The sequence below is a fragment of the Parasutterella sp. genome (assembly GCF_057870745.1).
In genome coordinates this window covers 1-51,336 of record NZ_DBMALT010000020.1, presented here as the reverse complement: position 1 = coordinate 51,336, position 51,336 = coordinate 1, and the positions used below count along the sequence as shown (strand labels likewise).

The 51,336-nt window shown below is 49.1% G+C and carries 43 protein-coding genes; 26 read left to right on the top strand and 17 right to left on the bottom strand.

The window, feature by feature from the left end; genetic code table 11:
* Positions 1 to 157: 157 nt before the first annotated feature.
* From argF to rpsT, 5 genes are all read right to left on the bottom strand, one after another.
* Positions 158 to 1,075: an ornithine carbamoyltransferase gene (gene argF / locus ACZND6_RS07115; protein WP_022099945.1), complete on the bottom strand. Its 918-nt coding sequence runs from the start codon at positions 1,073 to 1,075 to the stop codon at positions 158 to 160.
* A gap of 8 nt (positions 1,076 to 1,083) precedes the next feature.
* Positions 1,084 to 2,262 carry an aspartate aminotransferase family protein gene (locus tag ACZND6_RS07110; protein WP_046447917.1) on the bottom strand — a complete coding sequence of 393 codons (1,179 nt, stop codon included), beginning with the start codon at positions 2,260 to 2,262 and terminating at the stop codon, positions 1,084 to 1,086.
* Between the two features lie 173 nt (positions 2,263 to 2,435).
* Positions 2,436 to 3,071 carry a 4Fe-4S dicluster domain-containing protein gene (locus ACZND6_RS07105; protein ID WP_046447918.1) on the bottom strand — a complete coding sequence of 212 codons (636 nt, stop codon included), beginning with the start codon at positions 3,069 to 3,071 and terminating at the stop codon, positions 2,436 to 2,438.
* 3 nt (positions 3,072 to 3,074) lie between these two features.
* Positions 3,075 to 5,282 (bottom strand): molybdopterin-containing oxidoreductase family protein, encoded by a 2,208-nt coding sequence (locus ACZND6_RS07100; protein WP_293737273.1) that lies wholly within the window; start codon positions 5,280 to 5,282, stop codon positions 3,075 to 3,077.
* A 432-nt stretch (positions 5,283 to 5,714) separates the two neighbouring features.
* Complete coding sequence (gene rpsT / locus ACZND6_RS07095) at positions 5,715 to 5,978, bottom strand: 30S ribosomal protein S20 (RefSeq protein WP_008811065.1); 264 nt, start codon at positions 5,976 to 5,978, stop codon at positions 5,715 to 5,717.
* Positions 5,979 to 6,235: 257 nt separating this feature from the next.
* Here rpsT and murJ point away from each other — a divergent pair, with 257 nt between their 5' ends.
* Positions 6,236 to 7,786, top strand: coding sequence for a murein biosynthesis integral membrane protein MurJ (gene murJ / locus ACZND6_RS07090; protein ID WP_022099949.1), 1,551 nt, complete (start codon positions 6,236 to 6,238; stop codon positions 7,784 to 7,786).
* Positions 7,787 to 7,852: 66 nt separating this feature from the next.
* Here the strand turns inward: murJ and ACZND6_RS07085 are convergent, their stop codons facing one another.
* The gene (locus ACZND6_RS07085) at positions 7,853 to 8,161 is read right to left on the bottom strand and encodes a hypothetical protein (protein WP_022099950.1); all 309 of its coding nucleotides are present in this window, start codon (positions 8,159 to 8,161) and stop codon (positions 7,853 to 7,855) included.
* 29 nt (positions 8,162 to 8,190) lie between these two features.
* Positions 8,191 to 8,721, bottom strand: a complete 531-nt coding sequence (locus ACZND6_RS07080) for a GNAT family N-acetyltransferase (protein ID WP_022099951.1) — start codon at positions 8,719 to 8,721, stop codon at positions 8,191 to 8,193.
* Between the two features lie 99 nt (positions 8,722 to 8,820).
* On the opposite strand from ACZND6_RS07080, the gene aroC reads away from it, so the two are divergent.
* The gene (aroC, locus tag ACZND6_RS07075) at positions 8,821 to 9,894 is read left to right on the top strand and encodes a chorismate synthase (RefSeq protein WP_022099952.1); all 1,074 of its coding nucleotides are present in this window, start codon (positions 8,821 to 8,823) and stop codon (positions 9,892 to 9,894) included.
* 45 nt (positions 9,895 to 9,939) lie between these two features.
* On the opposite strand, the gene ACZND6_RS07070 is transcribed toward aroC, so the two are convergent.
* The gene (locus ACZND6_RS07070) at positions 9,940 to 11,373 is read right to left on the bottom strand and encodes an alanine/glycine:cation symporter family protein (RefSeq protein WP_022099953.1); all 1,434 of its coding nucleotides are present in this window, start codon (positions 11,371 to 11,373) and stop codon (positions 9,940 to 9,942) included.
* 377 nt (positions 11,374 to 11,750) lie between these two features.
* On the opposite strand from ACZND6_RS07070, the gene leuC reads away from it, so the two are divergent.
* From leuC to purF, 10 genes are all read left to right on the top strand, one after another.
* On the top strand, positions 11,751 to 13,187 hold the full coding sequence (gene leuC / locus ACZND6_RS07065; RefSeq protein WP_370748034.1) for a 3-isopropylmalate dehydratase large subunit: 1,437 nt from the start codon (positions 11,751 to 11,753) through the stop codon (positions 13,185 to 13,187).
* Between the two features lie 11 nt (positions 13,188 to 13,198).
* Complete coding sequence (gene leuD, locus ACZND6_RS07060) at positions 13,199 to 13,846, top strand: 3-isopropylmalate dehydratase small subunit (RefSeq protein ID WP_008811072.1); 648 nt, start codon at positions 13,199 to 13,201, stop codon at positions 13,844 to 13,846.
* Between the two features lie 25 nt (positions 13,847 to 13,871).
* Complete coding sequence (gene leuB / locus ACZND6_RS07055) at positions 13,872 to 14,942, top strand: 3-isopropylmalate dehydrogenase (protein WP_370748033.1); 1,071 nt, start codon at positions 13,872 to 13,874, stop codon at positions 14,940 to 14,942.
* Positions 14,943 to 14,981: 39 nt separating this feature from the next.
* Positions 14,982 to 16,109 carry an aspartate-semialdehyde dehydrogenase gene (gene asd / locus ACZND6_RS07050; RefSeq protein ID WP_039896043.1) on the top strand — a complete coding sequence of 376 codons (1,128 nt, stop codon included), beginning with the start codon at positions 14,982 to 14,984 and terminating at the stop codon, positions 16,107 to 16,109.
* 6 nt (positions 16,110 to 16,115) lie between these two features.
* Positions 16,116 to 16,895, top strand: coding sequence for a tRNA pseudouridine(38-40) synthase TruA (gene truA, locus ACZND6_RS07045; RefSeq protein ID WP_008811075.1), 780 nt, complete (start codon positions 16,116 to 16,118; stop codon positions 16,893 to 16,895).
* A gap of 98 nt (positions 16,896 to 16,993) precedes the next feature.
* Positions 16,994 to 17,866, top strand: coding sequence for an acetyl-CoA carboxylase, carboxyltransferase subunit beta (accD, locus tag ACZND6_RS07040; protein WP_293738124.1), 873 nt, complete (start codon positions 16,994 to 16,996; stop codon positions 17,864 to 17,866).
* A gap of 42 nt (positions 17,867 to 17,908) precedes the next feature.
* Positions 17,909 to 19,195 (top strand): bifunctional tetrahydrofolate synthase/dihydrofolate synthase, encoded by a 1,287-nt coding sequence (gene folC / locus ACZND6_RS07035; RefSeq protein ID WP_300876672.1) that lies wholly within the window; start codon positions 17,909 to 17,911, stop codon positions 19,193 to 19,195.
* Between the two features lie 18 nt (positions 19,196 to 19,213).
* Positions 19,214 to 20,422 (top strand): SPOR domain-containing protein, encoded by a 1,209-nt coding sequence (locus ACZND6_RS07030; RefSeq protein ID WP_489524491.1) that lies wholly within the window; start codon positions 19,214 to 19,216, stop codon positions 20,420 to 20,422.
* A gap of 2 nt (positions 20,423 to 20,424) precedes the next feature.
* On the top strand, positions 20,425 to 20,937 hold the full coding sequence (locus ACZND6_RS07025; protein WP_118631831.1) for a CvpA family protein: 513 nt from the start codon (positions 20,425 to 20,427) through the stop codon (positions 20,935 to 20,937).
* Positions 20,938 to 20,970: 33 nt separating this feature from the next.
* The gene (gene purF / locus ACZND6_RS07020) at positions 20,971 to 22,470 is read left to right on the top strand and encodes an amidophosphoribosyltransferase (protein ID WP_293738118.1); all 1,500 of its coding nucleotides are present in this window, start codon (positions 20,971 to 20,973) and stop codon (positions 22,468 to 22,470) included.
* 76 nt (positions 22,471 to 22,546) lie between these two features.
* Here the strand turns inward: purF and ACZND6_RS07015 are convergent, their stop codons facing one another.
* The 4 genes from ACZND6_RS07015 to ACZND6_RS07000 all read right to left on the bottom strand — a co-directional run bounded on the left by ACZND6_RS07015 (position 22,547) and on the right by ACZND6_RS07000 (position 25,288).
* Positions 22,547 to 22,819 (bottom strand): PD-(D/E)XK nuclease domain-containing protein, encoded by a 273-nt coding sequence (locus ACZND6_RS07015; protein ID WP_293738131.1) that lies wholly within the window; start codon positions 22,817 to 22,819, stop codon positions 22,547 to 22,549.
* A 36-nt stretch (positions 22,820 to 22,855) separates the two neighbouring features.
* Positions 22,856 to 24,139: an RNA-guided endonuclease IscB gene (iscB, locus tag ACZND6_RS07010; RefSeq protein ID WP_489524490.1), complete on the bottom strand. Its 1,284-nt coding sequence runs from the start codon at positions 24,137 to 24,139 to the stop codon at positions 22,856 to 22,858.
* 631 nt (positions 24,140 to 24,770) lie between these two features.
* Positions 24,771 to 24,944, bottom strand: a complete 174-nt coding sequence (locus ACZND6_RS07005) for a hypothetical protein (RefSeq protein WP_489524489.1) — start codon at positions 24,942 to 24,944, stop codon at positions 24,771 to 24,773.
* Positions 24,941 to 25,288, bottom strand: a complete 348-nt coding sequence (locus tag ACZND6_RS07000) for a hypothetical protein (RefSeq protein ID WP_293738243.1) — start codon at positions 25,286 to 25,288, stop codon at positions 24,941 to 24,943. The genes ACZND6_RS07005 and ACZND6_RS07000 overlap by 4 nt, the downstream gene beginning before the upstream one ends.
* A 307-nt stretch (positions 25,289 to 25,595) precedes the next feature.
* On the opposite strand from ACZND6_RS07000, the gene ACZND6_RS06995 reads away from it, so the two are divergent.
* Genes ACZND6_RS06995 through ACZND6_RS06985 form a run of 3 tightly spaced genes read left to right on the top strand, consistent with a single transcriptional unit; the run spans position 25,596 to position 31,797 of the window.
* Entirely contained in the window at positions 25,596 to 26,771 is a 1,176-nt protein-coding gene (locus ACZND6_RS06995) for an efflux RND transporter periplasmic adaptor subunit (RefSeq protein WP_370748028.1), read from the top strand.
* 11 nt (positions 26,772 to 26,782) lie between these two features.
* Positions 26,783 to 30,286, top strand: a complete 3,504-nt coding sequence (locus tag ACZND6_RS06990) for an efflux RND transporter permease subunit (protein WP_418572726.1) — start codon at positions 26,783 to 26,785, stop codon at positions 30,284 to 30,286.
* The gene (locus ACZND6_RS06985; RefSeq protein WP_300876709.1) at positions 30,283 to 31,797 is read left to right on the top strand and encodes an efflux transporter outer membrane subunit; all 1,515 of its coding nucleotides are present in this window, start codon (positions 30,283 to 30,285) and stop codon (positions 31,795 to 31,797) included. Before ACZND6_RS06990 ends, ACZND6_RS06985 begins: the two co-directional genes overlap by 4 nt.
* A 519-nt stretch (positions 31,798 to 32,316) precedes the next feature.
* Here ACZND6_RS06985 and ACZND6_RS06980 read toward each other — a convergent pair.
* Positions 32,317 to 33,237: a LysR family transcriptional regulator gene (locus ACZND6_RS06980; RefSeq protein WP_118632198.1), complete on the bottom strand. Its 921-nt coding sequence runs from the start codon at positions 33,235 to 33,237 to the stop codon at positions 32,317 to 32,319.
* Positions 33,227 to 34,150, bottom strand: coding sequence for a LysR family transcriptional regulator (locus ACZND6_RS06975; RefSeq protein WP_290065259.1), 924 nt, complete (start codon positions 34,148 to 34,150; stop codon positions 33,227 to 33,229). The genes ACZND6_RS06980 and ACZND6_RS06975 overlap by 11 nt, the downstream gene beginning before the upstream one ends.
* 102 nt (positions 34,151 to 34,252) lie before the next feature.
* On the opposite strand from ACZND6_RS06975, the gene dcuC reads away from it, so the two are divergent.
* On the top strand, positions 34,253 to 35,518 hold the full coding sequence (gene dcuC / locus ACZND6_RS06970; protein ID WP_300876706.1) for a C4-dicarboxylate transporter DcuC: 1,266 nt from the start codon (positions 34,253 to 34,255) through the stop codon (positions 35,516 to 35,518).
* Between the two features lie 10 nt (positions 35,519 to 35,528).
* Entirely contained in the window at positions 35,529 to 36,797 is a 1,269-nt protein-coding gene (locus ACZND6_RS06965) for an amidohydrolase (RefSeq protein WP_300876703.1), read from the top strand.
* A 79-nt stretch (positions 36,798 to 36,876) separates the two neighbouring features.
* On the opposite strand, the gene ACZND6_RS06960 is transcribed toward ACZND6_RS06965, so the two are convergent.
* Entirely contained in the window at positions 36,877 to 38,682 is a 1,806-nt protein-coding gene (locus ACZND6_RS06960; RefSeq protein ID WP_300876700.1) for an FAD-dependent oxidoreductase, read from the bottom strand.
* 317 nt (positions 38,683 to 38,999) lie between these two features.
* Here ACZND6_RS06960 and ACZND6_RS06955 point away from each other — a divergent pair, with 317 nt between their 5' ends.
* Both ACZND6_RS06955 and ACZND6_RS06950 read left to right on the top strand, forming a co-directional pair.
* The gene (locus ACZND6_RS06955) at positions 39,000 to 39,605 is read left to right on the top strand and encodes a DUF2939 domain-containing protein (RefSeq protein WP_489524488.1); all 606 of its coding nucleotides are present in this window, start codon (positions 39,000 to 39,002) and stop codon (positions 39,603 to 39,605) included.
* A gap of 273 nt (positions 39,606 to 39,878) precedes the next feature.
* Positions 39,879 to 40,592: a fumarylacetoacetate hydrolase family protein gene (locus ACZND6_RS06950; protein WP_293738260.1), complete on the top strand. Its 714-nt coding sequence runs from the start codon at positions 39,879 to 39,881 to the stop codon at positions 40,590 to 40,592.
* 62 nt (positions 40,593 to 40,654) lie between these two features.
* On the opposite strand, the gene ACZND6_RS06945 is transcribed toward ACZND6_RS06950, so the two are convergent.
* Positions 40,655 to 40,843 carry a hypothetical protein gene (locus ACZND6_RS06945; protein WP_021867523.1) on the bottom strand — a complete coding sequence of 63 codons (189 nt, stop codon included), beginning with the start codon at positions 40,841 to 40,843 and terminating at the stop codon, positions 40,655 to 40,657.
* Between the two features lie 85 nt (positions 40,844 to 40,928).
* Positions 40,929 to 42,116, bottom strand: a complete 1,188-nt coding sequence (gene mltB / locus ACZND6_RS06940; protein ID WP_300875392.1) for a lytic murein transglycosylase B — start codon at positions 42,114 to 42,116, stop codon at positions 40,929 to 40,931.
* A gap of 245 nt (positions 42,117 to 42,361) precedes the next feature.
* On the opposite strand from mltB, the gene ACZND6_RS06935 reads away from it, so the two are divergent.
* The 7 genes from ACZND6_RS06935 to ACZND6_RS06905 all read left to right on the top strand — a co-directional run bounded on the left by ACZND6_RS06935 (position 42,362) and on the right by ACZND6_RS06905 (position 51,284).
* Complete coding sequence (locus tag ACZND6_RS06935; protein WP_293737859.1) at positions 42,362 to 44,893, top strand: ATP-binding protein; 2,532 nt, start codon at positions 42,362 to 42,364, stop codon at positions 44,891 to 44,893.
* A 9-nt stretch (positions 44,894 to 44,902) separates the two neighbouring features.
* Complete coding sequence (locus ACZND6_RS06930) at positions 44,903 to 45,610, top strand: response regulator transcription factor (RefSeq protein ID WP_293737860.1); 708 nt, start codon at positions 44,903 to 44,905, stop codon at positions 45,608 to 45,610.
* 484 nt (positions 45,611 to 46,094) lie between these two features.
* A complete protein-coding gene (locus ACZND6_RS06925; protein WP_293737861.1) occupies positions 46,095 to 47,378 on the top strand; it encodes a citrate transporter in 1,284 nt (427 codons plus the stop codon).
* Positions 47,379 to 47,435: 57 nt separating this feature from the next.
* On the top strand, positions 47,436 to 48,668 hold the full coding sequence (locus ACZND6_RS06920) for a hypothetical protein (RefSeq protein ID WP_300875395.1): 1,233 nt from the start codon (positions 47,436 to 47,438) through the stop codon (positions 48,666 to 48,668).
* A gap of 22 nt (positions 48,669 to 48,690) precedes the next feature.
* A complete protein-coding gene (locus ACZND6_RS06915; RefSeq protein WP_300875398.1) occupies positions 48,691 to 49,692 on the top strand; it encodes an asparaginase in 1,002 nt (333 codons plus the stop codon).
* Positions 49,693 to 49,888: 196 nt separating this feature from the next.
* Positions 49,889 to 51,007, top strand: a complete 1,119-nt coding sequence (locus tag ACZND6_RS06910) for an AAA family ATPase (protein ID WP_300875401.1) — start codon at positions 49,889 to 49,891, stop codon at positions 51,005 to 51,007.
* Complete coding sequence (locus ACZND6_RS06905) at positions 50,991 to 51,284, top strand: hypothetical protein (RefSeq protein ID WP_489524487.1); 294 nt, start codon at positions 50,991 to 50,993, stop codon at positions 51,282 to 51,284. The genes ACZND6_RS06910 and ACZND6_RS06905 overlap by 17 nt, the downstream gene beginning before the upstream one ends.
* Positions 51,285 to 51,336 lie beyond the last annotated feature (52 nt).

The window sequence follows — 51,336 nt, the reverse complement described above, 5'->3', positions numbered from 1 at the left end:
TAGTGTTGCCACTACGCCCTTGCCGAGTCGCTAACCCTTCCCCTCATCGGGCGGGTTCGGGATTCTCACCCTATAGAAGTGCGCCATGCTGGGCGCACACGTCAAAAAGCCTCGAGAGCGGAATACTTTCGAGGCTTTCAAAATGCTTTAACAGAAGCTAAACGTCTTCAATTCTGCCTAAAAGCAAATATTCCATCAGTGCTTTTTGAAAGTGCAAGCGGTTTTCAGCCTCGTCCCAAACGACAGACTGCGGTCCGTCGATGACTTCGGAAGAGACCTCTTGCCCGCGGAAGGCGGGAAGGCAATGCATGAATAAAGCGTCTGGTTTTGCCGCTTTCATGACCGTTTCATTCACTTGCCAGCGAGCCGATTTGGATTGCCGTTTGGCTTGATTTTCGTCGTAACCGCAAGATCTCCAATTGTCCGTGGTCACAAGGTCGGCGCCTTCTGCGGCCTCTTCCGGAGATAGGAAAAAGTCATAGCAGTCATCGTTATCCGGAACTTGTGTCGGATTGATCGAGTATCCCGGGGGCGCCGAAATATGCACCTTAAATCCGAGAATGGAGGCTGCGTAAAGCCAGGAGTAGAGTACGTTGTTCGCGTCTCCGATCCAAGTCACGACGGTGCCCTTAATTGAACCCCGTTTTTCTATGAAGCTCATGATGTCGCCCATGACCTGGCAGGGATGACTGTCGTTGGTCAGGCCGTTGATGACCGGCACCTCCGACTCTTTCGCAAATGCCTCTAATCGGCTATGAGGGCCTGTTCGGATCATGACAAGGTCAACCATACGGGATACGGCTCGAGCAGTGTCCTCAATGGTTTCTTCATTTTTCAGCTGAGTTTCGCTCGTGTTCAGGTAAATCGAGGTTCCTCCGAGCTGAGCCATGCCTGCCTCAAAGGAAACGCGGGTGCGGGTGCTGGCTTTTTCAAAAAGCATCGCCAGCACTTTTCCTTCAAAGGGACGGTAAACCTCCCCGGCCTTGAAACGAGACTTGAGTTTTATGGCCCGGCGGAGAAGGTAATTTAACTCGTCCGCCGAGCAATCTTTAAGGCACAGAAAGTTCTTGTGCATGAATCACCTTAGATCTTCGGCTGTGCAAGGAACGATCTGATCACGGGAGTGATTCTCTTGACGAGTTCGTCAGCCTCGGCTTCAGTGATTGTCAAAGCGGGAACGAGACGAATAACGTTTCCGGCAGTGACACTGAAGGTTAAACCGGCTTTCAGACCGAGTTCGAGAATGTCGTGGGCATCACGGTCAAGAACGATACCGAGCATCAGGCCTTTGCCGCGAATACCGCGCACGCCTGGGAAACCGTTAAGAGATTTAGAAAGTGCTTTCTTGAGTTTCTTACCGACTTCAAGGGCGTTTTCGACAAGTTTCTCGTCTTCGATGATGGAGAGCGTTTCGAGGGCTGCACGCATAGCAAGAGGGTTGCCGCCGAAAGTTGATCCGTGATTGCCGGGTTTAAAGATATTCGCCTTTTCGCTCACGATGACAGCGCCGACAGGAACGCCGCCTGCCAAACCCTTAGCCATCGTGATGACGTCGGGTTTGATTTCAGCCCATTGATGAGCGAACCACTTGCCGGAGCGACCCATGCCGCACTGGACTTCGTCGCACATCATCAAGAGGTCGTGTTCGTCACAGATTTCACGGATGCCTTTAATGACTGAAAGATCAATGGGAACAACGCCGCCTTCACCGAGGATCGGTTCAAAGAAGATGGCAACCACGTTTTTATTTTCTTCAACGATCTTGCGGATGCCGTCCAGGTCAGATTCGTCAACAAAAATAAAGCCTTCTGTATAAGGTGAGAAATCAGCTCTGACGGAAGGATTGCCGGTTGCGGAAAGGGTGGCAATGGAACGGCCGTGGAAAGCGTGTTTCAAAACGATGATGTTAGGAACTTCAATGCCTTTGGCATGTCCGAATTTACGAGCAATTTTGATTGCACATTCATTGGCTTCCAAGCCGCTGTTGCAGAAGAAAACTGCTTCAAGGCCGGAGTGTTCAACCAATTTCTCAGCGACTTGTTCCTGAAGGTCAATGTTGAAGTAGTTGGAGCAGTGAATGAGTTTAGAAGCCTGATCGGCAATGGCTCGGACTAATCTCGGATGAGCATGACCGACGGAGTTTACGGCGATGCCTGCCAAAGCATCCAAGTACTTATGGCCTTCTTTATCCCAAAGCCAAACACCCTGACCATGATCGAAAGAGACAGGAAGGCGACCGTAGTTTTTCATCAGATGAGACATGCCTGAGAATCCTTTATTGATAATTTGTGTTAAAGAAAGTTAATTTTTCAATTATATGTCCGAGAGCACGCAGTAGCTCAAGGCCTTTCGGAATATTGCCGAAACTACGGAAGAAAAAATCGGACCGAGAGTCAAAGCCCCGGCCCGATTTGTCTATCAGAGAAAATCTGTGGTTAGAACATCTTTTCCTGACGTCCTGCAATGTCCATATAGCTTGCAATGTAACGAACCTTCGGTTTGGTACCGGCGGCTTCGTTCAATGCGACGGACTTGTCAACCAGGGCTTTCTGTTCAGGGGTCAGATTGTCGTAGTCAACGAAAGTCAGAGCCTTAACAGCGCAGGCTTCGACGCACTTAGGTACTTGACCGTTGGAGGTGCGCTGGACGCAAAGCGTGCATCTTTCGGCTTTGCCGGGAGTGCGCTGCTGATGCGGCCGAAGCGGAACGGAAGCCAAGGCCGGGACATCCCAGTAAGATGTCTTGCCGCTTCTGTTGAACTTCGGAGCACCGTACGGGCAAGCCATGGCGCAGGCGCCGCAGCCGATGCACTTAGATTGATCAACAAGCACTTCTCCGTGCGGGCCTTTATAAATGGCCTTAGCAGGGCAGACCGGCAGGCAGGCCGGATTGTCGCAGTGCTGGCAGCTCACGCGGAAATAGTTGATGATGCGGTCCTGCAGATTTTCTGCACGATGGATCTGATTCCACTGGATTCCGGGAGCAACTTTATTTTCTTCTTTGCAGGCAACGAAGCATGCCTGACAGCCGATGCATTTATCGACATTGACGATTATTCCGAACTGGCTCATCGCTTAGGCCTCCTTCGTGATTTGAACGGTTGTTTCAAAGTAGGGTGCATAGCCCGAGAGTTTGTCCCATTCGCGCGGGATCAAAACCTGGGTGTTCTGGTCTCCTCGCCAGCCGTACTGCATGCCGGCGGTTCCCGGAGGAACAATGATGGAGACACGGGCACGGGCTCTTGCTTGACCGTACTGGTTCTTAATCAACACCTTGTCGCCTTCATTGATGCCGCGGGCTTTTGCGTCTTCCGGATTGATATCGACGGTAGACATCGATTCAATTTCGAGAAGATACGGAGAATCGCTGCGTGTCTTGGAGTGCGTGATGTACGGAGCACGAGTACCGTTGATCAGTTTGATCGGATATTCGGCTGTCGGCTGATACGGTTCGACATAAATAGGAATCGTGCCGAGGTTGTGCATCTTGGTGATGTTTGAAGACAGCTCGATCTTGCCTGACGGAGTATCGAAGCCGGGCTGTCCGTCGTGACGGAGAAGACCTTTTTCGTATTTGAGCGGCTGCTGTTTTGCACCCTGAACCTGAGTCATGTTCGGCAGATTCTTCTGGGCGTCGGCGTATGTCGTACCCCATTTCTTCAGGATGGAGTCGCAGGCTTTGACCGGATCGCCGTCGAAGAAGTTCTTCGGGTCGTCGACCAAGCAGCCGAGCTGCAGGGCAATCCACCAGTCTTCCTTGGCTTCACCCATGGGTTTAACCGGAGTTCTGACAGATACCTTATTGCCGGCGTGTGTACCGAACGGAGCATAGCGTTCATAGTTCATAGCTGCGGGCAGGATGATGTCCATGTCGTGATGAGTTTCATCACGATAGAAGTAGTCCGTTGCGCAAGCGAAGTCCATATTCTTGATGGCTTCTTCATAAACCTGAGGCTGCGGCCAAATCATGACGTTAAAGCCGAAGGCAACCATACCGCGAAGTTTGCCGTTCTTAACGTGTTCAGGCAGCTGGTTCGGGTTGAACTGAACCTGTGTATGGTTCCAAACAGGAACGAAGTCTTTGTCGAGACGGTCTTTCTTGTGGGCCTTGAACCAGTTGTAGTCAACGAAGTCTTCCGTGAGGCCGTTGTCGTGAACGATGTAGCCCTTAGGACCGACACCAAAGAGAGCACCTCCGGGGATGTCGACATAACCCAGAATTGCAGGAATGTTCAGAAGAGCACGAGCACTGTTGACACCGTTTCTGGAGTGAGACAGTGACTGAGAAGTCAGAGCGAAGCTGCCGGGGCCTTTAGCGTACATGCGAGCGGCCTTAACGATAAGGTCGGCAGGAACGCCGGTAATAGCTTCGGTTTTCTCCGGTGTGAAGTCTTTGCAGTAGTTTCTGTATTCTTCAACGCCGTAAACCCATTTGTCGCAGAAGGGCTTGTTGTACAAATCTTCTTCGAAGAGGACGCGGCAGATGCCGGCGCCCAAGGCTGCGTCAGTTCCTTGTTTAGGCTGCAGATGGATATCGGCTAGTTCGGCAACTTTGGTGCGGCGTGCGTCAATCACGATGATCTTGACGCCGCGCTGTTTGGCGGCATTGATCATGTTCCACCAGCCGTGCGGTTTGGACCATGCACCGTTGGTAGCCATCACCATGTAGGATTTTGTCTTCGGACCGCAGCCGCCGCCGGAGTATTCACTGCCGAAAACGAGCTGTTCGGCTAGCAGGGAGCCTTTACGGCAGGCGACAGAAGATTCGGTACCGTAGTGATAAGTACCGAAATAGCGTGCCAGACGCATTGCGGCAGGACGGGGTTCTTTCGGGTCACCGCAGAAGATAAAGAGTTTTTCTGCGCCGTATTGATCGCGAATCTTCTTCATATTGGCGGCAATCGTTGCCAGAGCTTCCTGCCAGGAAATACGAACGAATCCGGGATCGGCACTTCCTTTCGGATTGGTGCGCTTCATCGGATAAAGCAGGCGATTGGGGTTGTAGAGTCGCTGCAGAGTTGCCAAGGCTTTATTGCACAACAGCTTGCCGCTGTGTTCTTTCCAGTTTCCGACAGAAACGACGATATTGCCCTGTCTCTGGAAATGAATACCGCACATCGGCATTTGGTTGCAGTTGTCGCAGATCGTGTATCCGTCTTCAAGCGGCTCTTGTGCGCATGCTGCTTTTGTGAAGAAGCTGCTTCCCGCACTGATGGCGGAGAGGGCCGGGATCGTTTTGAGGATGGATCGACGGGTAACTTTCAATCCTTGTGTCTTGTCCATTGTTGAATTCTCCTCTTGGGGTAGAGTGTTGCGTCGGATTTGATGATTTCTATCGACGACTTAAAAACTATTTTCAACAATGAAAAAAAGATAGCTACCGCGCTAATAGGGGATACTGAAAGAAAGGATTGGTAAAAACCCAAAATTATCAAATTTGAGAGAGATTCTCAACAAAGGAATATCTCGAGAGTATCAGGACGTTTTAAAGAATTCAAGCGAATAAAATATGAAAGAGTACTAAGTGAAAATACCTAGGTAAAATAGATTAAAACTCGAACAAAAAATTAAAGACTGCTATCAAAAATGATCAGACAGTTGATGTTTTTACCGATGGTTTTTTGTAATCTTATATAACAAAAAAGCCCGGGAGATTTTCCCGAGCTTTTGGAATCTTTGCTCTGCTTCAAAGTGAAGCAGAGCAGAAAAGATTGATTAGGCCATTGCCTTGATAGCAACAACCAGGCGGCTCTTATGACGAGCAGCGGCGTTCTTATGAAGAACACCCTTGTCAGCCATAGAGTCGATCACAGACTGAGCTGTGACGTAGAGAGTCTGAGCAGCAGCTTTGTCGCCGGCGAGAATAGCCTTGCGAACGTTCTTGATAGCTGTGCGATAGCGAGAACGCTGTGCAGAGAGGTGCTTGTTGCGAGCAACTGCCTGGATAGCGCGCTTGCGAGCTTGCTTAGAATTTGCCATTGTTTCTTTCCTTGCCTATGCGAGTGGCGAGTTTTCTTACTTTACCGGTCGCCACTAGCAATACTACGGGCTCGGCCGGTTTGGTTAAACAAATAAGGTAATCCGATCCTCGGACCGAATCCCACGAAAGTGCAGAATTATACGGAAAATCTCTTTTGTTTTCAACCGCAAACTTATGCCGCCCTGCCGCTCGGCTGATAGAATTTTGACTGACCTGAATCCTGTTGATTGCAGGCTTTTTTCTTTTCGAGATCGCAGTGAGTATTTTCCGTAATGCAGCCGTTATTTCGGCAATGACGCTTTTGTCCCGAGTCACAGGTTTGATCCGGGATATTTTGATTGCCCGTGTGTTTGGTGTCAGCGGAGACACGGACGCGTATTACGTTGCATTTCGATTGCCGAACCTATTGAGACGTCTTTTTGCAGAAGGTGCTTTCCAGCAGGCCTTTGTGCCGATGCTGGCAGATGTGAAGAGCAATCGTTCGGCAGAAGAAACAAAGTCTTTTATTGATAAAGTTGCCTCTCTGCTCGGGTTCATCGTTCTTTGTGTCAGCATTTTAGGTGTCATTGCTGCTCCGATCCTCGTGTTTGTGATCGCTTCCGGTCTTGCGGAAGAACCGGCGACGTTTGATACGGCAACGCGCCTGACCCGCTATATGTTTCCTTACATATTCTTTATGTCCTTGGTGGCGTTGAGTTCTTCCGTACTCAATACCTGGAAGCATTTTGCGATTCCTGCGGCCGTTCCGATTCTTCTCAACCTTTCTTTGATTACAGCGACACTGTTTGTAGCGCCGTTGTTTGATCAGCCGATTTACGCTTTAGCGGTCGGCGTGATGGCCGGCGGTTTCCTGCAGCTGGCGGTGCAGATTCCGCAGCTCGCCAAGCTCCACTTGCTGCCGAGATTTGTAAATCCGTTTAAAGCCATGAAAGACCCGTCGGTCAGACGGGTTTTGAAGCTTATGGTGCCGGCACTCTTTGCCGTAGGTGTCGCGCAGATCTCGATCTTGATTAACACGAACATCGCTTCTTTTCTTGCCGAAGGCTCGGTGACTTGGCTGGCCTATGCCGACCGTCTGATGGAATTCCCGACAGCGCTGCTCGGCGTTGCGCTGGGTACGGTTCTTTTGCCGAGCTTGTCAGCGGCTTTCGCAAAGGGCATGACGGATCGCTATAACGCACTGCTCGATTGGGGCTTGAAGCTCGTGGTGGCTTTTGCCGTCCCTGCGGCCATTGGCCTAGCGCTTCTCGGGGAAGGGTTGGTGTCCGTGTTGTTCCAGAGCAGCCGTTTTAATGTGAACGACGTTTATCAGACAGCGACGGCCGTGACGGGTTACTCCATCGGATTGATCGGTCTGATCGGAATCAAAATCCTGGCGCCGGGTTTTTACGCCCAGAAGGACATTAAAACTCCCGTTAAGGTTGCCTGCGCTGCTTTAATCGTGACGCAGATCTTTAACTTAGTGAACGTTCCGCTGTTTTCTCATGCGGGTTTGGCGTTGTCCGTGGGGCTCGGCGCCTGCTTTAATGCCTGCTGTTTATTGATTATCCTGCGTCGCCGCGGTGTGTTTACGCCGCTTGCCGGCTGGAAAAAACTTTTCCTTACGGTGATTGTCGGCAGTGTTCTTTTAACGGCTTATCTATTAGTTATTCAGCACTATTGTGACTGGACGCAGATGGCGTATCCCTGGGCGGTTAAATTGGGCCTTGTGCTCGGTGTTGTTATGGGGGCGGCCGTACTTTATATCGGAACACTGGCCGTTTGCGGCTATCGTTTATCTGCCCTGAAAGCCAGCGAAGTCGATTGATCCGCGGAGATGCCGCAAATGAAAACGGCCTGCTCAGTTGATTGGGCAAGCCGTTTAGTCTTTTAATTACTGAACCTCGTCAGGCATTTCTGCGTCTTGTTCTTCGAATTCGACTTTGTGTTTCAAAGGCAAGACGGACGGGAACGCGACGAGTTCATCGTCGGGCATGGATAGCAACGCATCGGGACCGTCTTTGGCGCTGTTGAACGCATAGTTCAGTTTTGCGTAGACGTTGGCAATGTTTTCTTCCAAGATCTCTTTGACTTCTTCGGGACTGTCTTCGACCTGAGCGATCAGATCTTCCAAAGCTTCTTTAGCGTCATTCAGTGTTGCAAGCGTCCACTCGGGGTCGTATTCCAATTGTTCTTCACTCATTTATTTGCGCCTCTCTAATTATTCTGAGATCAACAGTTCATTGTATCGCCGCCGGCGAGCGTTCTTTGCATTAGGACAGAATCCAGCCACCGATCGAATTTATAACCGACGTTTTTGAGGACGCCGACATGACGGAATCCGCAATGTTCGTGCAGTTTGATGGAAGCCGTATTTTCGGAGTCACCGATCACGGCGATCATTTCCCTGAAGCCCCTGAGGTCGCACTCAGCAATGAGCGAGGTCAGAAGCTGCGTGCCTACGCCTAATCTGCGGCATTCCGGATGAACATAAATTGAGTCTTCCACAGTGTAGCGATAAGCCTTTCGCGGACGGTATTGGCCGGCGTAAGCAAATCCCAAGATTTGATGTTCCAGTTCCGCGACTAAATACGGATAATGGCCCGCTTCAATAGCCTGCATGCGTGAGAGCATTTCCTCTTCGGAAGGAGGCGTGACTTCGAAGCTGGCAGTACCGAGCAAAACGGCTTGTTCGTAAATACTTGCGATCCCGCCGATGTCGGCCGGTTCAGCTTTGCGAATATTGACAAAAAGCTTTTCCATACGATTTACTCATCAATTGACATCAGAAATTCTACGTGTTTGGGATACAATTTTTTACGTTCCGCTCCCAAAAAGGAGCATAACTTCGAGGAATTTTCGATGCCGGGTTCACGTTTGGGCGAATACTTTTCTGTGATTAATTTTGGCGAGTCTCACGGACCCGCAATTGGGTGCGTGATCGACGGATGTCCTCCGGGCATGGATTTAAGTCAGGAAGACATTCAAAAAGAACTCGACCGCAGACGCCCCGGAACCTCACGACATGTCACACAGCGCAAAGAAAGCGACGCAGTTGAAATCCTTTCCGGGGTTTATCAAGGGAAGACGACGGGAACGCCGATTGCGCTCTTGATTCGAAATGAGGATCAGAGAAGCAAGGACTACTCAGTGATCGAAAACTTGTTCCGACCGGCTCACGCTGATTACACCTATTACAAAAAATTCGGAATCCGAGATCCCCGCGGAGGCGGCAGAAGTTCGGCTCGACTGACAGCTCCGACGGTTGCCGCCGGTGCCGTTGCCAAGAAATGGCTTGCAGAAAATTTGAATATCCGGATTCGTGCCTGTCTAATAAATTTAGGCGGGATTCCTTTGGAAGTAAAAGATTGGTCGGTCGTCGACAACAATCCCTTTTTTACGGCTGATCCTGAGAAAGTTCTGGAGTTAGAAGCCTTCATGGATGATTTGCGCCGCGCTGGAGATTCAGCCGGAAGCGAAATCTATGTTGAAGCTTTAGGCGTTCCTCCTGGACTCGGAGAGCCGATCTACCGTCGACTGGATGCCTGTTTGGCTTATGCCTTTATGGGTCTTAATGCCGTAAAAGGCGTCGAGATCGGAGACGGTTTTGAAGTTGTCGGTTGTCGAGGAAGCTTGAACGCAGATCGTATGGGTACGCAGTACAAAGATGGGTTTGCGAGCAATCATGCCGGCGGCATTTTGGGGGGCATTTCAACGGGCGCACCGATTACGGCAAAGGTTGCGATCAAACCGACGCCCTCGATTCGTCAGGAAATGCCAACGCTGACCGTCGACGGTAACGACACAGTCGTCTCAACAAAAGGCAGACATGATCCGTGCGTGGGTATTCGTGCAACACCGATTCTTGAGGCTCTCACTGCTTTGGTATTGATCGATCAAGTCATGGCACAGAGAGGCCAATGCGGAAGAATTTGAGAATCTAGAAATAGAAACGGGACCGAAGCGGTCCCGATTTCAATATTAGTTAGCTTTTCTACGGCGATCTTCGTCGCGTGGCCAGCACTGAACTCCTTTCTTGTCCGGAAGAATTCTCGGATCAAAAACCGGATCCAGGATGCCTCTGCGCTTCTGAGCGTTGTAATCACGTAAAGCGGCAATAGCGTATTTGCCGAGCATGAAAATGGCGACCAAGTTCACGATAGCCATCAAGGCCATGAACAGGTCGGCCATGTCCCAAACGAGTGAAAGGGAAGCGATCGAGCCGACAAAGACCATCACAACGACAAATACTCGGAAGATCGGCATGGCGTATTTGCTTTTGGAAATGAAAGGCATGTTCATTTCGCCGTAGAAGTAGTTGCCGATGATGGAGCTGAAAGCAAAGAACAGCACAATGACGGTCATAAAGAAGTTTGTCCACTCGCCGAGCTGACCGGCCACGGATTTCTGAACAAGCGCAATTCCTGTGAGTTTGGAACCCATCATCCATTCCGGAGAGAGAAGAACCAGCATTGCAGAGGCGGTGCAGACAAACAGCGTGTCGAAGTACACACCCATCGCCTGAATAAGACCCTGCTTAACAGGGTGAGAGGCGTCGGCTGCTGCGGCAGCGTTCGGAACAGCACCCATACCGGCTTCGTTGGAGAAGAGACCACGCTTAATACCGGTCATCAAGGCGACACCGATAGCAGCACCTGTGATGGAGTCAAAGCTGAAGGCTTTGGTCACGATCATGAGCAGAACGCGAGGGACTTCAGTGATATTCATGCAGGTCACGACAAAAGCGAGAAGAAGGTAGGCGCCCGCCATGAACGGAACCATAAAGCTGGCAACCTTCGCAATACGTGTCATGCCGCCGAAGATCACTAAGCCGGTGACTATAGCAAGGATTAGTCCGGTATATGCGGGTTTGAGTCCCGTCGTGGTTTCAATAGACAGAGAAATCGTGTTGGCCTGGACGGAATTGAAGATCAGTGCGTAAGTGACGGAAATTAACACGGCAAAAACACCTGCCCAGAAAGGCGAGCCCAAAGCATTCTTGATGTAGTAAGCAGGGCCGCCCATGAAGCCGCCGCCGGGCTTCTTTACCTTATAGATCTGAGCAAGGGTGGACTCGATAAATCCGCTGGCTGCGCCCAGAGTGGCAATAACCCACATCCAGAAGATGGCGCCGGGACCGCCGGTAACCACAGCGATGGCAATACCGGCAATGTTGCCGACGCCGACGCGGGAGGCTGTGGAAATACAAAAGGCCTGAAAAGGAGAAATGTGTCCTTCAGGCCTCGGAGTGCGGGACCCTTCCAGAACACAGCGGAACATTTCCCTGACGTTAGTGATCTGGACAAAACGAGTGCAAAACGTGAACCAAAGGCCAACGCAGATTAAAAGTCCGATCAGGATGTACGACCAAAGGATGTTATTTAAAGAAGAAATAATTGAAGCGAACCAGTCCATTTGATATTGAAATTAAGCGATTGGAAACGAGAGCGCTCAAGACGTACCTGGTTTGCTTACACTGAGATCAGGGCCGGATGTCTTTTCATCATGACGGTTGTATTGACATCTAAGAGATCTCAAAGAAGAAACCGAGTAGGGCTTTTACATTCCGAAATGCGGAAAAACACTCAGCCTTCCATTCTAATTGTTCGTACCGACAATCAGCGGGAAGGAGCGAAAAAAATCGCAAAAATTTAAAAATTTCGGAATTCGTTAGCGTCTCGGTGAAATTGCTGACCGAAGACAGTCAGAAAATCTTACAGATTTTTATTCGCCGTGCTTTTCGGTGGCATACTCAAAGAATTACTTCAAAAATTTAGTGATACCAGTAAGAAATGAGAACACCGGAATCCCCTAAAACACTCTACGACAAAATCTTTGACGAACACGTCGTCCGAATGGAAGAAGACGGCACTGCAACCCTCTACATCGACCGTCATCTGGTCCACGAAGTGACCAGTGCCCAGGCTTTTGAGGGACTGCGCATGAACAACCGTCCTTTGTGGCGCAAGAGCTCGATTGTGGCCACAGCCGATCACAACACACCGACGACCGGTTGGGAAGCCGGAATGGAGGGCATTACCGATCCGATCTCCAAGCTGCAGGTCACGACATTGGATGAAAACATTCGTCAAAACGGATGTGCGGCGTTTTTCCCGTTCCTGTCCCGCGGACAGGGCGTCATCCACGTTATGGGACCGGAAGAGGGTGCAACGCTTCCCGGCATGACTGTCGTTTGCGGTGACTCTCACACGAGCACCCATGGAGCTTGCGCAGCAATTGCCTTCGGTATCGGAACGAGTGAAGTTGAGCACGTGATGGCAACCCAGACGCTGCTCACGAAGAAAATGAAGAACATGCGCGTGCATGTGGAGGGTAACCTCCAGCCCGGCGTGTTTGCTAAAGACCTTGCGCTCTACATCATCGGCAAGATCGGAACGGCCGGCGGAACAGGCTGCGCTATTGAGTTTGACGGAGCCGCAATTCGTGCGCTCTCTATGGAAGGCCGCATGACGCTTTGCAATATGGCTATTGAGGCCGGTGCACGCTGCGGTTTAGTCGCCTGCGACGATAAGACAATTGAATACATGAAGGGCCGCCCACTGGCTCCGGAAGGCGAGCTTTTGGATCAGGCGATTGAATACTGGAAGACTCTGCACTCCGACGAAGGCGCCAAGTTTGATATTGAAGTCAACCTTCAGGCAGAAGACGTCGTTCCGATGGTCACATGGGGAACTTCTCCCGAGATGGTTGCGCCGATCACCGGCTGCACACCGATTCCCGAAGATCAGAAAGATCCCGTCAAACGCGAGGGCTGGGAACGCGCTTATCAATACATGGATTTGAAGCCCGGCACACCGATTACCTCGATCGCTCCGAACAACGTCTTTGTCGGTTCCTGCACGAACGGCCGTATTGAAGACCTTCGAGCCGCTGCCTATGTGGTGCGCAAACTCGGTAAGAAAGTGGCTCCTACGGTTAAACAGGCCCTGGTGGTTCCGGGATCAGGACTCGTCAGAGAGCAGGCCGAGGATGAAGGGCTGGACAAGATTTTTATTGAAGCCGGATTCCAGTGGCGCCGTCCGGGCTGCTCAATGTGTCTGGCAATGAACGCTGACCGCCTCGAGCCGGGCGACCGCTGTGCTTCTACCAGCAATCGCAACTTTGAAGGACGCCAAGGCAATAAGAGCCGCACACACCTTTGTTCTCCGGCCATGGCTGTCGCCGCGGCTATTGAAGGTCATTTTGTTGATGTACGCAAACTTTTCTAAGAGAGGCAGAGATGGAAAAATTTACAGTTCTTCAAGGCATTGTCGCTCCCTTAGACCGCTCTAACGTTGACACCGATGCCATCATTCCGAAACAGTTTTTAAAGTCAATTTACCGCACCGGTTACGGCCCGAACCTTTTTGACGAATGGCGTTATCTGGATAAAGGCGAACCGGGGATGGATCCTGCCACCCGCAAGATCAATCCGGATTTCGTATTAAATCAGCCGCGCTATCAAGGTTCGACGATTTTGCTGGCCCGCAAGAATTTCGGCTGCGGCTCCTCCCGCGAACACGCGGCTTGGGCTCTGACACAGTACGGCTTCAGAGTGGTCATTGCACCGAGCTTTGCCGATATTTTCTATAACAATGCATTTAAAAACGGTTTGCTCCCGATCAGTCTGCCGGAGTTCGTTGTTGATTACCTGTTTGATGAGATCAAAGCAAACAACGGATACCAACTCTCCGTCGATCTGGTCAACCGCGTTGTGATCGAACCCAACGGTAAACGTCATGAATTCGAAGTTCCTGAATTCCGCCGTTATTGCCTGCTGAACGGCTTGGACGATATCGGTATCACGCTTCAGCACGCTGACGAAATCAAGGCATTTGAACAGCAGCGTCTGAATCAGAAACCCTGGCTCGCTAAAACAATTTATTAATCAAACCCAAGAGAAGAAAACCAATATGAAAAAAATTGCAGTACTTGCCGGTGACGGCATCGGTCCTGAGATCATGGCTCAGGCCCTCAAAGTTTTAACAGCGCTGAAGCTCCCTCTGGAATTTGAAGAGGCCTTAGTCGGCGGTGTCGCTTATGCCGCTTTCGGTCATCCGCTTCCTACTGAGGTTGTTGAACTTGCTAAAAAGAGCGATGCCGTTCTTTTCGGCGCTGTCGGCGATTTTAAGTATGACAATCTGCCGCGTCATCTTCGCCCCGAGCAGGCGATTCTCGGATTAAGAAAAGCCTTAGGTCTTTTCGTGAACCTTCGTCCGGCGATTTGCTACCCAGAGCTCACGGCTGCTTCCTCTCTTAAACCCGAACTTGTCTCCGGTCTGGACCTTCTGCTCGTTCGCGAACTCACCGGTGACGTTTACTTCGGTCAGCCCAGAGGCAAACGCATCAGCCCTGACGGCGCTTTTGCCGGTGCCGAAGAAGGCTTTGACACAATGCGCTACGCCGTTCCCGAAGTGGAAAGAATTGCCCACGTTGCTTTTAAAGCTGCTATGGGCCGCAACAAACATCTTGTCAGCGTGGACAAAGCCAACGTTCTAGAAACTTCTCAGGTGTGGCGCGACACGATGATCAAGGTCAGCGAAGAATATCCGGAAGTCACCCTTGAACATATGTATGTCGACAACGCAGCCATGCAGCTGGTTAAGGCTCCGAAGAAGATCGATGTGATGGTCACAGGCAATCTTTTCGGCGACATCCTTTCCGATGAAGCCGCCATGCTCACGGGCTCCATCGGTATGCTGGCTTCTGCCGCATTGAATGAGAAGGGCCAGGGCCTCTTTGAACCGTCTCATGGTTCTGCTCCGGACATCGCTGGCAAGAACATTGCAAATCCTTTAGCTCAGATTTTGTCAGCGGCCATGATGCTTCGTTATTCTTTAGGAATGGAGGAAGCAGCAGTCCGAATTGAAAATGCGGTTAAGAAAGTTCTTGCTCAGGGATACCGCACGGGAGACATCCGCAGCGAAGGCTGCAAGCTTGTCAGCTGTTCTGAAATGGGAGATGCGGTTGTCGCCGCGCTCTAAAGCAAAGTGAAGCACTACTCGATAGGAGAAACACAAATGTTGAAGTTAGGTATGGTTGGCTGGCGGGGAATGGTCGGCTCCGTGTTGATGGACAGAATGAAGCAGGAAGACGACTTTAAGTTTGTCAGCACCACATTCTTCTCTACCAGTAACGCCGGTGGCAAAGCACCGGAAGTCCCTAATTCAGATCCTATTCTTAAAGATGCCGATGATCTGGACGCATTGGCAGCCTGCGACGTAGTCATTTCCTGCCAGGGCGGTGACTGGACAAAAGCTCACTTCAAACCGCTTCGCGATAAAGGCTGGAACGGCTACTGGATTGATGCCGCTTCCACGCTGCGTATGGAAAAAGACGCCATCATCGTTCTCGACCCCGTGAACATGGACGTGATTCAGAAGGGTTTGCGCGAAGGCGTTAAGAACTACATCGGCGGCAACTGCACGGTCAGCCTGATGCTGATGGCCTTAGACGGTTTGATCCGCGCTGATTTGGTTGAATGGATTTCTTCCATGACTTACCAAGCCGCTTCCGGCGCCGGTGCTCCCAATATGCGCGAACTGCTCGAACAGATGGGTGCTCTTTATGGCGTTGTTGCCGAAGATCTGAAGGATCCTCGCTCTGCCATTCTGGCCATCGACCGCAAAGTTACCGAAGAACTTCGTTCTACCGACTTCCCCGACAAAGCTTTCGGTGTACCTCTTGCCGGCAGCCTGATCCCCTGGATCGACAAAGAAGTCGAACACGGACAGAGCCGCGAAGAATGGAAGGGCGGTGCCGAAGCTAACAAGATTCTGGGCAAACCCGCTATCGGAGAGCCCGGATGCATGCCCGTTGACGGTTTGTGCGTTCGCGTCGGATCCATGCGCTGCCACTCTCAGGCTTTGACGATCAAGCTGAAGAAAGATGTTTCCTGCGAAGAAATCGAAAGACTTCTTGCTGAAGCCAATCAGTGGGTTAAAGTCATTCCGAACCGCAAAGAAGATTCTATTCATGAACTGACTCCGGCCAAGGTCTCCGGAACGCTTTCTGTTCCTATCGGCCGTATCCACAAACTGAATTTCGGTCCGGAATACGTCACTGCCTTCACAGTCGGCGACCAGCTCCTTTGGGGCGCTGCCGAACCGCTGCGCCGCATGCTGCGTATTCTCGTTGACTTCAAAGCCTAATTGCCGATGAGAGTCGCATTAGGACTCGAGTACGACGGCCGTTCTTTCGAGGGCTGGCAGACCCAGCCTTCCGGACAAACAGTTCAGGATTATCTCGAAGCGGCCGTTGTTCAGTTTACGGGTGAAAAAGTTAAAGCCGTCTGTGCCGGGCGCACAGACGCCAATGTTCATGCCACGGGTCAAGTGATCCATTTAGATACGGGAGCCGACCGTAAGGAGATTTCTTGGGTTCGCGGCTTGAATTCTTATCTGCCGACGGAATGTGCGGTTCGCTGGGCGAAAGTCGTCCCGGACGAATTCCATGCGAGGTTTTCCGCTTGCAGTCGGACTTATGAATACTGGATCGTCAATGAGCCGGTTCGTTCTCCGATTCTTTCCGGCAGAACCGGCTGGGTCTTCCGTCCGCTCAACGAAAAGAACATGGAAGCCGCAGGCCAGTTCTTGGTCGGCGAACATGATTTCTCCAGTTTCCGTGCCGCAGGGTGCCAGAGCAAGACGCCGGTGAAAAATATTGAATATCTGCATGTCATTCGTCTCGGACGATTCATCAAAATTCGTGTCAAGGCAAACGCCTTCCTTTATCACATGGTTCGAAATATCGTCGGCTGTCTGGTTTACGTAGGCACGGGCGCCAGAAGTGTTGATTGGATGGGAGAAGTTTTGGAAGCAAAAAGCCGACAGGCGGCCGCTCCGACTTTCTATCCAACAGGACTTTATCTGACCGGCGTCGGCTATCCGGAAATCTTTGGCCTGCCTCAGCACGGAGCTTCGCCGTTTCCCGGCTGACAAATTTTTGTTAACGAACTCAATGAGTTTGAGTTCATGCAGAGCGGCTGGATTCGATTAGAATCAGTAAATTCAGTAAAAAGAAACTAATTTGCACTATGAGTTGGCTCGATAAAGTGCTCCCGAAAATCAGTCGGAGTAACGGCGAAACTGCCAAAAAAGATATTCCTGCAGGCGTGTGGACAAAGTGTTCCAACTGCGGAACGACGCTTTACGCTCAGGAGCTTCGCGACAACCTTAACGTTTGTCCGAAATGCAACCATCATATGCGCGTGAGTGCTCGTCAGCGCTTGGATATGATTCTCGACCCTGAAAATCGTCAGGAAATCGGTGCGGAAATTCGTCCTGTCGATCCGCTTCGATTCGTGGACAGCAAAAAATATCCTGACCGCGTTAAGCAGGCACAGTCTGCCAGCGGAGAAACCGACGCTTTAGTTGTGCAGTCAGGCACCATCCATGCTATGCCCGCTGTCGTTGCCGTCTTTGAATTCGGTTTTATGGCCGGTTCCATGGGCTCGGTTGTCGGAGAGCGCTTTGCTCGTGCTGTTCAGGCCGCTATTGATAATCAGGCAGCATTTGTCTGTTTTACCGCTTCCGGCGGCGCTCGTATGCAGGAAGGTCTTTTCTCTCTGATGCAGATGGCCAAGACAACCGGAGTTATCGCTAAGTTGGCAGAACACAAACTTCCGTTCATTTCTGTCTTAACCGATCCGACGATGGGCGGCGTGTCTGCAAGCTTTGCTTTCATGGGCGACGTCGTTATGGCTGAGCCTAAGGCTTTGATCGGCTTTGCCGGCCCGCGCGTCATTGAACAAACCGTTCGTGAACAGCTTCCGGAAGGATTCCAGAGATCCGAGTTCCTGCTGCAGAAGGGCGCCATCGACATGATCGTCGATCGTAAAAACTTAAAGATGGAAATCGCAAAACTCATTGCACTCTTCCAAAAAGAGTCTTTGGACGCGATTGAGTAGCATTCTCCGGACCGCTTCGGCGGTCTTTTTAGTTTATTCAAAATGAAATTTGAGACTTTGGATGCGTGGCTTCATCACATTGAGGGTTTGCACGCACAGGCAATAGATTTAGGCCTTGACCGCATGGAAACCATGCTCAAGCGTCTGGACATCCGCTTTAAATGCCCCGTGTTTACCGTCGGAGGCACCAACGGTAAAGGCTCTACCTGCGCTTTTATTGAATCGGCACTGTTAGCCGGCGGCTATTCCGTAGGTGTCCATACTTCTCCTCACTTGATCCGCTTCAACGAAAGAGTTCGAATTAACGGAGAAGACGCTAAGGACGAAGAACTGATTCGTCAGTTCGAGAAGGTCGAAGCCGCTCGCGGCGAGATGACGCTGTCGTACTTTGAATACACGCTGCTCGGCATTCTTCTTCTGTTTGCGGGAAAAGATCTTGATGCCGTGGTGTTAGAAATAGGGCTCGGCGGACGTCTTGACGCTGTCAACACGGTTGAGCCTTCCGTCTCCGTCATTACGAGCATCGGAATTGACCATACGGCTTATCTCGGAACTACCCGTGAATCCATTGGCTGGGAAAAGGCTCACATTTACCGCTCGGGCAAGCCAGCTATCTGCGCTGATGCTAATCCTCCGATTACGGTTGAGCAGTACGCCGATAAAATCGGTGCCGAACTCCTGGTTATCGGAAAGAGCTTCAGGTTTGAGCACAATCACGGCGATAAGACCTGGAATTTCTATGGGTCAAGGGGCGAGCTCAGGAATTTGCCGTTGCCGACGATGCCCGGCGAACATCAGCTGAACAATGCCTCCGGAGCTTTCGAAGCCCTTCAATGCATGCAGGGAAAACTGCCGCTTAAGCGTGAAGCATTTGAATCAGCTTTATTGAATACTCGTATTACCGGACGCTTCTCTAAAGTCAGAAATGCACCGGAGGTCTACTTAGATGTCGGACATAATCCCCATGCGGCTAAAGAATTGGCAAAGACGCTGAGTGAGCTTCCGAAGGCAACACGTCAGGTTGCGGTCTTCGGGATGCTTTCTGATAAGGACCGCGCGCAAGTCTGCCGGATCATGGTTTCGAGCTTTAACAAGTGGTATTTGTCGGATCTGCAAGGTCCGCGAGGCGGAATCGCACAGGATCTCTGCGCTATGCTAAGTGAAGCAGGCGTTCCTCAGGAAAAAATTCAGACTTTCAAGACCGTCGAGGAAGCTCTTCAGAGAGCCATCGAAGAGGCGTACGAGACTGATAGAATAGTCACCTTCGGTTCCTTTTTAACAGTGGCTTCAGCTATTGAATATTTAAAGGAAAAAGTCGGACGAAATTAAAAAGAAAGGAAGAGCAGTATGCCTTTTTGGAAAAAGAAAGAGCCCGAAGTTCCGCTGCCTCATGTGGAACCAGGGATGAGCGCCCCGCAGTCTTCGGAGCCCAACCCTATAAGGTTCTCCGACGAACCGCAATTCGGCACGGTGCATCCTTCGCAAACTGCTGTTCCTCCGGCTCGTGTCCGCCAGCCATCTGACGGTGAATTTGCAACGCATCCGTCGGCGATCCAGACTCCGGTGACCTCTTCTCAAAAGGAATCTTTTGCAACGGTCAGACCGACTCCGGCTCCTGCGCAGGAGATGCTGCTTCACATAGAAGAAAATCCTTTTGCCTCGGCTCCTGCCGCAAAAGAATCTCCGACTGAAGTCAAACTCGATCCGGAAACCGCTTCTCATGCCGCCCCTAATGTTGAGTCTGAGCCTGCCGCACCGCAGCCCGAAAATCGCAGTTGGTTTAAACGTGCGCCTAAAAAAGACGAGCAGCAGCTCGAAGAAGAGGAGCTGCGCCGTCAGAAATGGATTCATGCACGCCGAAGATTTGTCGGTACCCTGATGCTTCTGATGGCTGCCGCGATTGCGATTCCTATTCTTTTTGATAAGGAAGCGCCGCCTCCTGCCGTCACGATTCCGCTTCGGATACCGAAAGAAAATTCTGTTGATGTAACCAAGATCACCGTTCCGCCGGCTCCGGCGCCGGAAGAGGGCGAAGAACCGAAAGAAGCGCCGAAGGTTCCTCCCGTCCCGTCTGTGAATTCCGGTAAAGGTCAGGCCGCTGCCGTCGCGCCTTCCGCTTCCGGCAATACCGCCGGTAAGGCTCCTGAAGCCAAGAACGACACTGCGGAAGCTGCTAAGAAAGCAGCAGAAGCCAAGAAGGCCGCAGAAGAGAAGAAGGCAGCCGAAGCTAAAAAGTTAGCTGAAGCCAAGAAACAGGCAGAGGCTAAGAAGCAGGCCGAAGAAAAGAAAGCTCAGGAGACTTCCGCTCCCAAACTTATCAAGGGCCAGTACTTTATTCAGGTGATCGCGCTTTCTAACCAGAATCGTGCTCAAGGCATTGTGGACAAGATGAAGAAGGCCGGAGTGCCTGCCTATCTTTCCCCGATCCAGGCTAAGAGCGGCAGGATTTACCGCGTGCAGGCCGGTCCTTTCAAGTCTGCTAAAGAAGCTGAAGCCGCTAATGCCAAGCTCGGTTTGGCAGGTTTGAATACAGGTAAAGTCCAGTCAGTGAGGTAAGTGTGGATTTTTCTTCCTTAGGTCTCGGAGAGCTCGACTGGGTCTTCGTTGTTATCATCCTGCTCTCCACACTTCTTGGGGTTTCCCGCGGCATGGTTCGCGAAATTTTTGCCCTGGTAGGCTGGGTAGCAGCTTTCTTTGTTTCTCTTTACTGTTCTGCCGATTTGGCAGCGATCCTTCCGTTCCAGGCCCACATGGGCCTCATGACAAGGACTTTTGTTTCCATTGTTTTGATTGTGATCGGATGCGTATTTCTGGCCGGTTTAGTCGGTAAAATACTGCGCAGTATTCTCGCCTCTGTTTCTATCGGAGCAGAGGATAGGCTTTTGGGGTGTTTGTTCGGTTTTCTACGCGGATTACTCATTGTCGGGCTGCTGGTCTTTCTCGGCGGAACGACCGAGTTTTTTCCCAAGCAGCTTTGGTGGAAAGATTCTGCACTGGTGCCGGCGTTTGAGAAGGGCATCACATGGTGCGCTCCTTACATTCCCGATAGTCTGATGGAATTACGTAAATAAAACTTAACCTTTAATCCTCGGAGTTAAATACAAATGTGCGGAATAGTGGCGCTGTACGCTTCCGGTCCCGTTAACCAGAGGCTGTACGATGCACTCCTGCTGCTGCAGCACCGCGGTCAAGACGCCGCCGGTATCTGTACGGTTGAAGGACGTCATTTCCATATGCATAAAGGCATGGGCCTTGTGCGTGACGTTTTTAGAACTCGCAATATGCGAGACTTGCTCGGTAACTGCGGTATTGGACAAGTACGTTATCCTACTCAGGGAAATGCAACGGCTGCGGATGAATCGCAGCCTTTTTACGTCAATGCACCCTTCGGTATTGTTCTGGCTCACAACGGCAATCTGACAAACGCCGAAGAGCTGGCTCAGGAACTTTACGAACTGGACCGTCGTCATATCAATACGACCAGCGACTCCGAAGTGCTTCTGAACGTGTTTGCTAATGAGCTGGCGCTCGCCACTCAGGGGCATCCGCTGGATGAAGAAGCCTTGTTCAAGGCAGTTTCCGGTGTACATAAACGCGTGAAAGGTTCTTATGCCGTCGTCTGCATGATCGCCGGTCACGGTGTTGTGGCTTTCAGAGACCCGTACGGCATTCGTCCGCTTTGCTACGGCACAACGCTCGGCGAAGACGGAAAGAGCGAATATATGATCGCCAGTGAATCCGTGACGCTGGAAGGCAGCGAATTCCAAATTCTGGGTGACGTCCATCCGGGAGAAGCCATTTGGATTGATGAGAACGGCGACCTGCGTAAGAAACAGTGCGCAGAACACCCGGTCTATTCGCCCTGTATTTTCGAGTATGTCTATTTGGCTCGTCCCGACTCTCAGCTTGACGGCATTTCCGTTTACGAAGCTCGTCTGAGACTGGGCGAAAACTTGGCAAAAGAAATCAAAAAATCGATTCCTTTGGAAGATATTGATGTGGTCATGCCAATCCCCGATTCTTCTCGTCCTGCCGCAGCTCAGTTAGCCAAGGCTCTGAATCTTCCTTACCGCGAAGGCTTCATCAAGAACCGCTACGTCGGCCGCACCTTCATCATGCCCGGCCAAGCTGTACGAAAGAAGAGCGTTCGCCAGAAACTGAACGCCATGGCGATTGAGTTTAAGGATAAGAATGTTCTGCTGGTGGATGACTCCATCGTTCGCGGAACGACAATTAAGGAAATTGTTCGCATGGCTCGCCAGAGCGGTGCGAAGAAAGTCTTCATCGCTTCCGGAGCTCCTCCTGTTCGTTATCCGAATGTCTACGGTATTGATATGCCGACAACGGCAGAACTCATTGCCGGCGACAATCGTCCTACCGAGCAGATTCGTATCGAAATCGGCGCAGACGCACTTGTGTACCAAACGATCGAAGGTATGAAGGAAGCCGTCGGAGGACTGAATCCCGAGATCAAACGCTTTGACTGTTCGTGCTTTGACGGCGACTATGTCACAGGAGACATTACACTGCAGTACATCGCAGAGCTTGAGAAGAAGCGTATGGAAGCAAAGGCAGAAGCTAAAAAGGCAGCTTCTGAAGATTAACTTTTTGCCGAACTGAAGAAATGGGGCTGTTGCAAAAGTCGATTGAACAAAGACTTTCAACAGCCCTTTTCAGAGCTTAGCGGACTTCTGCAAATTCTACGAATTTTCTTTTTTCAAGTGAGAAAACCATGGCAACTCTTAATATTTTCTCTTCTAGTTCTTGAAGTCCGTATTCTTTTCTTTGTAACTGCAAAATTGCTTCCTCGAGGATCTCTTTTCCATCCTTTCCAGGCCCGCAGACTTTGAATTCAAAGACCCAGTATCGATTACCTGCTTTTACTTCAAGATCACTCCTTCTTCTTGAATTATGGTATTCAACTTTGGGACTGAGACCTGCACCCGAAAAAATACTTGAACAAAAGTTCTCACAGAAGCTTCATCACATTTAGGCGCGGAGACCCCTGCCCTCACGCAGGGAAGGAAGCGCCTCCTCCTTTCGAATTTCTGTTAAATAGGTTCGTCTCTTTTCCAGCAGATGCAGCTTCTTGTAGCTGATGCCTGCCGAAATTCGGGTTCCGTCAAGCTTCCGAACATCAAAGAACCCGGATGATCGACGGCCGAAAATGAAGCCTTCTTCTCCCTTGCAGGCAACTTTGTCAAAAAGACGGAAGCCATTGACCTCAAAGGGCGCCTGATTGCGCTTTCGAATGCCGCCTTTGAGGATGGAAAGCTTATGACTCTGCCGGTTGTTCCGACGCGTCTGCTTCTGGAAGAAGAATTCACCGAGCCTTTCGGCGCCGAGGTTGCCGGCGATGCAGAAAGCATCTGCACAATGCGACTTAGCGATGTCGTTCGCGATCCGTGCGTGCTTAGTCCGATAGCCGTAGGTGTTGTTCACTTCCAGCTCAGGATGCGACGCCTTCAGGCGATTCAGCACCTTCCAGCGCATAATTCCCATGAAGGCTTCCGCGCGGAACGATTGTCCGCGCTTTGCCTTCAGCGTGATTTCACTGCGATGAAGGGCCTTATGGCACGTCTCACAGAGCGTAATCAGGTTGCCGGGTGAATCTCCGCCCGTACGTCTGCTTTCCAAATGATGAACATTAAGCACCGGGTCTTTTGATCTGCCGTAACAATGCTGGCAAACATGCCCGTCTCTGCAAAGAACATACTCGCGGATGTTCCAGAAGTCGAGCTGTTCTCCCTCCTGGTATTCTTTCCCTGAAATGTCGGGATTCTTCAGCAGCTGCAAGTCGAAAGACGCCGTTTCCACGGTGATCTTTGTGACCGGCAGCAGTCGAAGAACCGCTTCTATGCGCGACAAGTGCGCGTTGATTCGGTTTTCAACCGACGGAGCAAGCCAGCCTTTGCGCTTGGTGCGGATGCGGTTGTCGAATCTCGGAGCACGGTAGCGCGTTTTGCGGTTACGGCGTGACTGCCGTAACGCGCGACGAGCAGAGAGCAGATCGGTGATGTCCTGCCGCAGTTCGACTTCGGATGCATAAAGTTCAGCCTTTTCCGTGGATGCGGAAAGGCCGACATGTTCGTACCCGGCATCAACGCCCAGACTCACCGGCTGTTTGGTCTCACCCGTTGCAATCGTCAGCTGAATAGCGAAAGGCGTTCGCCTCTTCACAATAGCTTTCTTCTCTTTAAGCAGAAGGCGCGCTTTTGCCGGTGAACAGGGCATCAGTGGCTTTCCGCGTTTGTTTAGGACAAATACTCTCAAGTTTTATCTCCTCGGTCTTTCGACCGGTTGTGATCCTTCGCCAATGTTGGAAGGGGTTTCAAGCCGACAGCACCGCTCCTGCCTCTCAGAGCTTTTAACCATCGGCCGCAGAGCGCGGGACTAGGATTTGCATCCCGCGGTGCCTGTGCATTCCCAACCAACGTAGTCCGCCAAACGACGGCCTGAGGCTAGTCAACTAGAGGCTTTTTCAAGCCTCGGCCGTCAGGCCGAGGTAGTTGACTGGGATAGCCAACATACGCAGTAGTGCCAACTATATTTTTAGCGTCAAGTACCCTGCTTGAGTCAGTAGAGCGACATCAGATAAAGTTTTGATGTCGGAAGAGCTGGTAAGTTCATTCAAAGGAATGCTCTTCAGATTTCCATATTCTTGAGGATGCCGAAGTGCATGGGACTTCAAATATTCCTTTTAGAAAAAGTTGGGACTTCGCGAGCAGCAACGATCTAAGTTCAGAAACCGCTTCACTCCGAATAATCAACAAAATTAGAGTTTAGTCTGAGAAAGGGGAGTAGCTTAGAAGCTTCTCGCCGCCTCAGATGGAATCATAATCGCGCAAATCGCCTTCTGATCTACGGAGACTTCCTTTATCCTGAGCATAACCTCACTTCCGACCTAGAGGTGACGGGTATGCCTCATATTTAATAGGAAGATCAGCGTCTCATCCATCTTGAGATAGTTCTCGGAAATCTCACTCAGTTTCCCGTGAAGGATGCAGCCGTCGCGCGCCACTTCATTCCAGTCCGGGGATTCTTCCCTGGCCATCTGAATTACTTCGAGAGGAGTCATGATTCGAGCGGGGCGGCACAGCAATTGCTGAGCTTTTGCGACGGTATTGGGTAATGGCAGTCGTCGCGCGGTAGAAGGGTTCCTTTCTCCGGCAGATATGCCGGGTGCGACAGGTGATGCCGTTCCTGTTCTCGGAAGGGTAAAAAGATCGTGCTAAGCGCTAATGCACGGATTCCGAACGTCGGATCCAATTGGGCAACGAGGGATTTGTGAGGTTGAAGAGACTCGTGTTTTGGCTGAATTTCGGCCGCAGAGAGTTCCCGGATCTCGGGCGCTTCCCAGGCGTGAACAATCGATGCGAGTAGAAGAGCCGGCAGCAGAGAGAATACTTTAAGTTTTGTCATATCGGCTCCTTGCCGATGGTTCGAACCTTGTTCTAATAATTTGTCATTTTTATTTCGAACAATTCAATTTTAGATCTGTACACGGCGATTTGTCAGACAATTTTCTAGGGGTTTTCATCTTCGGGTTTTCCTGTTGTTATTTTGTGAAATAAGCCTGCCTTTAGTCTTGAAATGAGCGAAGGACAACCCTGTCAGGTTCTCTGCCTAGGATACTTACTAAAGTTAGTTACATATTTACTTCCCGTGCTTACAAAAATCAGCTTTGTAGCTTTTTAAGCGACACGGGGCGCTAGAAAAGAGGTACAACGTGACAATCAATCATTTCAGCCGATATTCGATGCTGTCAGCCGCCGTGCTTTGCGGAGTTTTAGCTCTAAGCGGATGCGATAAAGATAAAGAAGGATCTGCGGCGAGAGGCCCGAGCCCGGTTTCCGTTGTCAAAGTAACACGGCATGATGTGCCGGCGGACATGACCTGGGTCGCAAAAACTGAAAGCTCTCGAGCGGTTGAAATCTATAGTCGTGTCAACGGATTTTTGGATGCCAGAAAGTACACCGAAGGCGGCATGGTGAACGCCGGCGATGTGCTTTTTCTGATGGACAAGAAGCCCTTTGAAGTACAGCTCTCCGAAGCACAGGCATCTTTGGATTCGAGTCTTGCAGCTCATGAAGTAGCAAAAAGAAATTTGAATCGTATTCGTCCTCTCGCGAAGCTGAAAGCGCTGAGCCAGACTGATTTGGATCAAGCAATAGGTGATTTTCAAACCACGGCAGCTGCAGTTTCCAATGCTAAAGCTCAGGTGGAAAACGCAAAACTTAATCTTTCTTACTGCACGATCACTTCTCCTGTGACGGGTTACGCCAGCTCTGCACTCCAGACGGATGGTACCTACATCAACATGAGCAACGCACATTTGGCGACTGTTTACACCATGTCTCCGATGTGGGTAACATTTTCCATGTCGGAAAACGAAGAAGCGAAGATTAATCAGGAAGTCAAAGAGGGTATCCTCCGCCGTCCTGAAAACCATGACTACGAAGTTCAGCTCGAACTGGCCGGCGGAGAAATTTATCCGATTACCGGCCGCGTGACTTTCTCGTCACCGAATTTCAACCCGAGTACAGGTACGTTTGAACTCCGTGCTTCTTTCGAAAATCCGAATAATCAGTTAAGGCCTCAGCAGTATGTGCGTGCCATCGTGAAGGGGGCGACCTATGTTAACGCGATAGTCGTGCCTCAGATCGCCGTGCAGGAAGGGAGCAAAGGGCATTTTGTCTGGGTTGTTACCAAGGACAACAAAGCTCAATTTCGTCCTGTCGAAGTCGGCAGCTGGATCGGAAACGACTGGCTGATCAAGAACGGCCTGGAAGAAGGGGACAAGGTTGTGACCGAGGGTATGATGCTTTTGGCTAGCGAAGCTCCGGTAAAGATTGTCCAAGAAGTGGACCAGAAACCTGCCGCTGACGACAAGGCTAAGAAGTAAAGGGGGTCGGTATGTTTTCGAACTTCTTTATTAAGCGACCGATTTTCGCCATCGTCGTATCGCTGGTGATTGTGATTTCCGGCCTGATTTCCATGTTCCAACTGCCGATTGAGCAATATCCGAACATGGCACCGGTGCAGATTATGGTTACAGCCAGTTATCCGGGAGCCGATGCGAAGACCGTGGCCGAAACCGTAGCGGCCCCGATTGAAACGCAGGTTAACGGTGTTGACAACATGATATACATGACGAGTTCCTCGTCATCTACCGGCACTATGATGCTGACCGTTTTCTTTGATATCGGAACGGATCCGGATATTGCTCAGGTGCAGGTACAGAATCGTGTCAATATCGCACAGCCGTACCTGCCGAGCGAAGTAATCCAAAACGGCCTGCAAATTGAAAAGCGGTCTTCTTCAATTCTGATGTTGATCGGTATTTACGGCAAAGGCGACCGTTATAGCCGCGATTACATTAATAATTACGCCAATGTTTATGTTGTAGATGCCATTAAACGTGTTAAGGGCGCCGGTCAGTCTGCTGTGATGGGCAACGCTAACCAAGCTATGCGCATTTGGCTTAATCCGGATCGCATGGCGTCTTTGGGTATTACTACCTCTGATATCAACTCTGCTGTTGCGAACCAGAACAAACGATTTGCAGCCGGTAATATCGGAGCGGCTCCGGCACTTCCCGGAACTATCCAGACTTTTCCGGTTATTGCACCCTCTCCTTCGGTTGATCCAAAGGGGTATGAGGACATCATTATTCGTTCGAACCAAGATCAAAGCGCCATTGTTCGTCTAAAGGACGTAGCGAGTGTCGATTTGGGGTCTCAGAGCTATGATGTTTCTTCCAATATGAACGGCTTGCCGACGAGTTACATTGCGGTTTACCAACAGGCTGGTGCCAACGCGCTGGATGTGGCGAAAAATGTTCGAAAGACATTAGAGCAACTCAAAGCAAACTTCCCAGAAGGCTTAGATTACAAGGTCGCTATCGACACGACAGAGTTTGTTCGAATTTCTATCGATGAGGTAATTAAGACGCTGTTTGAAGCAGTGCTTCTTGTTATCGGCGTGATCTACATCTTCTTGCAAAGCTTTAAATCCACAGCAATTGCGTGCACGGCCATTGTGGTCGCTTTGACTGGTACTTTCGTGGGAATGTTGGCGCTTGGCTTCACGATCAACTTGCTGACGCTGTTTGGTTTGGTACTGGCGATCGGTTTGGTGGTGGACGATGCTATTGTGGTGGTGGAAAATGTCGAACGTAATATGGCCGAAAAAGCCATGAATCCGGTGGACGCGACCATTCTGGCGATGTCGGAAGTTTCGGGTCCGATTATTGCGACGGTTCTTGTTCTCGCCAGTGTGTTCGTTCCGGCAGCCTTTATGGGCGGTACGACCGGTATGCTCTATAAGCAGTTTGCTATCACGATTGCGATTTCCGTTGCGATTTCCGGTTTTGTTGCTTTGACACTGACTCCGGCACTTTGCGCAGCTTGGCTCTCGCATGAAGAGCCGAAGACGCACGGCTTCTTTTTTCGCTTCAACCAATTGTTCGGACGCTTGACGGTGAAGTACGGGGAATGGACGAGAGCTTTGTTCCGCAGAACTTTGCTTGTCATTATTTTGTTCGCGGGAATGGGCGTTGCTATTTTTCAGATGTTCCGAGTGCTCCCGACCGGTTTTGTGCCAAGTGAAGACCAAGGCTACGTTCTGGCAGCCATTATGCTTCCTTCCTCTGCCAGCTTGCAGCGCTCAACAGAAGCCATGGATGCTATTGAAAAAGCTTTGGATCCGGTTAAAGGGATTGAAACCAAGAACTCCATCGGTGGTTTTTCTCTGCTCGACGGGGGAGTGAAAACCAATGCCGGTACGTTCTTCATGACTTTGGCTCCGTTTGATGAGCGCTATAAAAATTCTCAAACGGCTAAAGAAATGAGTGCCGATGCGATCATGCAGCAGATGCAGTATCGCGGCATGGCCTCACAGATGCAGGCGTTGGTCGTTCCGATCAACCCGCCGGCGATTCCGGGATTAGGTACGACAGGTGGTTTTGAATTTTGGATTCAGGATACCGGTAGCGGGACGCCTCAGCAGTTAGGTGATGTGCTGAACAATTTTTTGCAAAAAGCTCGTCAGCGTCCGGAACTTACCGGTTTGACCAGTACTTACAACGCCAACAACCAACAGCTCAAAATTAACTTTGATCGTGATAAGGCCCAATTGTTAGGTTTGAGTACTGCAGACGTCTTTAACACGCTTCAAAGCCAGTTTGGCTCAGCAATTTCCAGTCAGTTTAGCCAGTTCTCACGCGTTTGGTTCGTGATTATGCAGTCCGAACCGAAGTATCGTGCAAAACCGGAAGACATTGACAAACTTTACGTTCGCAACAGTAACGGGGAAATGATTCCGCTGAGTGCCGTTATTACGACGGAGTACACGAACGGCGCAACCTCCTTACCGCACTACAACGGTTTTCCGGCCGCTCAGGTGATCGGTAATGCCGCGCCTGGTTACTCTTCCGGCCAAGGTATGAAGGCCTTGGAAGAAGTGGCGGCCGAAGTTCTTCCTCCGGGCTACACCTACGGCTGGACTGGAATCAGCTACGAACAGCAAAGTTCCGGATCTTCTTCCGCAATTGTGTTTGGTTTCGGTTTGCTGCTGGTATTCCTGGTGCTGGCTGCCCAGTATGAAAGCTGGGCGCTTCCGGGTTCAGTCATCTTGGCGGTTCCGTTCGGCGTCATCGGTGCGCTGCTGGCGACATGGGCTCGCGGTCTTGAAAACGACGTTTACTTCCAGATTGGTATGCTGGTGATGATCGGCTTGGCTGCGAAGAACGCAATTTTGATTGTGGAATTTGCGGTTGAGCTGAGGCATAAAGGCATGGACTTGGTGCGCGCGGCTATTGATGCCGGAGAGCTTCGTTTCCGTCCGATTATTATGACGTCCTTGGCGTTTATCGGCGGTACTATCCCGTTGGCCCTCGCAACAGGCGCCGGTGCTGCTTCCCGTCACTCTCTGGGAACCGGTATTGTGGGCGGTATGATCGGTGTGTCGACGCTGGCTCTGCTGTTTGTTCCAATTTTCTATGTCTGGTTTGAAGGCTGGGCCGAACGCTCCGGAGCGAAGAGCGCTTTGAAACTGGCCGCTAAGCTTTCATCTAGAAATATCCCCATTACAGATAAGCTTCGTACTGCCATTCTGCGCGGCCCTGGCACCGTTTATGATCCGAATGCAACCGTGAAGGTTTCTCCTTCAGGAGAGTTAACGGTGATCAACTCTCCGGGCTTTAATCCTGAAGGGGTCGAAAATCAGGATATCGGAATCGGAGATCTGACATCGCAGGAGCAGAAGGCGAATGTTGAATCCGCAGACAAGCTGACTGACCTCGAAAGAGAGAAGAGCGTCAAAGAGCATAAGACAGAAATCACGAAGGAAGTTTTATCCGCAAACGAAGTCTCCCAGAAGGCAGCCGATGCCAAGAACAATAAAGGAGAGGGCAAATGATAAATCGGCGTACATTTTTAGCCGCGGCGGTCAGCGCCGCAGTGCTGACCGGCTGCGCAGTCGGTCCTGACTATGATCGCCCTTATGTTCCGGTGCCGAAGGATTACCGTCACATCCAGGGCGAGGAAGCGGATCTCGGCCTCTTGAAAGCAAGGTGGTGGACAGAATACAACGATCCTAATTTGGATTTCTTCGTCTCCAAAGCCATTGCCAACAATCGAACATTGCAGCAGACCATGGCAAACGTCGAGAGGGCTGCGGCTCAGCTTACCGTGGCTCGATCCAATCTTTTTCCGCAGCTTAACTACTCGGGCGATCTCGGGAAGTCAAAAGCAAGCTTGAATACTCCGACCGGGGCGGCAATGGGAGATAAGCCGATCAAAAATTATGAAGCTCTTGCCTCGGCCTCTTGGGAAATCGACTTGTGGGGCAAGATTCGGAGGCAAACTGAATCTGCTCGGGCAACTCTGAGAGCCACGGAAGCGGCGCATCGCGCGGCAATTTCATCGGTGATCGGCTCTGTGATCAGTACTTATCTTTCTATTCTTACGACGGAAGAGCAATACAAGATCGCCGTAGAGACAGCGGAAAGCTATCACAAGACTTATCAGCTCTTCCTCCTGCGATTTAAGCATGGCAACGTTTCCGAGATGGAAGTTGCTCAGGCTTGGTCGCAGTGGGAAAGCGCGATGGTGCAGATTCCGCAGATTCGGCAGAACAATACGGAATTAAAGAATTCGCTGTCCGTTCTTACCGGAGTGCCGGTTGACGATTTTCCGAAATTCAAGACGCTAGATGAACTGAACGTTCCGGCAGTCATGGCGGGAATTCCCAGTCAGCTGCTGGAGGAACGCCCTGACGTGATCCAGGCCGAAGAGCAGCTTAGAGCAGCTAATGCCGATATCGGAGCCGCTAAGGCGTTGTACTTCCCGTCTATCTCACTTTCCGGAGGTCTCGGCTTTTCCAGCGATCAGCTGAAAGAACTGTTTAAAGGTCCGTCCAAAGTTTGGCAGTACGCCGGCAATATCAGCGGTCCAATTTTCCATTGGGGCGCTGTAACCGCCGGAGTCCGCAGTGCCGAGGCGCAGCAAAAAGCGCTTTTGGCCGCTTATCAGCTTGCCGTATCTACTGCATTTGCAGACGTGGATAATGCACTCAGTCGGCGCCAAAACGTGATTGAAGAGCTGCGCAGCAAACGCAGCCTCGTCATGAGCTTGGAAGACTACTCACGCCTTGCTAACGCTCAGTATCAAGGCGGTTACACGGGATATTTCACTGTCCTGCAGGCAGAACAATCTTTACTGCCGCAGCAAATCTCTCTAGCTGAAGTGAAGTCTCGGGCTTTGAATTCGGTTGCGCAGGTATATCAGGCGTTAGGGGGCGGATGGATTGACCAAGCCTTAATCGAGGAGCAGCAAGCGATTCGAGAAATCGAAGAGGCGGAAAAACTCAAAAAACAACCCGTTAAACCAGCAACGGCGGAGCCGATGCAGAAATCGGCTGACGGCTAGCCTGCAAAACTAGACGCGACAGGTCCGCAATAATTTCTTCTTTAGAAGTATAGAAAGCGGTGGGTAGGATTAACAGCCCACCGTTTTTTACTAAGGCAAAAAAGAAAAAAATCCGACGCCGCGCAGGCGCCGGATAAGCAAATGAGTTTTAAATGAAGGAGCTCTGCCGTGACATAGGAGGAAAACACGGCGGCTGCAACCTCATCTCATGCAACACCAAAATCTTTCATCCCTTTCAAATGAAAGACTGTGAAGACCCAAACGGATGTCTTCAACGCGGTAATCTACACTCATTGTCCGAACAATGCCGTCATAAAATGTGTTAGTTGTGACGTTTTGTGTCGAACACCCCCCCCTTTTTTTTTTTGAAAGAAAATGAAAACTCTTTCGAATTATCAAGGTGTTCAGTCTTGTTCAATCATGAAAGTTAAATCAAGTTCAGGTTGGGATGATTGAATTTGATTCAGATTTTTTTTGAGACTTGAGGAAATACTGAAAGGGAGGGGCCTATTTCTTCGGTTAGTCCGTTTTTGTTAGCGTCGGATGGAAAGTTCCAGTCTTCCTTAAAAACTGTATAAGTTTCTCCAGAGCGGAAATTTTTCGGCCGGGATGTTTTAGAAGCCAAACGGGTGCGTTCGGAATATGCCAATTTGGAAGTAAGTGACGCAACTTACCGTTTTTTGCTAAGGGCTCTGCGGCCCAAAGCGGTATGCGGAGGGCAATACCCAAACCTTCAACCGCGGCACTGATCATAGCTTCATTAGAATTAATTCTTATTTGAGGCTCTACGGTAATGGTTATGCTTTGGAAAGGACCCTGCAAGAGGACTTTTTCGCTTTTTGAGTGGATTAGCGGAAGTTTTTCTAACTGAGCCGGATCAGAGATCCTTTTGTTTTGCGCAATGAAGTCAGGAGAGGCAAAAATTCCATATGAAATGCTTGCGATATCGTATGCAATCATCCTGACATTTGGCAATGTTTGGAGGCAAACTATGAGATCAAAATTTTCAGGCTGAATATCGTTGATGTTTTGGTAACTGTTGATTTCGATGCGTGTGTGATTAGAAGATTGGAGTTTTTCAAACTCTGCGAGAGGCTTAGCGATAAGCCCTGTCAATGCCCCGGGAACGGCAAGACGGATAGTCGAAGATCTGATTGAAGTATTTTCAGTTTCAGAGAAAACAGTATTGATGTCATGAAGAATTTTTATGGCTTCTTTGTATTTTTGAGCGCCTAGCCATGTCGGACGAACACCGGAGCGGGATCTTTCCAGTAATGGTTCCTGTAGCAGATGTTCAAGTTTTGTAATTTCTCGGCTGACAACGGCAGCGTCGGTGTTGGCAGCGGCAGAAGCCGCAAGAATGCTTCCTTTTTCAACGGTAAGTATAAAGAGCTGCCATTGACGCAGTGTTGCCCTATGTTCAGAATTATTAGAGACCATGATCGAAGACGAGTTCAGGGTTTGAACGCCATTTTTCAGCAATGAAGTCACACAAGGCTTCCACAGCTGAGGATGGTTTTCGGCCGATGGGAAGAAGCAAGCTAACAGGAGACGGCTCAGGCTCCCAGTCGGGCAGAACGTGTATGAGTAATTTGCGTCGGACTAATTCCATGGTGTCATACCTGAATGCATGAACACTTATTCCGGCGTCAAATAATGCGGCTGTCCTTGCCGCTGTATGATCTTTTAGTCTAAGTTTGGAGTGGATCGGAACGATGACGCGCTCATTGTCTTTCAGGAGAACTAAGGGCGCTCCGTTGACTAAATCATTGCCGCCTAAAAGTTCATGAAATTCTAAATCCTCCGGAGTTTTCGGTACTCCATGTTTTGCCAAATAGCCTGCCGATGCAACCATCATGCGGCGCATTTCACCGAGTTTTCTGATGACGGCATTGGAACATGGATAAAGCCCGTGATTGATTCTGATATCACACTCCGGAGGAATGATGTGCATTGGACCAAGAGTCAGCGTTAGGTTAACAAAAAGTTCGGGATTTCTTCTTTGGAATGCAGTGATCCATGGAATGAGCAAACCATTGCCGATAGCGTTGGGCGCTGAAATTCGGATTGATCCGCTGATGCTCCCTTCGGGTCGAGAGACAGGGGCTGAAAGTTTGTGAAATCGCTCTAGGAGGGGTTGAATCTTTTCTAAGAAAAGGCAGCCTAAAGGTGTCAACTCGCTGCCGTTTTGGTTTCGGATAAAGAGCTTTCCAATGGATGTTTCAAGTGAAGAAATGCGGCGTGAGACGGAAGCTTTTGAAATATGAAGCTGCTCAGCGGTTTTTCCGACACTGTTAAGTCTTGCGAGAACAACGAAGGTTTCAAGGGTTTCAATTGTGTCAAGGTTACGCATGATGTTCCGTTTAGATCAAAACGTTGTCACTCTTTGATATCTTACCGTAACGCAATCCAATCTTCACAATGGTGACATAACGATAACCCATAGGAGAAGATTATGACTTGGACTGTCTGGGCAGCCATTGTTATCGTCATTTTGACAGTGGCAGCTCTTATCAAACGCTATGAGACACGCTTGGTTCTGTTAGCCTCCGGCTTTCTTATGACTTGTTTGTCTTTAGATCCGATGCAAGGTCTGAATGCATTTGCAAAATCTATGACAAACAGCGGGTTGATCATGGCAATTTGCTCTGCGATGGGCTTTGCTTTTGTCGTTCAAATGACCAAATGCGATGTTCATTTAGTGAAGCTTCTGTCGGCTCCGTTAAGTAAGCTTGGTTTGCTGCTGATACCTGCTGCTACGGCAATTACCTATTTCATCTGCATCGCGATTCCTTCAGCGGCCGGGTGCGCGGCGGCCGTGGGTCCGACAATGATTCCCTTATTACGCCGAGCCGGCGTCAGCCGTCCCGGAACTGCCGCCGCTATCCTCGGAGGGACGTTCGGATCCATGCTTTCTCCCGGTCTTTCTCACAATGCCTATGTAGCAAAGATGGCGAATCTGGATGTTATCCAAACAATCGGCGTACACATGAATTACACGTTGGTATGCGGCGCCATCTCGATGATAGGTGTGACGATTATGTGCATCTTACTGGGCGACTATAAGCCGGGCTCGGTTTCCGAAACTGAATTAAATGAGGAAAGTGAGGTTCAGCGTGTGAATGTTTTGAAGGCCTTAGCTCCGCTGGTTCCAGTTCTGATTTTGGTTACAGGGAATTTATGGCTTCCCGCCATAAAAATGGGTGTAGCTCAAGCCATGCTTGTGGGAGCTATTTACACGTTGGCGGTTACTTTGGCTGATCCTCAGTCTTTCTCTAAACGCTTTTTTGCGGGCATGGGCAACGGCTATGGTGAAGTTCTCGGCATCATTATTGCTGCCGGTGTCTTTGCTGCCGGTTTGAAAGCGTCGGGCCTTATCGCAGTCTTCATTGAAGTTCTTCGAGGCTCGAATGAGATCGCTCGTTGGGGCGGCTCACTTGGGCCTTTTGTGATGGGTGTTATTACCGGTTCCGGAGACGCAGCAGCATTTGCATTCAATGAAGCCGTTACACCCCATGCACCGAGTTTCGGCATGACCGTTCCGACTTTAGGAACAATGGCCGCTTTGGCCGGAGCTCTTGGAAGAACTATGAGTCCGATATCCGGTGTCGCTATCGTGATTTGCGGTCTGGCCCGGGTCAGCAATCCGATTGAACTTACAAAACGTCTGGCAATTCCGATGATCATTGCCGTCATCTTTGTCGCATTAGCGATGGTTTAAGGAGAACAACATGGATTACATCAAAAACGCAGTCAAACTGAGACGAGAACTGCACCAGATACCCGAACTCGGTTGGGGTGAATTTTGTACTACAGCAAAAATTTTGGAGACAATCGAACCGCTTGGCTGGAAGACGTTTGTCGGCGTTGAGCAGATCGGTCTCGATGCTGTCATGGGCAGGCCGGAAGATTTTGTGGAAAAAAGCAAAAAGAGGGCACTGGAAGAAGGTGTCGACCCGACGCTCATTGAAAGAATGCACGGATATACGGGCACCATTGCGGAATTAGACACAGGCAGACCGGGCCCCGTCACAGCTTTGCGTTTTGATATCGACTGTGTCGGTGTCGAAGAAACGGACTTAAAGGATCATCTTCCCAATAAAGAGAATTTCAGATCCCGTCATGCAGGAGTTATGCATTCGTGCGGCCATGATGGACACACGGCAGTCGGATTGACCATGGCGCAGTGGATTGTCGATCACAAAGATCAGTTGTGCGGAAGAATTAAATTGATTTTCCAGCCGGCCGAAGAAGGTGTGAGAGGAGGAGCGGCTCAAGCGGCTTCCGGCCTCTTAGATGACGTCAATTATTTGTTAGGTGCGCATTTAGCAATGATGTGTCCCACCGGAGAGGTTTGTGTGTACCCCGAGGGCGTATTGTGCACAACTAAGTTAGATGTTCGCTATAAAGGTCGGCCCGCTCATCCGACAATGAGTCCGCATCTTGGTAGGAATGCTTTGGCTTGTGCCTGTACTTGTGTATCCGAGCTTCTTGGAATGGCACGCCATGGAAAAGGTCTAGGATGCATTAACGTAGGAATGATGCAGGCCGGTGAAGGAAGAAACGTTATTCCGGTACATGCTCAGGTTCAATTAGAAGTACGCGGAGAAACAGCGGAAATCAACGATTTCATGGTCGATCAGGCCAATCGCATTGTTAAAGGCACCGCTTTGGCTTATGACGTGGACTATGAAGTTGAAAAAGTCGGAGAGGCCGGTGAACTCAATAACGATCCTGAGCTTGCTTCTTTAGTGACGGAAGTTGCAGGAAGTCTGCCGAGCTGCGAACGAGTTGTCCAGCATAAAAAGTTAGGTTGTTCCGAGGACTTTACGATGCTTGCAACACGTGTAAAAGCTGCCGGAGGAAAGAGTGAGTTCTTCGTTGTAGGAGCCGACAGAACAGCAGCTCACCACCAGAGAGAATTTGATTTTGACGAAAAAGGACTTGAAACCGCATTTGGAATTTTCAAAGGATGTGTGTTGAAACTTAACGGAATCTAATTCTCTAACTCACCTCAAAATCACAAGAAACGGGCCCAATTTTGGGCCCGTTTTAGCAGTTGCTAAGTATTAGAGGAGATTACTTGCGGGATTTTTTGATGGCGGCAGTTGCACCGTCTGCGGCATCCACACCGGAGATGATGGCCCAGGAGTTCATCATAGCGGTCATAGAGTCGGCGCCGTTAGCACCGCCAACTACGCAGCCGGCTCCGAAGAGACCGGGGATGGGCTTACCGCCTTTCCCTAAAATCTGCATATTTGCATTGGCTTTCAAGCCGCCCAGTGTTGTGGCAAAACGAGGCTTCTGTTCAACAATGTAATACGGAGCTTTAATGAGCTCTTTCGGATCTTTACGATTGAACTGAGTGTCTTTGCCGGCGCTTGCCATTTCGTTCCACTGTTTGACAGTAGCTTCAAGTCCTTCAGGATTGATACCCATGACTTTAGCCGCTTCAGCCAGATTATTCGATTCAACCATCACCGGTTTCCCGTTGTTCTTAATGGCAAGCCATTTACGAAGAACAGTTTCGTCCGGAACCAGTTTGTCTTCAATGCTCTTAGCCAGATAACGGTCATAGCCTGTTTTATCCATGACTAAGTACATAATCTTGTCGGGCTGAGCTACGGTGATATCTGTGAGTTCTCCTAAAGAGGCGCGCTCATTGATGATACGTTTACCCTGACTGTTGACATAGATTGCACCGGTATCATTGACCGTAGCCGTGGAACTGGCAGTCGCTGCAAGGCCGTGGTTCGGAACGGTCTCAACACCCTGCGGATAGACTTTTACAAGATCCATATTTATATTTTGCGCGCCGAGTTTTCTGGCCATTTCGTAACCTTGACCGGCATCACTGTCTAAACCGTAGAAAAGGTAGCCTTTCAAAGTCTTCGGGAGCATTTCTGTCTTGGCGCCAAAACCGCCGGAGGCTAGAATGGTTTCTTTAGCGTTGATCGTGATCTTGTCCCCATCGGCGTTGACAGCCTGAACTCCGTCAACGCGGCCTCCCTTGTAAATTAAAGAGGTGGCGCGAGTTTCCATCAAAATTTTGCCGCCGTGGTCCGTAAAGATACGGGCCATTGTTCTGATGAAATTAGGAGAGCGACCTGTTACACCAAGCTGGCGTGAGGCGGAGTGGTCAGGGTATTGGGTTGCCGCAGGACCGTAAGGAATCTTGAGGTCGTCAATCAGCCAGTCGACGACTGAACCTGCTTTTTCAGTGACCATTTTGACTAAAACCGGGTCATTTCGATTCTTGCCGACATGCATGATGTCTTTATATGCGAGTTCCGGAGAGTCCTTGGTTTCTTTCATGACATCGCGTTGATAGCGGGAACCAGTCGCAATTAAGGTTCCGGCATTCAGAATCGTGTCGCCGCCGAGGTACGGCATTTTTTCAATCAGAATGGTGGGATTTCCGTTCAACTGAGACCGAACCGCTGCAGCCATTCCGCTGGCGCCGGAACCGACAACGACAACGGCTGTCTTGTAGCTAATATCAATGTTGGAAGCCGACTTCTTAATCGGCGCCTTGTAGAATTCGTTCGGAGTACCGCCCGCGGCCTTAACCGCGTTTGTCGCAGCAGCTTGAATTGCCATGGAAGACAAAGTGGCACCGGCGACGTTATTTACCCGCAGGGACTGGCGGGCAACGATTTCGGACGGAATGCGAGCAATTGCAGCATCTCCGATCATTGCGGATTCGCCGGATTTTACGACTTTAACATTTGTGATCTTTCCTGCTTTGATGGTTACGGCAACGGTTACGGGACCGTTTTTGCCGTTGGCTGTGCCTTCAAACGTACCGTCCTGAACAGCGGCCTGAGCGTAGGAAGCAACGGCCAAAGAAACGGCGGCAGAAGTCAGCAATGTTTTAAAAATCATTGAGTTATCTCCTTTTCATATGAGGTTGTTAATCTGTGTTGAATTGTAAATGTTTTAGATGAAAATAGATAGAATTTCCTACGTAGTTTCACCTAAAGACCGGGGATAAGCTTCGGAGAATGCGATTAACTTATTAAAAATATAAGAAAAAATTTTTCATCTTTTCGGATTAATATTTTTTGAGTGCGGTGAAAATACAAGTCAATCTTGTGAAAAATACTTTTTAGCAATCCTATTTTGAGGTGATTAGGAGAGTAGGGTTTATACCTAATATAGTATTTTTATTTGGTCTGTAAAGCTTGTCTCAGGTGTTGTCAATGCAGTTACGTTCAGAAGGTTCATCGATTCGATTCGTTGCAATTAGTTTGCTTATATTTACCGCAGCTAGTTTTATCGGATATTGGTATTGGAGTCCGTATTACGCTGCGGATCAAATCAAAAACGCTATCGAGTCCGGAGATACCGCAAGGATGAGTAAATTTATCGATTTTCCGAAGGTTCGCTTAAATATACAACGGCAGATTAATAATCAGATTGATCTAAAACTTCGGGAGTTTCAATCTCAGCCGGTAACGACAAAGAACCAAATCGATCTCTATTCTTTTCAGCTTGTTGACCGCTTAGTTCGAGATCTGGTTACGGAAGAAGGAATCGCAGCCTTAATCAGCGGAAAAAATAAATTAACTCGGAATTCTTCTTTGAATCCCAATGACGGTTTTAAAAACGTTCATCTTCAAGCAAAAGTCGCTGATAAGGGTATGTTAGGAGTGGACGTTGAAAAGAAGTATGGAGACAGTGTCAATCGCTTTTATGTTACTTTGAGCGGGAAGAACAGGCCCGACGATAAGGTTCTTATAACCCTGTCTAGAGAAGGTTTTTTCTTTTGGAGAGTTACAAACGTGCTTCTGCCGTACGGGACGTAACTTACATCTCTTGAAAAATTCTTAACTCTGTGAAATGGCCGGAACCCTCTTTTAGTTGACCTAATTTCTTTTCCTCGGCTTGACGTCAGCATTGAAAGGAACCAAACTAAGTTTGCTGTTGAGGACACTCTGAAACGAACGAAATCTGTTTTGGGCGCAAAGATGCGAAAGAGGTACGATTTTCCCCTCTATGTAGCCGCTCTCCTAAGGTAGTTAGGATGTGCATTGAAGTTCATCTTCAGCGTAACCGTAAATTTTTTCTAAGGAAGTTGAATGCCGTTTGTATTTGCTCAAGCTTGTGTTCCGGCGGTTCCCGTTTGGGGCGAGAAGGACCGATATTTTCCTGTACATCGTGTTTACGCTATTGCCGGCAACTACGCGGATCATCTAGCAGAAATGGGGCGCGTTGAAAGGGCTGAACCGGTGTTTTTCACAAAGCCTTCTGACGGCCTTGTTGTTTGCAAGGAAGGAAAAAGCGTAGAGATTCCTTATCCTCGAGAAACGAATTCTTTTTGTCTTGAGGTGGAACTCGTCGTTGCGATCGGCAAAACAGCACCTGAAACTGGTTTCATTACGCCTGAAAAAGCAGAAGAATATATTTTCGGTTACGCTGCAGGCGTCGAGTTCACGCGCCGCAATTTTCAAACAATCGCTAGAGAGAACCGCCAACCTTGGGAAAAGGCAAAGTGCTTTGACAACTCAGCATTAATTACCGAGATCAGAGAAAAGCACCGAATGCCGGATATGGATGCGGCAACGCTCTGGCTCTATGTCGATAATCAGGAACGACAACGAGGCAACACAAGTCAAATGATGCACAGCATCCCTGAACTTGTTTCCGAGGTTTCTAAGTATTGGCGACTGACAGCGGGGGATCTAATTTATACGGGGACTCCGAAAGGGAGCGGACCGATTGAAATCGGACAATCCTTTGAAGGCGGCGTAAACGGCGCGGGAAAATTTTCCGGAAAGGTTTTTGGTCGCTAAGACAAGTCTTTGAAGCAGGAAAGGCTAGTTTCGAGTTTTCTAACTAGCCTCTTCTAGAGATGTCAGGAACACACTTTGCAGAATTTTTGTATTCCTTTATCGCTATAAGTAATTGCTTGATTTCCTCTGCGGATGGTTACGGTAGTTCCGGTGTATCCGATAAGTTCGCCAACTTTGCTGAAGAGCATAACGCCGCGCTCGTTATAAACGTTAACGCTATTGCCGCGCTGTACTGCACTTCCAATTGCCATCTTTTTCTCCTTGTCTTCTAACATTCCGAGAGTTCTCTAAGACTCCTGTACGGAATATTCTAGTTCGGAGAGGTAAGGAAAGAAACTAAAGATTATTACCTGAAGAAATCGGTGTTACGGTTTCCTTGATTCCTTTAAGGTTCTTAGCGATTCCGCTCGACTGCGGCTTAAGATGCGGCGGAAGAAGCTTCTCACCATCGATCAAACCTTTCTTGCCCATCATCTCTGCAATTGCAGAGCCTAGCTCAGCCACAGCACCGGCGTAGAAATAGCTGCTGTTGTAGCGAAGAACTGCTGTGAAATTTTTTGTACCGACTCTATAAAGTTTTTCAAAGTCCAAGGATCCCGGAAGATAAAACGGATAGTCAACAATGAAGACCGGCATATTTCCTGCAAAATGTTCGTCATTGTCCAGCGGCTTCACACCGTTGCTTATCAATTGATTCCAAGTAAAGCGGGGATTGGTGCCGCCCCCGAACTTAGCCGCTTGAGCCGGTGAAATATCCGCCTCAATTAACATGGGCAGCCCTTCTACCCATCCGTGTTTGCTCAGATAGTTGGCAATAGAGCCGATCGTGTCAGCGGTGGAATGATTGATGTCGATTTTTCCGTCACCGTCAAAATCCACGCCGAATCGTTTGATAGAGCTTGGCATGAACTGCGGCAAACCGACGGCACCAGCATAAGAACCTTGTACATCAAAAGGCTTAAGGTCATTTTTGTAAAGGATGACTAAAAATTCTTCCAGCTCTTTCTTAAAGAAGTCGGCTCTGCGTTTGTAGTCAAAACTCAAGGTGACCAAAGAATCGAGAACCTTCCAATTGCCCGTATTTTCTCCATAACGTGTTTCCACGCCGATGATGCCGATAATAACGGCAGGGTCAACATGATAAATCTCACGGGCACGCTCCAAGGAAGTCTCATTGTCTTTCCAGAACTGAACACCTAAATTCAAGCGGTGAGCTCCGAGAAAGATATTTCTGTACTTTTCCCAATCTTTGCGGGTGTCTTTTGTACCGGGCTTGTTACGCTTCGGTGTCATCAGACGCTCAATTTTGGGCTGATAAGTGGCCTGATCAAGAACGACAGCGACCCAATCCTGGTTGAGTCCGCGGCGACTGCAGACGTCTTGAATGAATTTTTTAACTTCAGGCCTTTTGCTGTAGGGCAGAGCTTTTTCGGCGGAAGTGGAGGACATAGATTGGGCCAAAGCCAACCCGGAAAAAGCGGCGAGCCCGGAAATACCTGAGATAAGAATTGATCGTCTGAGCATAAGCGCCTCCTAAGTCCTAGTTAGATTACCCGAATTTTTTCCGAATTGTACGGACATGGTGTAACTGTCGGAAGAAAAAATGGACTTCAGCAACATTGCGTGACAACAACGGTCTTAGTTGGCTTTCTTAAGTGAGTTCCGTATTTTGAGTTCCGGTAAATTTTTGCTCAACAACTAAAATAGCAGCAAACAAATAAGTCAAAACAAACAACCGCAGAATCTTTCGATTCTGCCCCAGAGAGAACATGGCTTCAAACACTTCAAATTTTGTCGTTCCTCTTCCGCCGGTGGTAAAAGTTGAGGTCGAAGAGCAGGTCGTTCCTAAAGACTTTCGAGGTTATCTGACGCGTGCTTTGGCCTGGACGGCCTTGATGCCGCTATTTATGCTTGCCTTCATGCATTTCTCTCAATTAACTCACACTGCGGCGGTCATCGATGACCAGCAGATAATGAGGACGCAGCAATTTGCAAGAAGCATTAGTGCACGGTTTGTGAGTATTGAAACTTTTTTGAACACGGCATCTGACATGATTTCAGAGTCCATTGGTTCTAAAGTTATTCCGGTTTCACGCCTCAATAAGCTAGCTGAGAAAATGCCGTACCTCACTTCGCTTAAGCTTATCTCAGACACTGGGAGCGTGGACTTTCATCATGGTGAAAGCTCTGTCTCAACGGCTGAATTAATGTCCGCCTTTGCCGGCAGCGAAGTTAACGTTCGATCGTTTCAAAATGAAATTTGTTTTGGTTCGCGTATCCCGGAAGCTGATTCTTACGACCGTTCGTATCTTTTGATTGGCTGTGAGCCGAAGGAAGATATCGCTGCCATCTTCGAACGATCCGTTGGCGCTGAACCTTATTCTTTACAAATATTTGATTCAAAACAAAAGGAAATTTTCTTTACTTCTTTGAACGACAGCGGCAATGTAAGACCGCAAAACTTATCGTCGGAATTTGTGAAAATTTCTGAGCAAATGCTTGGGGCGCCTACACCTTTGTGGCGGACAAATCAAAAACGTAATGACTCAGCGGTTCTTTCAATTGCCGAGATTCCGGATACCGATTGGCGTGCGGTGTTTTCTCAGCGCGTGACATTTCGAGACAAGCAGCTCCTTTCCTCACTGCTGACTTCAGGCGTCTTTCTTGTTTGCGGTGCACTGCTTGCTCTAATTGTCGGAACCTTCTTGGGATTTCGTCTTACAAATTATGTCCAAACCTTAATCGACCAAATCAACGCCTTCAAGAAGGACGGTTCCATTAAGAAACCGGACCGATCTTTTCTTGCAAATGCGCCGATCGAATTGAAGTTGCTTTCGGTCCAGTTTGAAAAGCTGGTTCGGCAGGTTCAATCGACACAGAAGAAATTAGAAGAATCGAACTTAGATTTGACACATCAGGTCAACCTGCGGACCCGAACACTCAATCAGAGAAATCAAGAGCTCAGGGCCCTCCAGTTTCTCTTGGCGCCGCTTCAGGATGAGCCGCATGTTGTGATAAAGCGGACCGTCGAGAGCTTCCGTCTAATCCTCGGACTTAACCAATTGGATTTCGTCGATGAACCGGAAAGGGGTCGTCAGGATCTAGCCAGTTTGCCGGTTAAACTCAGCACGGGAGTTTTAGGCTATTTAAGCTTCGAGCGGCCTGACTACACTCAAGAAAATCGAGTCAATACCTCGCTTCAGCGTTTGGCAAATTCGATTGCCATTGTGTTAGAGAACAAAGAGATGTTTTCTTCTGTGAAAGCTTCTCAATCCCGCTTCAATGCCCTACTGGAGTCTATGACGGAAGGGGTGGTACTGATCGGAAAAACCGGCAGTTTGCTGTATTCCAACAAGACAGCAAGAGAGATTCTTTCTATTGCGCCCGGAGACGGTATCGCCAAAGTCGAGAACTATATAGAGGAACACTTTAGAAAGGTTTATTTGGCAGACAGTCCGAATAATCCACAGGATTTCTTTGCGGCCCCCACTCGATATGTTAGTAAAGTAGATTCTGATTTTTTCATTGAAGCTTCCGGTTTTTTAGTGCCGGAATTTCATGGCTATGTTGGCCCGAGAATGGGTTTGCTCCTTCGAGATATTTCGGAAGAAGTTTCCATGGAAAGAATGAAGCGCAATTTGATCTCTGTTGTCGCGCATGAACTAAAGACTCCGGTCACTACGCTAAGACTTCAAAGTGAAACGCTGCAGCGCCAAATTAGATCCGGAAAACTTTCGGACTCTCAGCAGCTTCTGACAGAGATGCTGGAGGAAAGCGAGCGTCTGCAAAACTTGATTTGCGACTGGCTGGATGTTTCCAGACTTGAGGCAGGATCATTGGTGATTAAGCCGAAAGTGCAGACTGTTACAGCAATTTTGAATAAAGCAATGAAGAGCGTTCATCTTCATTTTCCTCACTTGGAGGTTTCGCTGAAAGTTGAGCCGGAAGCTGAGTGTGTTTTGGCTGACAAGGACCGTATGACCCAAGTCTTTGTGAATATTTTGGAAAATGCTGCCCGCTACAACGACAAGGAAAAGCCTACGTGTAATGTAAGGTCGGAAAAAATTGATGACTCTGTGGTTATCAGCTTTTCTGATAACGGTATAGGCGTGTCCGAAAAACATCTCTCTAAAATTTTTGATTCTTTTTATCAAGTCGATATGGGTTCGGGACGGAAAGTCGGGGGAACCGGATTAGGCCTTTCGATTTGCCGCGGTATCATGGCTGCCCATGGCGGAAAAATCTGGGCCGAACAAAATCCCAAAGGCGGAACAGTCTTTAAAATCTCCTTGTCGCTGTAGGAGGGAAGTATGCATCGTCCTTTAATCTTGATCGTTGATGACGAAAGCAAGATCCGCCGTCTTTTGGCTCAAAATCTAGAACTCGAAGGATTTGACGTTCAGACCGCCTCCGACGGAGCTCAGGCACTGGAGGTTTACAACAAGTCGGTTGAGAAACCCGATTTGATTTTGCTTGACTTAATGATGCCTGAAATTGACGGCATGTCCATGCTCAAGAGACTGCGCAAATCATCTGATGTGCCAGTTATCATTTTGTCGGCGAAAGACGAACGTCCCACGGTCATTGAGGGCTTCCGAGAAGGAGCAGACGACTTCGTCTCGAAGCCTTTCTACATTGAAGAACTGATGGAAAGAATTCGAGCCGTGTTAAGACGAGGAAAAACCAGATCACTTGTCCACGCCCCTCAAAGTCAGGAGCTTATTTGCGGTGCGCTGAGACTGTTGCCCGGCCCGCGTCAATGTTATGTCAAAGACGCGCCCGTCAAACTGACGGACAGAGAGTTCAGGCTGCTCTTAGAGCTTGTGAAACATCCCGGAGAAGTCATGACCCATGAACGGCTGCTTCGAGCTGTGTGGGGGGACGAGAGCATCGGAGAGGTCCAGTATCTTCGTGTCACTTTTGCAAGGATTCGAAGAAAGCTTGAACAATGTGGGTTGGACGGCGGCGTGATTGCGGCTTATTCCTCCGTGGGATACCTAATTACAGAACCTGATTGACTTCCTCCTCGTCATAAATTAAGAGGATTCCTGCCGCTTCTCCGACAGCTGTAGCTTAATGTCGAAGTTGCCTCGGGGGTTTCTGCTTCAGCGGGATTTTCCAAAGGAGTACAGCTTGGTTTTTGCACGTTCTCCCAAAGGAGATACGTGCTTGGACACAACCGTATACTCCTTCAGGTCTCACATCTCTCCACAGACTTGCCTTCGGGACAGCCCGCCCCTAGATCTGAAAAGATTGGGCTGGTTTAGCCTATCCAGTCCTTTGGACCGGGCCCTTATATCGCCGTCATAAATGACAGTGTTTTACGGGCATACCTGATAAAAAGCTCTTAGTACAAACACGGATCATTTGTAATTTTTCTGCAATATATTTGCTGACAATTGCAATCGCTCCGTTACAGAATGTTGCGAACATTATCTCGTAGAGTTTTTTCTACGCGCGACTCCGAGAGAGTCTGCGTCTCAAATCAAGAGGAGATAGATAATGACAACTCAGATGATCATAGCCCAGTGCTTGATGGTCCTGACGTTGGTGATCATGATTACAGGCATGACGCCGATTTACATCACAGCCATCACAGGTGCGGCTATTTCCGCGATTGTTGCGGGCTTCCCGCTTGCCGGAAGCGCTCCGATGACAATTGCAAAGATGATTAATTCAGGTTTGAATCCTGTGATTGCCGATATGACCGGTATCTTGCTGTTCATCGGTATCATGCAGGCAACGGGTTTTTTGGACGTTATCGTTAGAGATATCGTTCTTTGGGGCAATAAACTCGGCGGGGGCCCCGGCGTTTGCACGGCCGGCGGTATCGCTGCAGGCGTTATCGGCGCACTGACAGGCTTCACTCAGCCTGTGATTACCGCCGTGATTACCGGTCCGGCTGCTGTTAAGCTCGGTGTTGACCCGAATAAAGTCGCCGGTATCCAGGCTCATGCCGGCCACATTGGCAACTTAGCCGGCTTTACTCATCCGACCCAGGTTGCAATCCTTGCAACTGCCGGTATTGGCTACGGCCTCTTCAACGTTCTCGGCCTAATCGCTGCTCTCTCTATTTTCTTCATGTCTTATGTTCGGGTGATCTATGACATGCATAAGAGAGGCGTTACGGTCAGTGAAGAAGACAGAATCGCCGTTATGGACGAAATCAAAAACAAAGAATATAAGACGACATCCGGAAAAGCTTTTTTCCCGTTCTTAGTTCTCCTAGTCGGTTTCATCTGCGGTCTGCCGATTTTCCTGGTCGGTCTGGTATCCGCTCTCGTCGTTATGATCCTTGCTCACAAGGATATGAAGAGTGCAGAACAGACGATGATGCAGGGTGTCGGCTTAATCGCGACACCGTTGGTTGCAACGATCGGTTTCCTGTTTATGAGCACCGTTATTAAACAGATTGGTCTCGTTGACACGATTTCGACATTTGCTTCTCCGATGCTTTCCTTCTCTCCGGTTATTGTCATGTTCTGCGTGGCTTTCGTAACCGGTTTCATGACTCAGTCTTATGCAGCCTCTGTTGCTGTTTTGGTTCCGTTCCTTCAGGTTGTGCTCGGTACCGGAGCTGACCCGTTTGCAGCAGCTTTCGCTGCCGCTTCCGGCGCTTCTCTGATTCAGTACTTCCTTACCGGCGGCCCGGTTGCTGCTCTGGCTACCGTTATTCCGGTGGTTCCGGGATCTAACCTCAAACAGGCTAACTTGTTCCAGCGTCCGTCCATTCTGTTCGGCTGCTTGGTTGCCTTGATCATCACCATCCTTTTGATGATCTTCTAATTAGTCTGTGAATCTTCGGGTTCGGTGTTAGCCGAACCCGAACTCATCGGTTAACTCATGAAAACAAATATATCCTTATCTGCCGCACCATTCGGAGTCATCGGCGTTGTTGGTCATGCCGGATGCGGACACGCCAATAGCCACTTGGGTTTTATCCAAGACGATTCTGGGGGTCTGAGCGCAGTGCTTGGTCTTCTGCGAGAAGCAACTGGCTTAAGTCTTGAAATTGCGGAGTGCAATGTCCATACGGGTCTTGAGGATGCATATTTTCAAGTTAAGACAGTTTCAGGCGGAGAAGGCATAGGCACGGCAAGACGCGGCATTACAGCTTCAGAGGCCCGTCTGGCGTCTCATTGTGTCGGAAAGCAGGCCGTTTGTTCGCAAGCGATTGCGGTGGATTGCTTCGGAAGAATCTTAGGTCAGGGCGCTATGGAAGTACCTGTTGCCTTGCAAACTGCGATTGCTAATGCAGCGTTGGACAGCTTTGTGAAAGCCTTCTCGGATCAATTTATCATCAAAGAAGAGGACCTGGAAGGAAATTGCGGAAAGATTCTTGGAACGGTTTTGGATATTCACGGTGTTCCGGTATCGGTCATGGCGCTTTCAAATGCGACCGTAGGCGGCATTGGTCCTAATGAGGATATTGAAGGAAACGTTAACTTATACGGAAAGAAAGACTTATCTGAAAAACTGCATTTGGATCGAATCCCTTCCTTTGTCATTGAAGGCAAGGTCTGTGCAGAACCGCTTTCATCCGTTATCAAGGAACCCACATTCTTAATCAGAGCGTTCCCCGGAGATGACAACACTGTTGCCGCAAAAGCCTTATTAAAGGCCGCACAATCTCTGGGCCTTCCGGTGGAGTATCGTCCGGAACTGCTTGGCAGAAGTGATACCGCAATGGAAGATCTGACGCGTCAGCAAGGCAGAAAGATTATTGAATTCGGAGAAAGGCTGAGCAAAGCTTCTACTGCTCAGGAAAAAGTCCGAATTGCTGCCAAACTGAATGAATTTTGCAGTCAGGAATTAGGTGGCATTACCTTTATGAGCAATGATGTGCATAAAGTTATGGGAGGCGTCGGCTGTATACCGGGAACTTCTGCTGTAATGAGCCTCTTTATTAGCCGAGAGCAACTCCAAAAACAAGTTCTTCCGACCTTAGAGTCGGAAGACGTTAAAAATTACGACCGAATCATCTGCGCTGCGGTCGGATACTTGAATGAAAATCTTGGGCAGGCAAACGAGGAACTCATTGCTGCTCAGGAAAAGTATGGGATGATCAGACACTAAAAAATTTCAAAGGAGAAATCGAATGTCGGAAAAGAAAAAAGTCATTGTCTTTACTACAGGCGGAACCATCGCGATGAAGTTTGACCCGAAGGTTAACGGCCTGGTTCCTGCTGTCAGCGGCGCAGACTTGGCCGCCGCTGTTCCTGGTTTGGATAAACTTGCTGATGTTGAAGTCAGAGAGTTTTCAAATCATGCCAGCTGCGCGATGACTCCGCAAAAAATGTTCCAGCTCTCTCAAATGATTGAGGAAGCCTTGAAAGAAGAGGGCGTTGCCGGCGCTGTAGTGACTCACGGTACCGATACAGTTGAAGAAACCGCCTACATGCTCGACATTCTTCACAAGAGCGAAAAGCCTATTGTCTTAACCGCTGCAATGCGCGGCGCCGGCGATACCAGCCCGGACGGTCCCGCAAACATTTACTGCGCTGTTAAAACAGCGGCCAGCGAAGAAGCTAAAGGCAAAGGCGTAATGGTTCTGCTGAATGAAATCATCCATGCAGCCGGCCAGGTTCGCAAGACGCATTCAGCGAACCCGGATACGTTTGCTTCTCCTTGGTGGGGTCCGATCGGTTACTGCGATGTCGACAGAGTCGTTTTCCGTCGTGCTCCCTTGGATAGACATACTTATTCCCCCAAAGAACTTACCGCGCGCGTTGATATTGTTACCGGTCAGACAGGCATCGGTCGTGATTACATTGACTTTGCTGTTGCTCAGGGCTGCAAAGGCATCGTGTTAGAAGGATTCGGCCGTGGCAATCTTCCGGCCATTGTCGAACCGGCAATTAAAGATGCAACGGATAAAGGCGTTGTCGTCGTGATTACGACCAGAACGCCGGGCGGTCGTCCTTATCAGGTTTATGCCTATCCCGGTTCCGTTACAGATAGCCGTAACAACGGTGCGATTCACGGTGGAGAGTTTTCTTCTGCCAAGACTCGCTTGAAACTGATGGTTCTTCTTTCCGAACGCCCTGAGCTGGCTAAGAAAGAAAATCGTGAAGAACTTGAACGACTTTTGGATGTATAGCCATAGATATTTATTGATATCCTAAATTTGTTTTACCCTCCATAAAACAAAGTTTGGACTGTTGATTTCTTCTTTTTAGAAAGAGCCGACAGTCCATTTTTTATTCTTCCTTTTATACCTCAATTTAGGTTTGCCGTAATTTTTTTACGGCAGTGTGCTATCATCCTTTTTATTCCGAAAGGAAAGGGGGACTACGATGTTAAAGAGATTTGAAGTAATTAATTTCAAACAATTCAATTCGTTGCAGTGGGATTTTTCAAAAGTGAGAAATTATGATTTCTCCATGGATTGTCTTGCTGACTCTCCCAGCGGAAAATTTATAAAGACTGCATTAGTCTACGGCCGCAACAGTTCCGGTAAATCGAATCTTGGGTTCGCTCTTTTCGACATAGTCCAGCACTTGGTAGATAAAGTAAAAAAACCAGATGCATATACCTATTACGCTAATGCCGATCATCCGGACGATCCCGTTAAATTTAGTTATAGCTTTTTATTAGATGGTAAAGAAGTCGTTTATTCATACAGCAAATCTTCTTTTCTGGAGTTAACAGGAGAGACGCTTCTTATTGATGGCAGAGAGGTTTTCTCTTGGGATGATAATGAGAAAATACATAGATTTGAGAACCTTTCTTCTTTTGGCTTTGAAAGACTCAATTTTGTGTATAAGGATTCAAGTCTTTCTTTCCTTAGATATCTAGCGAACAATTCTCCATTACCGGAAGATTCAACGATTAGAAAATTAATGGATTTCGTTGGTTCGATGCTGTGGTTTAGACGAGTTGACACAGGAAATAGTTTCATGGGTTTGTTATCTGTGACAGATCATTTGGACTCTTTCATCATTAGCCATGGTCTCACAGAAAAATTCGAAAAGTTTTTAAATGATCATGATGTTAACGAACGTTTAAAAGTAGCAAAAAGCCCTGATGGCCGAGAAGGCTTGTATTTTGCTCACGAGCAAGCCTTGCCGTTTTTTGCTGTTGCATCAAGTGGTACTTTGGCGCTTACCGTTTTGTTCTATTGGCAGGAGTCTCTCAGCATTAATAAGCCTAGTTTTATTTACATGGATGAATTTGATGCTTTTTACCATTATGAAGTTGCAGAAAAAATTTTTAATTTAGCAAAAAGCTTGGATATTCAATGCATTCTCACAACGCACAATACAAACTTATTGACGCATGCAAATACACGGGCAGATTGTTGTTTCTTGTTACGCAATGAAAAGATAAAGCCATTTTCAGATCTTACAGAACGTGAAATACGTGAAGGCAACAATCTTGAAAAACTCTTCTTAAGTCATGAATTTGAGCGCTAAGCAGGTCCTTGTCATATCCGAAGGCCCGACAGAAGCCAAACTTTTGCAACGGCTATTTGGAAAGTTTGACTTGCCTCGGGGAGAGGTTGTTTCACTAAATGCAAATCTGAAGAAGCTTTATTTGGAATACGAAAGCTATGAATGCGAATATTCTGATTTAGATATAACTGCAGTGTTAAGAAGCAGTAATCAGGTTGGCCCGGGCGACAAGGAAAAGTTAAAAGGGAAGGCTCTGTTCAGAGTAAGTATTGATATTAGTTGTCGCGCCTCCATTTAAGGGGTATTTTTAAGTTAAGGAGGTACCCTATGTTTACCACAGCAGTAGATAA

Coding starts and splice junctions, on each gene's coding strand:
- argF (WP_022099945.1), bottom strand. CDS start 1,075: ATGCACAAGAACTTTCTGTGCCTTAAAGATTGCTCGGCGGACGAGTTA.
- ACZND6_RS07110 (WP_046447917.1), bottom strand. CDS start 2,262: ATGTCTCATCTGATGAAAAACTACGGTCGCCTTCCTGTCTCTTTCGAT.
- ACZND6_RS07105 (WP_046447918.1), bottom strand. CDS start 3,071: ATGAGCCAGTTCGGAATAATCGTCAATGTCGATAAATGCATCGGCTGT.
- ACZND6_RS07100 (WP_293737273.1), bottom strand. CDS start 5,282: ATGGACAAGACACAAGGATTGAAAGTTACCCGTCGATCCATCCTCAAA.
- rpsT (WP_008811065.1), bottom strand. CDS start 5,978: ATGGCAAATTCTAAGCAAGCTCGCAAGCGCGCTATCCAGGCAGTTGCT.
- ACZND6_RS07085 (WP_022099950.1), bottom strand. CDS start 8,161: ATGAGTGAAGAACAATTGGAATACGACCCCGAGTGGACGCTTGCAACA.
- ACZND6_RS07080 (WP_022099951.1), bottom strand. CDS start 8,721: ATGGAAAAGCTTTTTGTCAATATTCGCAAAGCTGAACCGGCCGACATC.
- aroC (WP_022099952.1), top strand. CDS start 8,821: ATGCCGGGTTCACGTTTGGGCGAATACTTTTCTGTGATTAATTTTGGC.
- ACZND6_RS07070 (WP_022099953.1), bottom strand. CDS start 11,373: ATGGACTGGTTCGCTTCAATTATTTCTTCTTTAAATAACATCCTTTGG.
- leuC (WP_370748034.1), top strand. CDS start 11,751: ATGAGAACACCGGAATCCCCTAAAACACTCTACGACAAAATCTTTGAC.
- leuD (WP_008811072.1), top strand. CDS start 13,199: ATGGAAAAATTTACAGTTCTTCAAGGCATTGTCGCTCCCTTAGACCGC.
- leuB (WP_370748033.1), top strand. CDS start 13,872: ATGAAAAAAATTGCAGTACTTGCCGGTGACGGCATCGGTCCTGAGATC.
- truA (WP_008811075.1), top strand. CDS start 16,116: ATGAGAGTCGCATTAGGACTCGAGTACGACGGCCGTTCTTTCGAGGGC.
- accD (WP_293738124.1), top strand. CDS start 16,994: ATGAGTTGGCTCGATAAAGTGCTCCCGAAAATCAGTCGGAGTAACGGC.
- folC (WP_300876672.1), top strand. CDS start 17,909: ATGAAATTTGAGACTTTGGATGCGTGGCTTCATCACATTGAGGGTTTG.
- ACZND6_RS07030 (WP_489524491.1), top strand. CDS start 19,214: ATGCCTTTTTGGAAAAAGAAAGAGCCCGAAGTTCCGCTGCCTCATGTG.
- purF (WP_293738118.1), top strand. CDS start 20,971: ATGTGCGGAATAGTGGCGCTGTACGCTTCCGGTCCCGTTAACCAGAGG.
- ACZND6_RS07005 (WP_489524489.1), bottom strand. CDS start 24,944: ATGACTCCTCTCGAAGTAATTCAGATGGCCAGGGAAGAATCCCCGGAC.
- ACZND6_RS07000 (WP_293738243.1), bottom strand. CDS start 25,288: ATGACAAAACTTAAAGTATTCTCTCTGCTGCCGGCTCTTCTACTCGCA.
- ACZND6_RS06990 (WP_418572726.1), top strand. CDS start 26,783: ATGTTTTCGAACTTCTTTATTAAGCGACCGATTTTCGCCATCGTCGTA.
- ACZND6_RS06985 (WP_300876709.1), top strand. CDS start 30,283: ATGATAAATCGGCGTACATTTTTAGCCGCGGCGGTCAGCGCCGCAGTG.
- ACZND6_RS06980 (WP_118632198.1), bottom strand. CDS start 33,237: ATGGTCTCTAATAATTCTGAACATAGGGCAACACTGCGTCAATGGCAG.
- ACZND6_RS06975 (WP_290065259.1), bottom strand. CDS start 34,150: ATGCGTAACCTTGACACAATTGAAACCCTTGAAACCTTCGTTGTTCTC.
- dcuC (WP_300876706.1), top strand. CDS start 34,253: ATGACTTGGACTGTCTGGGCAGCCATTGTTATCGTCATTTTGACAGTG.
- ACZND6_RS06965 (WP_300876703.1), top strand. CDS start 35,529: ATGGATTACATCAAAAACGCAGTCAAACTGAGACGAGAACTGCACCAG.
- ACZND6_RS06960 (WP_300876700.1), bottom strand. CDS start 38,682: ATGATTTTTAAAACATTGCTGACTTCTGCCGCCGTTTCTTTGGCCGTT.
- ACZND6_RS06955 (WP_489524488.1), top strand. CDS start 39,000: ATGCAGTTACGTTCAGAAGGTTCATCGATTCGATTCGTTGCAATTAGT.
- ACZND6_RS06950 (WP_293738260.1), top strand. CDS start 39,879: ATGCCGTTTGTATTTGCTCAAGCTTGTGTTCCGGCGGTTCCCGTTTGG.
- ACZND6_RS06945 (WP_021867523.1), bottom strand. CDS start 40,843: ATGGCAATTGGAAGTGCAGTACAGCGCGGCAATAGCGTTAACGTTTAT.
- mltB (WP_300875392.1), bottom strand. CDS start 42,116: ATGCTCAGACGATCAATTCTTATCTCAGGTATTTCCGGGCTCGCCGCT.
- ACZND6_RS06935 (WP_293737859.1), top strand. CDS start 42,362: ATGGCTTCAAACACTTCAAATTTTGTCGTTCCTCTTCCGCCGGTGGTA.
- ACZND6_RS06930 (WP_293737860.1), top strand. CDS start 44,903: ATGCATCGTCCTTTAATCTTGATCGTTGATGACGAAAGCAAGATCCGC.
- ACZND6_RS06925 (WP_293737861.1), top strand. CDS start 46,095: ATGACAACTCAGATGATCATAGCCCAGTGCTTGATGGTCCTGACGTTG.
- ACZND6_RS06920 (WP_300875395.1), top strand. CDS start 47,436: ATGAAAACAAATATATCCTTATCTGCCGCACCATTCGGAGTCATCGGC.
- ACZND6_RS06915 (WP_300875398.1), top strand. CDS start 48,691: ATGTCGGAAAAGAAAAAAGTCATTGTCTTTACTACAGGCGGAACCATC.
- ACZND6_RS06910 (WP_300875401.1), top strand. CDS start 49,889: ATGTTAAAGAGATTTGAAGTAATTAATTTCAAACAATTCAATTCGTTG.
- ACZND6_RS06905 (WP_489524487.1), top strand. CDS start 50,991: ATGAATTTGAGCGCTAAGCAGGTCCTTGTCATATCCGAAGGCCCGACA.